The following is a 56,730-nucleotide window of genomic DNA, read 5'->3' as shown; positions in this document are numbered from 1 at the left end:
ATCGCGGCCAGGATCACCGAACCGGCGGTCGGTGCCTCAACGTGCGCGTCGGGCAGCCAGGTATGCACCGGGAACATCGGCACCTTGACCGCGAAGGCGATCAGGAACGCGAAGAAGATCCAGGTCTGCTCCTTGGCGGTCAGCTGCAGCGCGTACAAGTCGGCAAGCTGGAAGCTGCCGCCCTTCAGATACAGGTAGACCAGGCCCACCAGCATCAGCACCGAGCCGAGGAAGGTGTACAGGAAGAACTTCATCGCCGCATAGATACGCCGCGGGCCGCCCCAGACACCGATGATCAGGAACATCGGGATCAGCATGGCTTCGAAGAAGACGTAGAACAGCATCGCGTCGGTGGCAGCGAAGATGCCAAGCGTGACGCCTTCCAGGATCAGGAACGCCGCAACGTACTGATTGACGCGCTTGTCGATCGAGCGCCAGGCGCCGATCAGGGCCAGCACCGTCACCAGTGTGGTCAGCACGATCAACGCGACCGCGATGCCGTCCACGCCCAGGTTGTAGCCAATGTTGTAGGCAGGGATCCAGGCATGCAGTTCGACGAATTGCAAGGCGTCATTGGCGGTGTCGTAGCCCAGCAGCGGCAGACTCAACACAAAGGTCGCCACCGCCACCGCCAGCGATGCCCAGCGGGCAGTCTCGGCGTTGCGCAACGCAAGGATCAGGGCGCCACCGATAATCGGCAGCCAGATCAAGATAGACAGTAAAGGCCAGTTCGACACGTTTTCTTATTCCGTACAGGTCAACGCCAGAAATGCATCAGTACCGCCAACAAGGCGATCAAACCGATGATCATTGCGAAGGCGTAGTGATAGAGGAAACCGGATTGCGTGCGACGCAGCAGATTTGCAGCCAGGTCGATCAGTCGGGCAGAACCATTGACGACGACACCGTCGACCACATGGGTATCGATGGCACGTGACGCCTTGCCAAGGACCACGCCGCCACCGGCGAAGCCATTGATCCAGAGCTTGTCGAAACCGTACTTGTTTTCCAGCAGCCACACGACCGGCGCGAACGCCTTGCGCGACTTGGTGGCCAGCTCCGGCTTCCAGAGATAGAACAGAGCAGCCAGCAACAGGCCAGCGACAGTCAGGAAGAACGGCGCCGCCATCATGCCGTGCAGCGCGAAGGCCACCGGACCATGGAACTCTTCGGCCAGTGCACCGACGGTGTCGCGTGCCGGATCGTAGAAATCGACAATGCCGGTGAAGAACGAGACCGCCTGCCCCTTGATGGCATGCGCCGCGTGGTGACCTTGCCAATCGGTGCCGAACAACATCGGGCCGATGGTGAAGAAGCCGATCGCCACCGAAGGGATCGCCAGCAGGATCAGCGGCAGCGTCACCACCCACTTGGATTCGTGCGGCTCATGGGCACCGTGATGGCCATGACCGTGGTCATCGTGCCCATGCGTATCGTGTGCATGGGCGTCGTGCGCATGACTATCGTGCGCGTGGACCTGTGCTTCGGCGTCGGTGTGTGCGCTGTCGTGGTGTCCATGGGCATCGTGCGCATGGGCGTCGCGGAAGCGCTCCTTGCCGTGGAAGGTCAGGAACAGCAGACGGAAGCTGTAGAAGCTGGTGACCAGCACGCCGCCGAGCACCGCCCAGTAGCCATAGGTCGCGATCCAGCTATGCGACTCGTGGGCATGATGCGCAGCTGCCTCGATGATGGTGTCCTTCGAGTAAAAGCCGGAGAAGAACGGCGTACCGACCAGTGCCAACGTACCGATCACGCTGGTCCAGTAGGTCACCTTCATGTACTTGCGCAGGCCGCCCATCTTGCGCATGTCCTGCTCGTGGTGCATGCCGATGATGACCGAGCCGGCCGCCAGGAACAGCAGCGCCTTGAAGAAAGCATGCGTCATCAGATGGAACACGGCCGCCGAGTAGGCAGACACGCCCAGCGCCACGGTCATGTAGCCCAGCTGCGACAGCGTGGAATACGCAACCACGCGCTTGATGTCGTTCTGCACGATGCCGATCAGGCCGGTGAAGAAGGCCGTGGTCGCACCGATGAACAGGATGAAGTTGAGTGCGGTTTCCGACAGCTCAAACAGCGGCGACATGCGCGCGACCATGAAGATGCCGGCGGTCACCATCGTCGCGGCATGGATCAGTGCCGAAATCGGCGTCGGTCCTTCCATCGAGTCCGGCAGCCACACATGCAGCGGCACCTGCGCCGACTTGCCCATCGCACCGATGAACAGGCAGATGCAGATCAGCGTCATCACGCTCCACTCGTGGCCTGCGAACAGCTGCACCTTGGCACCGGCCATGGTGGTCGCGTTGGCGAACACGGTGGAGTAATCCAGCGAACCGAACCACAGCAGCACACCGGCAATGCCGAGAATGAAGCCGAAGTCGCCGACGCGATTGACCAGGAACGCCTTCATGTTGGCAAACACCGCAGTCGGGCGCTTGAACCAGAAGCCGATCAGCAGATACGACACCAGGCCCACCGCTTCCCAGCCGAAGAACAGCTGCAGGAAGTTGTTGCTCATCACCAGCGTCAGCATGGAGAAGGTGAACAACGAGATGTAGCTGAAGAAGCGCTGGTAACCCGGGTCTTCTTCCATGTAGCCGATGGTGTAGATGTGCACCAGCAGCGACACGAAGGTCACCACCACCATCATCATCGCGGTCAGGCGGTCGACCATGAAGCCGACATGCGCCGAGTAGTTACCGACGTCGAAGAAGGTATACAGGTTCTGGTTGAACGGGCTGGCGCCCTGCTCCACTAATTGGTACAGCGTCAGGCACGACAGCACGCAGCTGACCGCCACGCCCAGGATCGTGACGTATTGCGCGCCTTTGCGCCCTACCTGGCGACCGAACAGGCCGGCGATGATGCTGCCGACCAGCGGTGCAAGCACCACTGCGATCAACAGACTCTTGGAGAGAGTGATTTCCATCTACAGGTCAGCCCTTCAACGTATCGACTTCGGCCACATTGATCGTGCGGCGCGTGCGGAACAGAGTCACCAGAATCGCAAGGCCGATCGCAGCCTCCGCAGCGGCAACGGTCAGGATGAAGAACACGAACAACTGGCCTGCGGGATCGCCGAGCTCGCGCGAGAACGCAATGAAGTTGACGTTGACCGACAACAGCATCAACTCGATCGACATCAGCAACACGATGACGTTCTTGCGATTGAGGAAGATGCCGGCCAGCGAGATGCAGAACAGCACCGCGCCCAGTCCAAGCAGGTGGCCCAAGGTAATCAAGACTTCGCCTCCTGTCCGTCAGCCGCATCCAGCTTCGGCGCGACCTGTACCGGCTTTTCAACCGCCATTTTGACCATGCGCAGGCGATCACCAGCCTTCACCCGCGATTGATCACCCGCGTTTTGCAGCTTGATGCCGGTGCGCTTGCGCAAGGTCAGCATCACTGCAGCTACCACGGCCACGGTCAGGATCACTGCGGCAAATTCGAATGGCAGCAAGAACTCGGTGTACAGGCTCTTGGCCAACCAGGTCAGGTTCGACACGTCGGCAGCCTGCGCAGCAGCATTGTCGGCCGGGAACGGCGTGGCGCTACGTGCCTTGACGCCGATCAGGGTGACCATCTGCGCGAACATGGCGACCGCCACGATGACGCCGACCGGCATGTACTTGACCCAACCCTCGCGCAGGCGGCTGGTGTCGATGTCCAGCATCATCACCACGAACAGGAACAGCACCATCACCGCACCGACGTAGACCAGCACCAGCGTCACGCCAAGGAACTCGGCGCCGACCAGCAACCAGATGCACGCCATCGAGAAGAAGGTGAGGATCAGGCACAACACGGCGTACACCGGATTGCGCACGCTGATCACCGCACCCGCAGAGACAACCGCGACGGCGGAGAACGCGTAGAAAGCAATTTTGACCCAGTCCATCATGACCTCAACGGAAGGCGGCATCGGCAGCGCGACGCTCGGCGATCTCGGTCTCGAACCGGTCTCCGATCGCCAGCAGCTGCGGCTTGTTAAGAATATTTTCGCCGCGCTTCTCGAAGTGATACTCGAGCAGGTGCGTCTCGACGATCGAATCCACCGGACAGCTTTCTTCGCAGAAGCCGCAGAAGATGCACTTGAACAGATCGATGTCGTAGCGGGTGGTACGACGCGAACCGTCCTCGCGCTTGGCCGAGTCGATGGTGATCGCCAGCGCCGGGCACACCGCTTCGCACAGCTTGCAGGCGATGCAACGCTCTTCGCCGTTGGGATAACGGCGTAGCGCATGCACGCCACGGAAGCGCGGCGACTGCGGGAACTTCTCCATCGGATACAGCACGGTGTACTTGGGCTTGAACGTGTATTTCAACGTCAGCCACAAGCCTCCGAGCAGTTCGAGCAGCAGCAAGCTTTTGAAGTAATGGGTGATCTTGTTCATCAATTACACGCCCTTCTGGATCACGCCGTAAAACACCATCAACGCCGTTACTGCGATCCACACGATCGTCAGCGGAATGAACACCTTCCAGCCAAGACGCATGATCTGGTCATAGCGGTAGCGCGGGAAGCTGGCACGGAACCAGATGTAAGCGCTGGCGAAGAAAAACACCTTCATCAACAGCCACGGCCAACCGCCCTTCCACAGCCAATCGATCCACGGCGAGATATCCGGATTGCCCCAGGCCTGCGGCCATGGGCTCAACCAACCGCCAAGGAAGAAGATCGAGATCAGGAAGCTGACCAGGATCATGTTGGCGTATTCGGCCAGGAAGAACAGCGCGAACGCACCGCCTGAATACTCCACCATGTGGCCGGCAACGATTTCCGATTCGCCTTCCACCACGTCGAACGGCGCGCGATTGGTTTCGGCGACGCCGGACACCCAGTACACGATGAACAACGGGAACAGCGGGATCAGGAACCAATCGCCTACGCCCGAGCTCCCGCCCTGCGCAAACACGATCTGACTCAGGTTGACGCTGCCCGACGCGATCATCACGCCGACCAGCGCAAAGCCCATCGCGATTTCGTAGCTGACTACCTGCGCGGCCGAGCGCATCGCACCCAGAAACGCGTATTTGGAGTTGGAGGCCCAGCCGGCCAGGATGATGCCGTACACGCCCAGCGAGGTCATCGCGAGCAGATACAGCAAGCCGACGTTAGCGTTGGACAGCACCAGCTGCGCATCGAACGGCACCACCGACCAGGCCGCGAAGGCCGGCGCCAGCGTTAGCAGCGGCGCGATGATGAACATCGCCTTGTGCGCGCTGCTCGGCTGCACGATCTCCTTGAACAGGAGTTTGAACACGTCGGCAAAGGCCTGAAAGATGCCCATGCCCACGTACATCGGCCCGTGGCGTACGTGCATCCAACCGATCAGCTTGCGCTCCCAGACCACAAAGAACGCCACTGCCACGATTACCGGCACCGCGATCAGCAGGATCTTCAGCACGGTCCACAACACCACGCCGCCATCGCCCAGTCCGACGAACCACTGGTGCAAGGGATTGACCAGATTCAACAGCAATTCGTTCATGCAGCCACCACCGTTACCCGACCGGCACCAAGCGGCGCGGTCGCGCCATGGCCGGATTCGATCCACACCGTCCCCGGTGCGACGCGCTTGTCCAGCACCACCGGCAGCGTTGCCTTACCGGCATCGGTGCCGACTTTGACCATCTGACCTGCGCCAATCTGCAACTGCGCTGCCTGCTCTGGATGCATCGCTACACACGGCGCGATGTTGAGCGGATGCGATTGCAGTGCAGCGGCACGGCGTACCACTGCGTCGGTGCGATAGATCGCAGCGGTCGCGGCCACTTCCAGCCCCTCGCTCGCAGCCACTGGCTGTGCGGAGGTTGCAGGCGTCACGCTGCGGTTCTGCAGGCCGGCACGCAGGCCGACCAGATCGATGAATTCGAAACCGGCCAGACCCAGCTCACCACCAAGTGCGCGCAACACGCGCCAACCTTCGCGCGCTTCCACCGGCAAGCGGCCGGCAGCACGTGCAGTCTGCACGCGACCATCGAGATTGGTCAGCGAGGCATCGATTTCCGGCAATGCGCCGATCGGCAGAATCACATCGGCCACATCGCGCGTGGAAGCACAGGCGAACTGGCTGAAGGCAACGACCTTGGCACCAGCAAGCGCGCTTCGAGCAGCGGCGGCGTCGGCAAAATCCAGACCCGGCTCGATGCCATACAGCACATACGCCTGACGCGGCTGCGTCAACATGCCGGTGACATCGCGTGCGCTCGGCAGTACACCTTGCGAGACCAAACCGACAGCATTGGCTCCCTGCGGAATACGGCACAGCGAAGCGCCGGTTGCAGTAGCGAAGTCACGTGCAGCAGCACGCAATGCCGCAGCCTGCGGATGATTTTCGGCCAATGCGCCGACCACAATCACGGCACGCGTGGCGCCCTTGACCGCATCGCGCAATGCCGTATCGTCCAGCGCGCCAGCCAGCTGCGACGGCGCGACCACGGTGCGGCTCGCCTGGGTAAAGGCAAAATCGAAATCGACCGGGTTGACCGAATGGATCTTGGTCCCGTTCTGGATGTTGGCCTTGCGCAGACGCGCATGCAGCAGCGGCAGTTCGTGACGCACGTTGGTGCCGAACAGCACCACCACATCGGCCTGCTCGATCTCGGCCAACGGCGTGGCAAACGCTTCGGCCACCGCAGCATCGGAGAAATCGCGGTTGAGCAGACGGTGATCCAGATTGCCGCTGCCCAGTCCTTCGGCCAGACGTGCGAGCAGCGCGCCTTCCTCGTTGGAGGTGGACGGATGCACCAGTACGCCGAGCTGATCTCCAGCGTTGTCACGCAGGATTTGCGTGGCGGCAGCCAGCCCTTCGGCCCAGCTCACCTCACTCCACTCGCCATTGACCTTCTTCAGCGGCTTGACCGCACGGTCTTCCGAATACAGGCCCTGATGCGAATAACGATCGCGATCGGACAGCCAGCACTCGTTGACCGCCTCGTTCTCGCGCGGCACGGTGCGCAGCACCTCGCCGCGACGCACGTGCAGGAACAGGTTCGAGCCCATCGCATCGTGATAGCCGAGCGATTCGCGCGCCATCAGCTCCCACGGGCGGGCACGGAACTGGAATACCTTGTTGGTCAGCGCGCCGACCGGGCAGACGTCAATGACGTTGCCGGAAATTTCGGTGGTCAGCGGCTTGCCGTCGTAGGTGCCGATCTGCAAGTTTTCACCGCGATACATGCCACCCAACTCGTAGGTGCCGGCGATGTCCGCAGTGAAGCGCACGCAACGGGTGCACTGGATGCAGCGGGTCATTTCGGTGGCGACCAGCGGACCGATGTCCTCGTCGGGCACCACGCGCTTGCGCTCGTTGAAGCGGCTGACCGAACGGCCATAACCGAGCGAAACGTCCTGCAACTCGCACTCGCCGCCCTGATCGCAGATCGGACAGTCCAGCGGGTGATTGATCAGCAAGAATTCCATCACGCTGCGCTGGTACTTCAGCGCCTTTTCGCTACGCGTGGTGACCTTCATGCCGTCCATCACCGGCGTGGCGCAGGCAGGCGACGGCTTCGGGGATTTTTCGACGTCCACCAGGCACATGCGGCAGTTGGCCGCGATCGGCAGCTTCTCGTGGTAGCAGAAGCGCGGGATCGGGATGCCGGCCTTGTCGGCCGCCTGGATGATCATCGAACCCTTCGGCACCACCAGGGACTGCCCGTCGATTTCGACGGTGACATGGTCCGGTGGCACGTTCGGGTTCACTGGTTGGGCGCTCATGCGGCCACTCCGACGTGCGTGTCGACGATCGAACGACCGTTGACGATGTAGTACTCGAACTCGTCCCAGAACTGGCGCAGGAAGCCTTGAATCGGCCACGCCGCGGCTTCGCCGAACGCACAGATGGTGTGCCCTTCGATCTGGCCGGCAACGGTGCGCAACTGGTGCAGGTCTTCCATCGTGGCCTTGCCGGCGACGATGCGCTCGAGCACGCGGTGCATCCAGCCGGTTCCTTCACGGCACGGGGTGCACTGACCGCAGGATTCCTTGTGGAAGAACTGCGAGATGCGGCAGGCAAAACGCACGCAGCAGACGCTGTCATCCAACACCACGATCGCGCCCGAACCCAGACCGGTCCCCAATGCACGCAAGGTGTCGTAATCCATCTGCAGGCCGGCGACCTGGTCGGCCTTCAGCACCGGCATCGACACACCGCCAGGCACCACGCCCTTGAGGGTGCGGCCCGGACGCAGGCCACCGGCCATTTCCAGCAGTTCGTCGAAGGTGGTACCGAGCGGCACTTCGAAATTGCCGCCCTTCTGCACGCAGCCGGACACCGAGAAGATCTTCGGGCCGCCGTTCTTGGTCTTGCTCAACCCCAGAAACCACTCCGGGCCGTTGCGAATGATCGCTGGTACCGACGCGTAGGTCTCGGTGTTGTTGATGGTGGTCGGCTTGCCGTACAGGCCGAAGTTCGCCGGGAACGGCGGCTTGTAACGCGGCTGGCCCTTCTTGCCTTCCAGCGATTCCATCAGCGCGGTTTCTTCGCCGCAGATGTAGGCGCCGGCACCCAACGCACCGTAGATGTCGATATCCACGCCGCTGCCGAGAATGTTCTTGCCCAGCCAGCCATTGGCATACGCATCGGCCAGCGCCAGCTCGAAGTTTTCGAACGGCTCGTGATGGAACTCGCCACGCAGGTAGTTGTAGCCCACGGTCGAACCGGTGGCATAGCAGGCGATCGCCATGCCTTCCACCACCGAATGCGGGTTGTAACGCAGGATGTCGCGGTCCTTGCAGGTGCCCGGCTCGGATTCGTCCGAGTTGCACAGGATGTACTTCTGCATCGTACCCTTGGGCATGAACGACCACTTCAAGCCGGTCGGGAAGCCCGCGCCGCCACGGCCGCGTAGGTTCGATGCCTTGACCATTTCGATGACGTCGGCCGGCGCGATCTTCTCTTCGAGGATCTTGCGCAGTGCGGCATAGCCACCGGTCTTGAGATAGCTCTCGTAGGACCACGGGGTGTCGTAGTGCAGGGTCGTGTAGACGACCTGATGCGGCAACGGCGCCGGACCGACCGGGCCTGAGGGTGCGTGATGATGTGCCATGTCTTACTCCAGCCCGTCCAGCAGCGCGTCGACCTTCTCTTTCGTCAGGTGCTCGTGGTAATGGCCGTTGATGACCATCATCGGCGCTGCAGAGCAGGCCGCCAGGCATTCTTCTTCGCGCTTGAGGTAGACCCGGCCATCGGCCGTCGACTGCCCCAGCTTGCAACCCAGCTTCTTCTCGGCGTGTGCCAGCAGATCCTCGGCGCCGTTGAGCCAGCAACTGATGTTGGTGCAGAACGCCACGTTGTGGCGGCCGACCTTTTCAGTCTCGAACATCGAGTAGAAGCTGGCGACCTCGTAGGCCCACACCGGCGGCAGTTCCAGATACTTGGCCACGCCGACGATCAACTCATCGGTGAGCCAGCCCTGGTTCTGTTCCTGCGCAGCATGCAGGCCCTGCAGCACCGCCGAACGCTTGCGGTCTGGCGGAAACTTGCTCAGCCAATGATCGATGTGCGCGCGCGTCTTCTCGCTCAGCACTACCTGCGGATCGACGTCGCGCGCCGCTTCGAAATTACCCGTCGCCTTCATCGGTCAACCTCACCGAAAACCAAATCGTAAGTACCGATCATCGCCACGACGTCGGCCAGCAAATAGCCACGCACCACCGCGTCCATCGAGGACAGATGCGCAAAGCCCGGCGCACGCAGATGCAGGCGGAACGGCTTGTTGGCGCCATCGGACATCAGGTAGCAGCCGAACTCGCCCTTGGGTGCTTCGACGGCGCAATACGTCTCGCCGGCCGGCACGCAATAGCCTTCACTGAACAGCTTGAAGTGATGGATCAGCGCTTCCATGTCGTCCTTCATGCCTTCGCGGCTTGGCGGAGCGACCTTGAAATTGGTGACCATCACCGGGCCTGGATTGGCCTTCAGCCAGGTCACGCACTGCTTGATGATGCGGTTGGATTCACGCATCTCGGCAACACGGACCAGATAGCGGTCGTAGCAGTCGCCGTTGGTGCCGACCGGGATATCGAAATCCACCGCGTCGTACTTGGCATACGGCTGCTTCTTGCGCAGATCCCACTCGATACCGGAGCCACGCAGCATCGGGCCGGTCATGCCCCAGGCACGGGCCAGATCCGGGCTGATGATGCCGACATCGACGGTGCGCTGCTTCCAGATACGGTTATCGGTCAGCAGCGTTTCGTACTCGTCAACGCGCGACGGGAAGGTATTGGTGAAGTCCTCGAGGAAATCCAGCATCGAGCCTTCGCGCGCGGCGTTGAGCTTCTTCAGCGCCCCGCCCTTGTGCCAACGCGATTCCTTGTACTTGGGCATGCGATCGGGCAGATCGCGATACACGCCACCGGGGCGATAGTAGGCAGCGTGCATGCGCGCGCCACTGACCGCCTCGTAAACGTCCATCAACTCTTCGCGCTCCCGGAACGCATACAGCATCACCGCCATCGCACCCAGGTCGAGCGCGTTGGAGCCCAGCCACATCAGGTGGTTCTTGATGCGGGTGATCTCATCGAACATCGTGCGAATGTACTGCGCACGCTCGGGCACTTCGATTCCCATCAGGGACTCGATCGCGCGCACGTAAGCATGCTCGTTGCACATCATCGACACGTAATCCAGGCGATCCATGTACGGAACCGACTGGTTGAACGGCTTGGACTCGGCCAGCTTCTCGGTGCCACGGTGCAGCAGGCCGATATGCGGATCGGCACGCACCACGGTTTCGCCGTCCATTTCCAGGATCAAGCGCAACACGCCGTGCGCCGCAGGATGCTGCGGGCCGAAGTTCATCGTGTAATTGCGGATTTCCTGCTTGCTTTCGACAGGATTGCTAGCGAAGGCGGCAGTCGCCTGGTGGAACTCACTCACTTGGCAGTCTCCGACTTGCCCACTTCACCAGCGGCAGTCTCATAACGGGCATCGTCGCGAATCACGCGCGGCACACCGACGCGTGGCTCGACCGAGGTGACCGGCTCGTACACCACGCGCTTTTTTTCTTCGTCGTAACGTACTTCGACGTTGCCGATCAGCGGGAAATCCTTGCGGAACGGATGGCCGACGAATCCGTAGTCGGTCAGGATGCGACGCAGATCCGGGTGACCGTCGAACACGATGCCGAACAGGTCGAACGCTTCGCGCTCGAACCAGTTCACGCCCGGCCAGATATCGGTCAGCGAGGCCACCACCGGCACCTGCTCGTCCGGGGCGTAGCAACGCACGCGCAGACGCTGATTGTGCTGATAGGAAATCAGCTGGGCGACGACCGCAAAACGCTGCTTGGGCATGTGCTGCGGGTGGGCGCCATCGGAGCTTTCCTGGCTGGGAAATTCACCCCAGGCGAAACGACCGACCGCCTTGCCTTCGACACCACGACTGAAACCCTGCGACGACACGTCCGCAGTATCCCACTCGTCGCTGCCATAGCCCAGGTGATCGACGCCGCACAGGTCGCTCAACTGCTCGAAACCGAGCTCGTCGCGCAAGGCCAGACAAGTGGCGTGCCAATCGGCCGCAGCGACTTCCAGCGTCACTTCGCCGCGCGGCAAGGCCACGGCAATCTGCGCACCGGCGAAACGTGCCGCAAGTCGGTCAGTGAAGGAGGATGCTTGCTCTGCCATGGGGGCTTGGCTGCTCTCGGTAGAAGAAGACGGGTATCAGCGCGCGATCGTCTGGGTACGCCAGATCTTCTTCTGCAGCTGCAAGATGCCGTAGACCAGCGCCTCGGCGGTCGGCGGGCAGCCCGGGACATAGATGTCCACCGGCACGATGCGGTCGCAACCGCGCACCACCGAATACGAATAGTGATAGTAGCCGCCGCCGTTGGCGCAGCTGCCCATCGAGATGACCCACTTGGGATCCGGCATCTGGTCGTAGACCTTGCGCAGCGCCGGCGCCATCTTGTTGACCAGCGTGCCGGCCACGATCATTACGTCGGACTGGCGTGGCGACGGGCGAAACACCACGCCGTAACGGTCCAGGTCCAGGCGCGCCGCACCGGCGTGCATCATCTCGACTGCGCAGCAGGCCAGACCGAAGGTCATCGGCCACATCGAACCGGTACGCGCCCAATTCAACAGCGCGTCGACGCTGGTGGTCACGTAGCCCTTTTCGAGCAGCGGGTTCTCGCCTTCCGGGCGCAGGATGTCGTCCAACCGACCTTCCGGCATCGGATTGGTCATCAGACGATCGAGGGTCTGAATCACTCCCATTCCAACGCTCCCTTCTTCCAGACGTAGATAAAACCGAGGAACAACATGCCGACGAACAGCCCCATGGTGACCAACGAACGTGCGCCGATCTCCATGAACACCTGCGTCCACGGCACGATGAAGATGATTTCCAGATCGAACACGATGAACTGGATCGCGATCAGGTAGTAGCGCACGTCGAACTTCATGCGCGCGTCTTCGAATGCCTCGAAGCCACACTCGTACGGCGAGAGCTTGCGTGCATCGGGGCTACGCGGACCGAGGAACCGGCCGATCAACATCAATGTGATGCCGATACCGGTGGCGACGATCAGAAACAGCAGACTCGGCAAATATTCGGCCAGCACAGCGATTCTCTCTTGCCTTTGCCCGCACGCGCCGCGTGCCGGCATGGGGTATAAGCAGGACCCGCGCGTGGCACCGCCACGATGCGCAGGAACTGCAGCCAAACAATGGTGCCCAAGAGGGGACTCGAACCCCTACGACCTAAATCGCTACCACCTCAAGGTAGTGCGTCTACCAATTCCGCCACCTGGGCATACGTTGCGCCGCTGGGCATCCCAGTGCGCAGCGTATTGTAACCGGCTTCAGCGTTTTTGTGCTGGTTCTGAAGCGTTTTCTTCGCGTGCCGCAGGCGCTTGTTGCGCTGGTGCGGACTGCGCTGGCGCTGCGGCCGGAACAGCGGCAGGCGATGGCTGCGACGGAGCGGTGGGCACTGCGCCCGCGGCTGGTGCCTGCGGCAACGACTGAGTCAGCTCGCCGGCGGCGGCCGGTGCCGGGGTGGCCGACTGCGACATCACGCCAAGATTCTGATCGGTGGGACGCGCGCCATGGGTGGCATACCACGCCATGAACAGGCTGATGCTGAAAAACACCACCGCCAGCCATTTGGTCGACTTGGACAGGAAGTTCGACGCACCCTGCGAACCAAACACGGTGCCCGAGGCACCAGCACCGAAACCGGAGCCCGCTGCCGCACCCGCGCCACGCTGCATCAGGATCAGCGCAATCATCGCCAGCGCGACCAGCACGTAGACCACATTGAGGATCAACATCAGCATTTCGAAATCCGTCCCCGGACAAAACTTAATGGGTTAACAAGCGGCCGCCGCGCGTGCGATGGCCAGGAAATCTTCGGCGACCAGTGATGCGCCTCCGACCAGCCCGCCGTCGACATCGGGCTGTGCGAACAGCTCGTTGGCGTTGTCGGGCTTGACACTGCCCCCGTACACGATGGGCAGCGAATCGGCAATTCTAGCATCCGCCTTTGCGACTTCGCCACGCAGGAAGGCGTGCACGGCCTGGGCCTGCTCCGGGCTGGCGGTGCGGCCGGTGCCAATGGCCCAGATCGGTTCATAAGCGAGCACGGCGCGGGCGAAGCCTTCGCTGCCCACCAACGCCAGCACCGGTTCGAGCTGAGCGCGCAGCACCGCTTCGGTCTGGCCCGCTTCACGCTGTTCCAGCGACTCGCCAACGCACAACACCGGCGTCAGCCCGGCGTGGATGGCAGCGGCGAATTTGCGCGCCACCAGCTCGCTGCTCTCTTGATGGTACTGGCGACGTTCGGAGTGGCCGACCAGCCCATACTCGGCGCCGACATCGACCAGCATCGTGGCCGAGACCTCGCCGGTGTAGGCACCCTTTTCGTTACTGCTGACGTCCTGCGCACCGAAGCACAGGTGATGCTCCTCGAAATCCTCTATCAGATCGCCGAGGTAAGGCAGTGGCGGCAGGATGACGACATCGACACCCTCCAGGGGCATGTGCGCGGCGATCTGGGCCACCAGTTCGGTGGCGAAGGCGCGGCTGCCATGCAGCTTCCAATTTCCGGCAACGAGTTTTCGACGCATCAGGCGCAGGTTCCTGAGTGGAAGACAGGCGACAGAATAGCCCATGCCCTGTCGGCAGCCGGCACACTTCTGTCCATTGCCTGTCCCATCCCCTCTTCAGCAGGAACCTGCCATGTCTGTTTCGCCTGTCTTCGCGCTGGTCACCGGCGCCTCCAGCGGCATCGGCCGCGAGATTGCCCGCGCCTACGCCAGGCGCGGCGTGCCGTTGATCCTGACTGCACGCCGGGTGGACAGGCTGGAGGCACTGGCCGCCGAGTTGAGCGCGTTGGTACAGGTCCACGTGTTGCCGGCCGATCTGGCCGACCCCGCAGCGGTAGAGGCGCTGGTTGCGCAGATCCAGCGCAATGGCTGGACGGTAGGCACCTTGATCAACAACGCCGGCTACGGCGTGCCGGGCCGCTATCTGCACAACGACTGGGCCACGCATGCGCGTTTTCTGCAGGTGATGGTGGCCGCGGTGTGCGAGCTGACCTGGCGGCTGTTGCCGATGATCCGCGCCAGTGGCCAGGGTCGCATTCTCAACGTGGCCTCGTTTGCGGCGCTGACGCCGAGCGCCGACGGGCAAACGCTATACGCGGCGAGCAAGAGCTTCCTGCTGCGCTTCAGCGAATCGCTGGCGCTGGAGAACGCCGATTGCGCGGTGAAGGTCTGCGCGCTGTGCCCGGGCTTTGCGTGGTCGGAATTTCACGACATCACCGGCACACGCGAGGCGATGTCCACCCTGCCCCGCTGGGCGTGGCTGCAGGCCGATGCCGTGGCCGAATACGGCATCGAAGCACTGGAGCGCGGACAGGTACTGGCAGTGCCGGGCTGGCGCTATCGCCTGGCCAATGCCGGGTTACGATTGCTGCCGCACGCGCTTGCATTGCGCCTGATGGCGCGCGGATCGCATCGGGTGCGCCCGCTGGATTGAGGCGACTGGGCGGTGGATCAGCGTAGGTGCGTACGGCTCTGCACGACTGCATGACCATGCCCAAACGGGATGTCAGTGATTGACGATGTCGCCGTGCATTGCCGCCAGTCGTGCGAGCAAGCGATTCTGCGTGCGGCGCGGAATCTTGCGCTGATCCATCGCCCAGTTCAGATCCTCGACCAAGGCATTGAAGTCGCCTTCGCGAATGACCAGATGCGCATGCGCCTGTTTCATCGACTTGGCGGTATCCGGGCATGGCCCATCGCTGACGTGGCAGAACTTTTGCACCAGACGCTCGTTGAGCATGACGATGTTGACGCGCGCGAATTTATCCACGATGCGTTGATCGTCGGCAATGCGCGAGAGCATGGTTTCCACCAGCGCTTCGATCCCGGCTTGCCCGCCGAGTTCGTCGTAGAGCGTCTGGCGCGGTTGCGTGGTGGCGCAGGCGCTCACCAGGCCGAGCACGCAAAGCAGGCAGCAGCGCAGCCATCGGTTCATCAGAACGCCACCTGCAAGGAAAGATAGGGACCACGCTGATCGGTAAGCGTGGCGATGTCGCCAAGGTCTGCCCAGGCCGCGGTGAACGACACATGCTTGCTGGGAAACCAGGCGACGAATGCGTCTGCCCAAGCCTGTTCGCGCGCGAAGCCCAGATTATCGGGTTTGTCTCGGTATTCCACGCCCACTGCCAGGGAGGGCGACAGCATCACCGCAGCACTGGCCTCGGCCACCAGCCGGTAGCTATTGCGACGATCGCCGCCGAAGCCGAGCAAGCCGGTCTGATTGGCGCGGGTGGCGCGCAGGGTGCCGTTGAGCAACAGCTGATAACCGCCAACGCCTTGCAGAAACAGCCGGCTGGCGCTGACGTACACATCGGTGCCGTGGTCGTCGCGCGCACCGATCGCCAGGGGCAGCGTGCCGTTGCGCAAACGCTTGTATTGCACGCCCAGACTGACTTGCGGCGCGCCCCCATACACGAGGTCGCCATGCAAGCGCAACTTTGCGCCGAACACGTCCTGACCCAGCGCATTCCACGGCAAGCTCAATCGGTCCTGCAACGTGCCCAGATCCAGGCGTTGCCGCGCGAGCGACAGCTCCAGCCGGTTGCCGACGGTGAGCGCGGCGCCCTGCACATCCAATCGGTAATCGCCGCTGTCCACGTGGGTGGCGAACACGACGGTGGCAAGTTCATCGCGCGTGCCGTAGCCCGACAGCGTGGCCCAAGGCACGATGCCGCCGCCGCTGCTGCCTTCGATCATCGACACACCGCCGGTGGCAAGCAGACGCCCTTCTCCAGCAATCGCCAGTGTCGGCGTGAGTGCCAAACAACCCAACACTGCAGCAGACTGCGCAGCCCGCACCCACTTGCTCATCGTTGCGCTCCTGCTTGCGCGGCCGGCACCAGATCGAGTTGACCCAGATCGAGTTGACGCATGCACCAGGCCACAAACGGCACTTCTTCCAGCGGCGGCGCGTACAGATAGCCCTGCACCATGTCGCAGCCATAACTGCGCAGCAGCCCGAGCGCCGTGGCGTTTTCCACGCCTTCGGCGATCACGCTCAATCCAAGGTTATGCCCCAGATCGATCGTGCTGCGCACGATGAATGCATCGTCGGTGCCTTCGGCCAATTGCATGACGAAACTCTTGTCGATTTTCAATTCGTTGACCGGCATGCGCTTGAGCTGCGCCAGCGAGGAATAGCCGGTGCCGAAGTCGTCGATGGACAGGCGCACGCCGACGCTGCGCAGCTGATGCAGCATGTGCAGCGCGAATTCGACATCGCGCATCAACGCGCTTTCGGTCAATTCCAGCGTGACCCGCTCGGCCGCCACCGCGTGATGCTCCAGACGACCGCGCACATAATCCGGCAGGCCGGGGTCGGACAGATCCAACGCGGAAAGATTGATCGCCATGCCCAGCTCCAGGCCCTGGCTGCGCCATTGCGCCTGGCACCGCAGCGCTTCGTCCAGCACATAGCGGGTCAGCGGGTGGATCACCCCGGAGTGCTCGGCGAGCGGAATGAACTCGTCCGGGCCGATCGGCCCCAGCACCGGGTGATGCCAGCGCACCAGTACCTCGACCTGTTCGACCCGATCGCTGCGCAAACAGATCTTGGGCTGGAAGCGCAGGGTCAGTTCGTTGCTGGCAATCGCCTGGCGCAGATCGCCAGTGAGCCTTAGACGACGCAGATGCTGCTCGTCCTGGCCCAGGCGATACACGCTGCTGGCACCGATGGTGATGACATTGCCGCCCTGGCGACGTGCGATATCGGCGCGTCGCAGCAAGGTATCCGGATCGGCGCCGTGTTCGGGGATCAAGGCGATGCCGATGCTGGCTTCCAGCTGGATGCGCGCCTGCGGCAATGCCAGTGGGCGACGCAGCTGCAGCAGCAATCGCTGCGCATCCTGCTGCACGCTGGTCATATCGGCCTGCGCCACCACCACCATGAATTCGTCGCTGCCCAACCGCCCGACCACATTGGGCTCCTGCACGACCTCGGCAAGGCGGCGCCCTGCTTCGACCAGCACCTGATCGGCGAAGTCGTGCCCCAGGCTGTCGTTGAGTTCCTTGAAACGCTCCAGATCCAGGATCAGCACGGCAGCCGTACCACCCGAGGCCACGGTCTGGTCGACCACCTGTTGCAGCCGCTCCAGCAGCCAGATGCGATTGGGCAGGCCGGTCAAGGCATCGTGGCGCGCCTGATGCAGGATGTGCTGCTCGCGGCTGGCGATCTGCTGCTGCATGCGCCCGAAGCTGTCGGCCAGCTCGGCCAGTTCACGTCCGGGCGGCACCTGCACCGCGGTGTGGTAATCGCCGCGCTGGATGCGTCGTGCTGCCTGCACCAGTTGCGCGACCGGCTGGCTGACGCTGCGCGCGAGAAAAATCGCCACACCGAGTGCGGCGGCCGTGGCCAGACCGGCCAACAACAGAATGCGCAGCTTGAGGATGCGGTACGGTGCGACCGCACGATCCAGCGAGGCCTGCAAGGCGACCCGCACATGACTGTCGCCCTGGATCGATTGCAGTTTGACCAGGTAACGCGCGTCGGCCAGCGTCAGCGGGATCGCTTCGCCCTGCCCCGCTTCGGCGGCGGGCAGCTGCTGCGGGAACTCGGCGCGCGCAGCCGGCTCCAGGGTGGAGGCAAGCACACGCACCGGCGGGCCATCGGTGAAAAACGTCGCATCCAGCCCGGTGGTGGTACGAAAGTCCTGCGCAAGCCCATCGCCGGACTCGTTGCCGATCGCGATCCAGCCCACCCGGTTCGGCGCCAGCACCTGTACCACCGCAAGCCGCACGATGCGTTGATCCAGTGCCACCACCCCGACCGCGTGCCCGTCGCGTTGCGCCTGCTGCAGCAGGGCCTGCACGGCGCGCAATTGCTCGGCTTGCGGCAGATCCGCCAGCCCGGTCAGGAATTCGCCATCCGGCGACAACAGCACTGCGGTCTGCGCCGACATGCGCGCGGCATGGTTACGCAATGCCGACTGCATGGTCGGCACATCGCCACTGGCCACTGCCGCACGGAAACCGAAATCGTCGGCCAGTACCGAGGCCGACTGCAGCAGCTGCTCGTCGCGGCGCACATTGATGCGTTGCCAGACGCGTTCGCCGATCTGCAATTCTTCGCCCAGTTGCGCCTTGACGCTGCGCTCGGTGGCGACCTGCACTGCGATGAAGGTCAGCACTTGCGTGGCGAGCACGACCAGGACCACCAAGGCCGCGATACGGGTATGCAGGCGCATCGCCTTCATGGATGCGGCTTCTTCGGGTCGGCGCGACGGAATTTGTCCTGCAGCGCGCGCACGCGCTCATCCGGTGGTGCCGCCATCGGCGCGGCGCCGGTGGTCTGCAGGGTCACGCGACGCTGCACTGCATCGCGCGCAAGCAGCAACGGCTCGGTGACCACGGCACCCTTGATGCGCGGATGCCAGACCCGCAGCGTGTAGGTGCCTGCCGGTGCATCCAGTTGCACGCGGCCGTCGCTGCCGGTCTTGCCGAAATACGGCGTCTCCAGCACCACGATATAGCCAAGCATCCAGTCATGGATATTGCAGCCAATCGTCACCAGGCCCGCCTGATCGAAGCGGATCGGCGTGGCCTTGGTACCCTGAAACAGCGGCAATTCGAAACGCTTGGCAGGCGAAAAGGAATAGACCTGATGGCGGATCTGATCGTTATTCGGAAAGCGCACCAAGGTGCCAGTGCGCACCGCCAGGACGGCGGGCACGAACTGCGAATTGATCTGATCCATTTCCGCGGTCTTGGAAGCAGTGGGTGGCGCCGGACGCGCCGGCTCCAGACTGACCACCGCATCGACCAACATGCCGTTGGCATCGGCCACGGTCACGCTGACCGGCGTTGCCACCACGGCGCTTGCGGCGCAGTACACCAGCAACACCGAAACCACACCTATCCGTTTGAACCATTGCGTCCGCATGCGCCCCCCCAAACCTAGTGCAATCGGCAGCGGGCGCCAGGCGAATCCGACGTCGCGCTAGCGATCAGACTGAGTTATCGGCTGAGGTGAACGCAAGCTTTAACCAGACGCGAGCGGAATTTTTTGAACAGAACTGTGTTGTCGGTCATTACCCGTGTTGCGAGCGCGGCTATTCGCTGCGCGCGCTGATAGGGACCGCGTGCTGGATTACTTCAGCTTGATCTCGCGCAGACGCTCTTCCAGGAAGCCGTGTGCGGTGATCGGCTCGGGATAGCGACTCGGGTTTTCGGCAGTGATGCACGAAGGCAGCACGTCGATCAGGAAGTCCGGATTCGGGTGCAGGAAGAACGGCACCGAATAACGCGGCTTGCGCGCTGCTTCGCCCGGCGGATTGACCACGCGATGAATGGTGGACGGGTACACATGGTTGGTGAGGCGTTGCAGCATGTCGCCGATATTGACCACGATGGTGTCGGCATCCGCTGTGAATGGCACCCACTCGCCATCGTTGGAACGCACTTCCAGACCGGCCGCGCTGGCACCGACCAGCAAGGTGATGAAGTTGATGTCGCCATGCGCGCCGGCACGCACGTTGGGGATGTCGTCGCTGGTGATCGGCGGGTAGTGGATCGGCCGCAGGATCGAATTACCGTTGTTGGTCTTGTCAACGAAATAGTCCTGCGGCAGGCCGATATGCAGCGCCAGCGCCGACAGCACGCGCGAGCCCAGGTGATCGAGCTGCTGGTACAGGCGGTAACCGCGCTCGCGGAAACCGGGCACTTCTTCGGGCCACAGGTTCGGCGTCATCACCTCGCGATATGGCGAATCGTCCGGAATCTCGCGGCCGATATGCCAGAACTCCTTCAGATCGAAATGCTTGGAATCCTTGGCCGTTTCCACACCGAACGCGGTGTAGCCACGCGCGCCGCCACTGCCTTTGACGTGGTAGCGCTGCTTCACCTCTTCAGGCAGCGCGAAGAACGCCTTGAACACCTCGTAGGCGCCATCGATGTCGGCTTGCGCAATACCGTGATTGCGGATGCCGGCAAAGCCCCACTGCCGATAGGCCGCACCGAGCTCGGCGACAAAGGCGTCGCGGTCGCTGTCGAAACGGGTGATGTCCAAGGTCGGGATGCGGGCGCTCATACGGATATCTGCAGTCGAAGTCGAGGAGTCAAAAGGAAGGCCTGCTGTTCAGGACAGCAGGCGATACAACAGGTAGAACGTCGCGGCCTTGGCAAAGACCACGCACACGCCAATGATCAGCGACTCACGCCGCGTCACGCACGGCACCCGAGAGTCGGTCCAGCGTGTCCTGCATCAGGCCAGCGTCGTCGGCTTCCACCGTCACGCGCACCACCGGCTCGGTGCCGGAGGGACGCAGAAACGCGCGGCCACGCCCCTGCACGGCGGCTTGCGCCTGCTGCAGCGCCTGCTGCACGCCAGCGGCTTCCACAATCGCCTTGGCAGCGCCGCCATCCAGACGCACGTTGATTGTTTTCTGCGGCACCTTGCTCAGGCTGCTCAAGGCCTGGCGCAGGCTCTGTCCATCGCGCCCCAGGGCCTCGAGGACCTGCAGCGCACTGACGATGCCATCGCCGGTGGTGGCGCGGTCCAGGCACAGCAGATGGCCGGAGGTTTCGCCACCCAGGGTGCCGCTGCCTTCCACCAACGCCTGGTGCACGTAACGGTCACCGACCTTGGCGCGCTGGAACGGGATGTTCAATCCAGCCAACGCCTGTTCCAGGCCGTAGTTGGTCATCAGCGTGCCGACCACGGTGCCGGTGAGCCGGCCGCTGGCCTGCCAGGAACGCGCAAGCACGTAGAGCAGATCGTCGCCATCGACCGGGTTGCCCTGGTCGTCGGCCATCAGCACGCGATCACCGTCGCCATCGAAGGCGATGCCCAACTGCGCACCGCTCTCGCGCACCTTGGCGGCGAGATTGTCGATATGCGTGGAGCCGACGCCGTCATTGATATTGAGTCCGTCAGGTGCGGCACCGATGACCACCACGTCCGCACCCAGCTCGCGGAACAGCATCGGCGCGATGTGATACGTGGCCCCGTGCGCGCAATCCAGCACCATCCGCAAGCCATGCAGGGTGAAGCCGCGCGCCACGCTGGCCTTGCAGAATTCGATGTAACGGCCGATCGCATCGCGGGTGCGGATCGCCTTGCCCAGACGCTCCGATTCCACGGTGTGGAACGGCTCGTCGAGCGCGGCTTCGATCGCCGCTTCGGTGGCGTCGTCGAGCTTTTCGCCTTCGGCGGAAAAGAACTTGATGCCGTTGTCGTAATGCGGATTGTGCGAGGCACTGATCACCACGCCGGCATCGGCGCGCAGCGTGTTGGTCAGGAACGCGATGGCCGGGGTCGGCATCGGGCCGATCAACTGCACGTCGGCACCTGCGGCAACCAGGCCGGCTTCCAAGGCAGCTTCGAACATATAGCCGGAAATGCGGGTGTCCTTGCCGATCAGCACCAGCGGGCGCTTACTGCGCCCGGCGGTGAGCACGCGGCCGAGCGCATTGCCCAGCCGTAGCACGAAATCGGCCGAGATCACGCCCTGCCCGACCCGACCGCGGATGCCGTCGGTGCCGAAATACTTGCGGGCGCTCATGGAGCCGGGACCGGAAGCGTCGGGACCTGCGGCCAAGGAGCAGGGGCCTGGAAGGAGCAGCCATCGACGGAAGTCCACAGGTCGCAGACCACGCTTTTCCCGGGGACCGCCAGCAGGAATACCAACCTCACGCCACCGCCTCTTGCGGATGCGGCTGACGCATCATCATCGCGGTCAGATCGGCGAGGCGGTCGCGCATGTCGCGGCGGTCGCAGATCTGATCGATGGCACCATGGTCGAGCAGGAACTCCGAGCGCTGGAAGCCCTCCGGCAACGTTTCGCGCACGGTCTGTTCGATCACGCGCGGGCCGGCGAAGCCGATCAAGGCATGCGGCTCGGCGATGTTGATGTCGCCCAGCATCGCGAACGAGGCCGACACGCCACCGGTGGTGGGATGGGTCAGCACCGAGATGTACGGCAGGCCCGCTTCGCGCAAGCGGCCGAGCGCAGCGGAGGTCTTGGCCATCTGCATCAGCGAGAACAGGCCTTCCTGCATGCGCGCGCCGCCACTGGCGGAGAAGCACACGAACGGGCAGCCCACTTCCAGCGCCACTTCGGCGGCACGCGCAAAACGCTCGCCGACCACCGAGCCCATCGAGCCACCCATGAAGGCGAAATCGAATGCGGCGGCGACCAGGGGGTTGCCCTTGAGCGTGCCACGCATGGCGATCAATGCGTCGTACTCGCCGCTGGCCTTCTGGCTGGCCTTGATGCGCTCGCCGTAGCGCTTCTGGTCCTTGAACTTGAGCACGTCGACCGGGCCCAGCTGGGCGGCGATTTCGGTGGTCGGGGCATCCACATCGAACAGTGCGGCCAGGCGCGCGCGGGCGCGGATCGCCATGTGGTGGTCGCATTTCGGACACACCTCCAGGTTCTCCTCGAGTTCGGGCCCGTACAGCGCGCTGCCGCAATTGCTGCACTTTTCCCACAGGCCCTCGGGGACGCTGCGCTTCTTGGCCGGGGTGTTCTCGGTGCGGATGCCGGAGGGCATCAATTTGCTGAGCCAGCTCATGCGTGTATGACAATCCATGCAGGGCGGCCTTACGGGCCGCAGAGGGGCGTAAGTCTAACGCGCTGCGGGAAAGGCGAGGTAGCGCGGGGGATGAATGTGGGGATTGGTGGCAGTTCGGAGGACTAGCTGCGAGCTTGGTTCTAGGTGGTTGCGCGGGTGTTTGGAGTGAAGGTCGGTTTGTTGTGCTGCGCCTTACTCTGGTTGGCGTGCACCTGTGGTTGGGATGCACGTGGCTTCGTCCGTACCCTCATCCGCCCCTGCGGGGCACCTTCTCCCGACGGGAGAAGGATCAAAGCCCCTCTCCTGCGGGGCGAGAAGGCACGGCTTGCGCGCCACTGGCGCGCGTGCCTTGGAGCGCCCGCGCCGCAAGCGCGGGCCGGGGCGCGGAGCGGGGGTTGGGGTGAGGGTGCGGGCGAAGCCACGTGCATCGACGCGAGAGGGGCTTTGGGCTGGTTTCAGGGATGATCCAGTGCCTGGCGGAGCGGGGTTAGGAACGCTTCGGCGTATTCGCGGGCGGTGCGGACATCGGGGGCTTCGGCCAGGGCGGCGACCAGGGCGCTGCCGACCACCACGCCGTCGGCATCCACGGCCATTGCGGCGGCGCTGGCGGCGTCCTTGATGCCAAAACCGGCCACCACCGGGGCGCCGGCACGCAGGCGCAGCTGGCGCAGGCGATCGCCCGCCGCGGTGGTGTCGAGCAGATTCGAAGCGCCAGTGACGCCGGCGAAGCTGACGTAATACAGATACCCCTGGGCGCTGCTGCACAGCATGTCCAGGCGCTGCTCGCTGGTGGTCGGCGAGGCAAGCGCGATCAGGGCCAGGCCCACCTCGGTGAAGATGGCGCGGGTCTCGGCGGCCTCTTCGGGTGGCAGATCCACCAAGAGCAAGCCATCCACGCCGGCGGCGACGGCGGCTTCGGCAAAGCGCCGGGTGCCGTGGATCTCGATCGGGTTGAGGTAGCCCATCAGCACCACCGGGGTGGTGGGGTCTTCGCGGCGGAATTCGTGCACCGCTTCCAGCACATAGGCCAGGCCGGCGCCACGGCCCAGCGCGCGCTCGGAGCTGCGTTGGATGGTGGGGCCGTCGGCCATCGGGTCGGAAAACGGCACACCGAGTTCGATCACGTCGGCACCGGCGCGCACCAGCGCGTGCATCACCGGCACGGTGGCTTCCAGCGAGGGATCGCCGGCGGTGATGAAGGGGATGAGCGCCTTGCGGCCATCGGCACGCAAACGTTGGAAGGTTTCGTCGATACGACGCATTGAAAGACCTTGAAGAAGTTAGCTGCGGTACGACCGCATCAATGGATGTCCTGGTACATGGCTGCGGGCAGTTCGGTCAACGCTTGCGCGTCCACCTCGACGTCGAAACTGTCCAGGCAGCAGCCGCAGCCGGTATTTTCCGAACACGTGCGGATCTGCGGCGCCCAGCGGTCGAGCCAGGCGAACAGCAGGTCCTGTTCGCCTGGCTGGTCGGCTAGCGCGGTCACGGTGACACGCCGCAGCGGCATCAGACTTGCACGCCTTCGCGCGCGGCGATGGTGTGCACGTCCTTGTCGCCACGGCCGGACAGGTTGCACAGGATCAATGCGTCCTTGGGCATCTCGCGCGCGAGCTTGATCGACTGCGCCACCGCATGGCTGGACTCGAGCGCGGCCAGAATGCCTTCGGTATGCGCCAGCAGATGGAATGCGGCCATCGCCTCGTCGTCGGTGATGCCCTGGTAGACCGCGCGACCGCTGTCGGACAGGAACGAATGCTCCGGGCCGACGCCCGGGTAATCCAGGCCAGCGGAGATCGAATGGGTTTCGGTGATCTGGCCATCGTCGTCGCAGATCACATAGGTGCGGTTGCCATGCAGCACACCGGGGCGACCGGCCGCGATCGAGGCGGCATGGCGACCGGTGGCGATACCGTCACCGGCCGCTTCGGCGCCATAGATCTTGACGCCCGGGTCGTTGAGGAAGGCATGGAACAAGCCGATCGCATTGCTGCCGCCGCCGACGCAGGCACTGAGCGCATCCGGCAGACGGCCGTAGTCTTCCAGCATCTGCGCGCGCGCTTCGCGGCCGACAATCGCGTTGAAGTCGCGCACCATGCGCGGATACGGATCCGGGCCGGCGACGGTGCCGATGATGTAGAAGGTGTCCTGCACATTGGTGACCCAGTCGCGCATCGCTTCGTTGAGCGCGTCCTTGAGCGTGGCCGAGCCGGAGGTCACCGGGATCACCGTGGCGCCGAGCAGCTTCATGCGGTAGACGTTGATCTTCTGCCGTTCGATATCGGTGGCGCCCATGTAGACCACGCACTCCAGGCCCAGCCGCGCAGCAACCGTGGCGCTGGCCACGCCATGCTGGCCGGCGCCGGTCTCGGCGATGATGCGGGTCTTGCCCATGCGGCTGGCCAGCAAGGCCTGGCCGATGGTGTTGTTGATCTTGTGCGCGCCGGTGTGGTTCAGGTCTTCGCGCTTGAGCAGGATCTGCGCCCCGCCCACTTCGCGGCTCAGGCGCTCGGCGTGATAGATCGGGCTGGGCCGGCCGACATAATGCTTGAGATCCTTGTCGTATTCGGCGATGAAGGCCGGATCCTGGCGTGCCTGGTCGTAGGCTGCGGACAGTTCCTGCAAGGGGCCGATCAAGGTCTCGGCGACGAACCGACCACCGAATTTGCCGAAGTGGCCGGCAGCGTCCGGATAGGCGTAAAAGTCACTGATGGGCTGGGCCGACATGGGAATCCTCTGCAGCAATGCGGTCATACGAGAAGCACGCACTTTAGCGCAGCCAGCCGGTGCGATAAATCGATAAGATTGCCGCAACCTGTGACCTGGACTCACACAATGAGTTACCCGCTTCCGCCGCTGGCGGCCTTGCGCGCCTTCGAATCTGCCGCGCGCCTGCAGAGCGTCAGCCGGGCTGCGCAGGAACTACACGTCACCCATGGCGCCATCAGCCGGCATGTGCGCACCCTGGAGCAGTCACTTGGAACTGCCCTGTTCACCCGCCAGGGCCGCGGCCTGGTATTGACGGCAGCAGGCACGCGTTTGCGCGATGCGACCGGGGAAGGCTTCGCCTTGATCGGCGAGACCTGGGCTGGGCTGTTAAGGCGCCCTGGCAGCGAGACGCCGCTGGTGCTGGGCTGTTCGGGCAGTCTGCTGGCGCGCTGGGTCATCCCGCACCTGGGCCGGCTGCAACAGGACCTGCCCGATGTGCGCCTGCATCTGTCGGCCGGCGAACAAGCGCCAGGCCCGGACCTGGATGGCCTGGATGCGGCACTGCTGCTGGACACACCGCCCTGGCCCGGCGAGTGGCAGGTGCACGAGCTGGGCGTGGAATGGATCGGCCCGGTGCTGAGCCCGCAGCTTGCATCCACGACGCAGCTCGACGGAAAAGACCCTGCCGCCCTGCTCGATCACGCCTTGCTGCACACGCGCTCGCGCCCGCAGGCCTGGCCGGAATGGGCGCAGACACATGGTGTGGCACCCGAGGCGCTGCACTTCGGGACCGAGTTCGAACACCTGGTCTATTTACTGGAAGCCGCTGCCGCCGGTCTGGGGGTCGCAATCGCACCGCAACCGTTGGTTGCAGCGGATCTGGCCGCCGGCCGCCTGCTGGCACCCTGGGGATTCACGCCAACGCGCGGGCGCTGGGTGCTGTGCGCCGCAAAACGCAACCCGGATCCGCGGATCGAGCGGCTCGCTGGTTGGCTACGCGGTGCATTGACTGAAGATCAGGTGCAGACACCTGCAATAGATATCGCGCACGGCTAAGTGCAGCCATCAAGCAACCGCGTCGTTCAAGAAGCAAGCGGCTGCGCGATGGTTAGCCGGAAAGCCGAGCGACCAAGAGCAATGTGTAGCGGCGACAAGCGCTCCAAAACAGCGGCACAAGCCCGAGCTCCGCTTGCCTAATCCCTAATCTCAATTCCCCAATCCCAAAACTCACGACATCTCGTGGCAATCGGCCCGGCGCACTTCTTCGACGAACTTGCGCATCATGTGGCCGTCCTTGATGCCGGGCGCCAGCTCCACGCCGCTGGACACGTCCACGCCCCAGGGCAGCGTTGCCACGATCGCGTCGAACACGTTATCGGCGTTGATACCGCCGGCCAGCAGGAACGGGCGATGCAGGCCGGTCGGCAACCGCGACCAGTCGAAGGTCTTGCCGGTGCCGCCGCCTGCGCCGGGCGCATGGCTGTCGAACAGGAAGCCGGCTGTATTGGGATAGGCCAGCTGCAAGGTGCGCGCGTTGGCGTCTTCACCATTGACACCGGTGCTGCCCATCGGTACGGCCTTGAGATAGGGAAGATTGAAACTACGGCAGAACGCGTCGTCTTCTTCGCCATGGAACTGCAGCAAGGTCGGGCGTACGGTACGCACCACCTCGCGTACTTCTTCCTTGGAATTGTTGCGGAACAGCGCCACCACATCGACCATCGGCGCGGTGGCCTGACGCATCGCGCGCGCCTCGGCCGGTGCCACGCGGCGCGGGCTGCCGTGCGCAAAAATGAAACCTACCGCGTCCACACCCAGCTCGCCTGCCAGTCGAATATCACCGGCGCGGGTCATGCCACAGAACTTGATACGGGTGCGGTACAGCGATCGATTCATTGGGTGACCTCAGCAGGCAGATGCCACTCTGCGGGATACAACGGCCCGACAAACACCAGGCCTTGTGGCGGCGCCGTCGGCCCGGCCACAGAGCGGTCGCGTCCGGCCAGCAACGTCGCGATCCAGTCGACCGGTTGTTCTCCAGTTCCGACCAGGATCAGCGAGCCAACAATATTCCGCACCATGTGATGAAGGAATGCATTGGCCTGGACCTGCATCTCCACCACTTCGCCAATCCGCTGCACGCTGATGGCCTGCAGATTGCGGCGTGCATGCGGCGCCTGGCATTGCACGCTGCGAAATGCGTTGAAGTCGTTCTCACCCAACAAGGCCTGCGCCGCTGTGTGCATGGCATCTGCATCCAGCGGGCGCCGCTCCCAGCTCAAGGTCTGCCGATACAGCGCGGGGCGTATCTGACGATTGAGCAGGCGATAACGATAACGGCGGGCACGTGCGGAAAACCGCGCATGGAAGTCGGCCGCCGCCGGCACGCACCAGCGCACCGCGATCGAGGGCGGCAGCCGCGCGGTGGTACCCAACGTCCAGCTGCGCGGGTCGCGGTGCGCGTCGCTGTCGAAATGCACCACCTGGCATTCGCCGTGGACGCCGGCATCGGTGCGGCCTGCGCAGATCACCTGTACCGGAGCATCGGCGACCGACGACAGGGCCGCCTGCAATCTGGCCTGCACCGTCGGCCCGCCGTGTTCGCCCAATTGCTGCCAGCCTTGAAACTCGCTGCCGTCGTACTCCACGCCCAGCGCGTAACGCATCGGAACCTGCCTGTTGTTGAATCGATTGAGTGTGCGGACCAAGCGCGGCCGGCAAAGCGTCGCGAGCGATCTTCAATGAGGGCACAAACCGCGCGCAAGCACCTCAGTGTGACGAGTGGCGATACCGCACCGGGCACCGACCAGCGCGCCTGACGCTGAGCGCAGCGGTTTGTCAGTCGCCCTGCGCGGCGGCGCGCTCGGACCACACCGCCAGCGTCGTGCCACCGGGCTCACGGAAATGAAATCGGCTGCCACCGGGGAAGCCGAACACCGGCTTGACGATCTCGCCACCGGCAGCACGTATGCGCTCGATCACTGGTACCAGGTCGTCGGCATACAGCACTACCAGCGGACCCGCTTCAGCCGCTGCCGGCGCAGTGGAACGGTAGAAACCACCGTCCAGGCGCCCGTCGTTGAAGGCCAGGTAATCCGGGCCATAGGCCTGAAATTGCCAGCCGAAGACCTGTTCGAAAAACGCGCGGCTGGCGTCCGGATCGATCGAGGCGAACTCCACGTAATCGATGCGACGCTCGCGTGCGGCACGCTTGTCTGCGGCAAGGCTGTCCATGGCCGGGCTCATGTCAGCTGCTCCAGCAATTCGGCCGCTTCGGCACGCGTGGCCTCATCGCCGGTGGCGGCGACTTCCAGCAACAGGCCGCGTGCGGTGTCCTTGTCGCCCAGATCCATATAGGCCACTGCCAGCTCCAGACGATCGCGGCCTGCGGACGTAAATTCCCTGTACGTATGTGCGTCAGGCGCGGCGGGAGCAATGGGAGATTGCGCGAAATCCAGGCTGTCCTGGGTGGCAACCGCTGCAGGCGGTGCGACTGGCGGAAGATCGCTGATTGCGTGCTTTGGCTCCGGCTCCAGATCCAGTTCCGGCGCAGGCGCAGGCGCAGGCTCGACGTACTCCGGCACCGCCACTGGAGCCGGAGCCGGCGGCGTTGCACGCAACGACCGCCAATCCTCGCTGGTGACCACGACCGGCGCAGGCGCTGGCTCAGACAGCAGCGGCTCGCGGCGCAACACCTCCGACAGCGGCTGCTGCGCATCGTAAGCGCGCTCGTCCTCGCGCAGATTGGCCTGCTCGAATTCGGTCTCATGCACCACGTCGTATTCGCTGGGCTGCGTGGCGAGCTCGGCATCCTGCGACTCGTCCGTCTCGGCTGCAGCACCCACAGGCACGAAGTCGAACTGACGACGCGGCAACGGTGGTAGCGGCGAGGGTTTGCGGCGACGCGCAGCCAGCCATGCGACCACGGCCGCAACGATTAACACCAGCCCGCCGATCAACCACAACGGCAAGCCACCGCCCTGCTCCGCCGCAGCCGGCGTCTCCGACAGGCGCTTCTGCGCGGCGGCCAGATCGGTGTTCTTCATTGCGATCAAGGCTTGCTGTTGCTGCTTGAGCTTTTCCAGATCGGCCACGCGCGTGCGTAGATCCTGCAATTCCGCATCGCGGGTGGCGATGTCTTCCTTGGCCTGTTGCAACTGTTGGTTGGCCGCCATCTCGCCCTCGCCTTCGGCACTGGTGCCGGACGTGGCGCCGGCGGTGTTGGTCTGAATCGCCACTGCCGGGGCGATCTCGAGCCGCGCGCTGCCCCCCGCAGTGGTGGGCGCAGCAGGTGCTGCGGATGTAGGCGGTGTTGCGGCAGCCGCGCCGGCTTCGGCCGGCTGCGGAATAGCCGAGCGCGCCTGCCGCCACTGGGCAGCCTGCTCGCGCACCATCACCGCCGCTTCGGCCGCACCGACCTGTGCCAGCGCCTCTTCCTGCGGCGTACGCAGCACTGCGCCTTGCTTCAGGCGATTGATGTTGCCGCCGATGAAGGCATCGGGGTTGGTCCGCAACAACGCCAGCATGGTCTGATCCAGCGAATGCCCACTGGAGCGCGCCACGGCGGCGGCGATTTCCGACAAGGTCTGGCCGGAGCGCACCGCCGGCAATGCATCGCCGGCCTGCGCGGCAGCGGCAGCGCTTCCACTGCGGCGTGCAGTTGGTACGGTAGCGGCAGTGTTTTGATCGGCGCCTGCGGCAGCCGGCGTCGACACCGGGGACTGGCGGGGGATCGTATTGTTGGCACCGGCGCGCGGCGCCTCGATGGCCGGCCCGGCGATCGCAGCCGCGGTGTTGGGCGCATCGACCAGCGCGGAATACTCGCGCACCAGACGCCCCTGGCCCCACTCCACTTCGATCAGGAAGTTGATCGCCGGCTGGTCGACCACCTGGCTGCTGGTCACGCGAATCACCGCACGCCCGCGCGCATCCTGCGCGAACTGGAACTGCAGGCTGCTGACCAATCCCTGCGGGCGCTCCAGGCCAACCCGCGCGAAGGTGGTCGCCGATGCCAGCGCCACACGGGCGTTGTCGAGTTCGCCCGGTTCGTTGGAGATGACCGGAATCTCGGCCACTAGCGGTTGCCCAGGCTTGGACAGCACCCGGATATCGCCCAATCCCAACGCCATGGCGGTGCCGCTGCAGACCATCAGCAGCAACGCACCTATCGCTTGTATCGGACGCATCGCGCCCCCGCCCCTATGTTTCATGGGCATCAATATAGCCGCTGAATGAGCGAAAAAGTCGGCCACCTCGCGCGGAGTGCACAGGCCATCGCGATGCGGCATCCATGCAGCAGGCCATCGGCAGCGCATCTGGTAGGAGCGCACTGGTGCGCGATGAGGCTTCACTGGGAAAGCTTCATCGCGCGCCAGCGCGCTCCTACTGACGCGATGAGGCACCACTGGGAGAGCTTCATGGCGCGCCAGCGCGCTCCTACCGAACGACCGTGCTTTAGCCTTCCTGTGCGACCAGCTCGGCCAGCTGCACGGCGTTGAGCGCGGCGCCCTTGCGGATGTTGTCCGAGACGATCCACAGATTCAGACCGCGCGGATGCGACAGGTCCTCACGGATACGGCCGACGAATACCGCGTCCTTGCCGGAGGCGTGCGTGACCGGGGTTGGGTAGCCGCCCGGCTTGCGCTCGTCCACCACTTCGATGCCGGGCGATGCTTCCAGCAGCGCGCGCGCTTGCTCGGCAGTGATCTTGTCGCGGGTTTCGATCGCCACCGCCTCGGAGTGACCGTAGAACACCGGGACACGCACCGCAGTGGGATTCACCATGATCGACTCGTCACCCAGGATCTTGCGGGTCTCCCAGACCAGCTTCATCTCTTCCTTGGTGTAGCCGTTGTCCTGGAAGTCGTCGATGTGCGGGATCAGATTGAACGCGATCTGCACCGGGAAACGCTGCGGTTCGATCTGCTGGAAGCCCAGCAGTTCGCTGGTCTGCTTGCCCAGTTCTTCCATCGCCGAGCGACCGCCACCGGACACCGACTGGTAGGTCGCTACATTGATGCGCTCGATGCCGTACTTGCGGTGGATCGGGCCGAGCGCGACCAGCATCTGCATGGTCGAGCAATTGGGGTTGGCGATGATGCCGCGCGGGCGCTGCTTGAGCGCTTCGGGATTGACCTCCGACACCACCAACGGCACATCGTCGTCGTAACGGAACGCGGAGGAATTATCGATCACCACCGCGCCGGCAGCGGCGAACTTGGGGCCGTATTCCTTGGACACGCTGCCGCCTGCGGAGAACAGCGCGATGTCCACGCCGGTAGGATCGAAATCAGCCAGATCCAGCACATCGACCTTGCCGCCGTTGAACTCCACCTGCCCGCCGGCCGAACGCGACGACGCCAGCGCGTACAGGGTGGCGACCGGGAAATTGCGCTCTGCCAGGATGCTCAGCATGGTCTCGCCGACAGCGCCGGTGGCGCCCACGACCGCGACGTTGAAACGACGGTTTTCGTTGCTCATGAGATTGTCTTTATCGAAAGAGGAAAGAGGGGAACGCGCTTGCGCAGTGGGTTCGGGGAACCTCCAAAGCTGGCCGCGGAGGTTCCCTATCGTTTGGTCGTGGTGGTTTTGGTCGCGCCGGTTTTGATCGCTGCGCCATCGCTCGCGCCCACGCGCGCGCCGCCCTGTTTGGCAGCGGCCACCGCGTCGGCATTGAGTGCGCTGGGCGGATGCCCGGCATTGGGGCCGTGGCCCAGCGCAGCGATCAGGTTGTCCACCGCCAGTTGCACCATGGCGCGGCGCGTGGCCAGGCTGGCACTGCCGATATGCGGGGTGAGCACCACGTTGCGCAAGGCCAGCAGCTCGGGGCGTACTGCAGGTTCGCCTTCGTAGACATCCAGGCCGGCACCGGCCAGGCGCCCGTTGGCGAGCGCATCGGCCAGCGCGATTTCATCGACAAGGCCGCCGCGCGCGATATTCACCAGCGTGGCAGTGGTGCGCATCTTGCCCAGCGCTGCAGCATCGATGATGTGGTGCGAGGCCTTGGTGTACGGCAGCACCAGGACCAGGTGATCGGACTGCGCCAGCAAGGTGTCGAAATCCACATAACGCGCACCCACCGCCTGTTCGGTCTCGGCCGGCAACTGGCTGCGGTTGTGATACAGCACGCGCATGCCGAAACCGTGCCCGCCGCGGCGGGCGATGCCCTGCCCGATCCGGCCCATGCCCAGAATACCGAGCGTGCTGCCGTGGATATCGGCGCCGAGCATGGTCTTGAACGACCACTGTCCCCACTGCCCGTCGCGTAGCCAGCGCTCGGATTCGGTGATGCGACGCGCGGTGGCCATCAGCAATGCAAAGCCGAGATCGGCAGTGGTTTCCGTCAATACATCCGGCGTATTGCTGGCCAGAATGCCGGCCGCACTCAACGCATCGAGATCCAGATTGTTGTAGCCCACACCGACGTTGGCGATCGCGCGCAGCTGCGGCGCAGAAGCGATTTCTGCAGCACCGATACGCTCGTTGAGGGTGATCAACGCACCATCCAGCGATGCCAGCTGCGTAGCCAGATCGGCCGGCGAATAGGCAGTGACGCGCGCGGTGGTGGTCAGCTCGAAATGCTCGCCCAACTGCGCGACGACATCGTCGAACAGGGGCTGGCTGACCCACACCTTGGCGCGCCGCGACTCAGACATCGAGTTGACCGGGAATCCGCGGCGACACCTCGCCGACATCGCCGCATTGGGCGCGATGACGCAAGGCCTGATCCATTAACACCAGCGCCATCATCGCCTCGGCGATCGGGGTGGCGCGAATGCCCACACAGGGGTCATGGCGACCGGTGGTGATCACATCCACCACTGCGCCTTCCGCATCCACGGTTGCGCCAGGCAGGCGCAGGCTAGAGGTCGGCTTGAGCACCATCGAGGCGGTGATCGCCTGGCCGGTGGAAATGCCGCCCAGGATGCCGCCGGCATGGTTGCTGAGAAAGCCTTCCGGGGTGATCAGGTCGCGGTGTTCGGTGCCCTTCTGCGCAGCGCTGGCAAAGCCGTCGCCGATCTCCACGCCCTTGACCGCATTGATGCTCATCAGCGCAGCAGCCAGTTCGGCATCGAGCTTGCCGTAGATCGGCTCGCCCCAACCCGGCGGCACGCCGCCGGCCACCACGTCCACGCGCGCACCGACCGAATCGCCGGATTTGCGCAGCGCATCCATATAGGTTTCCAACTCCGGCACCTGCGCGGCATGCGGCCAGAAGAATGGATTGTCTTCCACCGCATTCCAGTCGAAACCGGTCGGGCGGATCTCGCCCAGCTGCGATAAAAAGCCGCGCACCAACACGCCGTAACGCTGCTTGAGCCACTTCTTGGCAATGACGCCAGCAGCCACGCGCATGGTGGTCTCGCGCGCGGACGAGCGCCCGCCGCCACGCGGATCACGGATGCCGTACTTCTGCCAATAGGTGTAGTCCGCATGCCCGGGGCGGAACTGCTGGGCGATGTTGCTGTAGTCCTTGCTGCGCTGATCGGTGTTGCGGATCAGCAAGCCGATCGGCGTGCCGGTGGTGCGGCCTTCGTAGACGCCGGACAGGATCTCGATCTCGTCGGCCTCGCGGCGGGCCGAGGTGTGCCGGCTCTTGCCGCTGGCACGCCGCTGCAGATCGTGGGTGAACTCTTCCGGCGCGATCTCCAGGCCCGGAGGGCAGCCGTCGATGACGCAGCCGATCGCCGGCCCATGCGATTCGCCGAAGGTACTGACCGTCAACAAGCGACCAAAACTGTTACTGCCCATGACGGCATCCTCTCAACAATGCAGCAGGTGACGTGGCGCGCAAGATGCGCGGCAGATGACGTGCCGCCACCAGCATCGGCGCCACTGCCAACAAGCCGCTGAACACCAGCACAAACACATCCAGCTCGTCACGCCCGCTAAGCAGCCACTCGGCAAGCAGGTACAGCGCAACGCCGATTCCGACCAGCAGGCCGAGTGCCACGATCAGCGTGCGGCGCCGATGCGCGCGCAAGGCCGCATCCGAACTGACCACCACGATCCATGCCGACACCAGGCCGAAAAACGCCATCAGGCCAAAACCAATCTCCGCCGCCGCGCTCAACCAGCGCTGAGTCGAAGGGCCGCCGTACATCGGGTCGAACACGCGATACACCACGTCGAGCAAGCCGAGCGGAATGCCCACACCGAAGATGGACACCGGCACCAGCAACAGGAGATCGCTCAGCTGCGGCCGCGGTGTGGACGACTCAGCGTGCACTGGCCAACTCGGTGATGCGCGCAGCATGCGCGATCAATTCGCGGCATTCCACCGCAAAGATGCCCATTTGCCCGACCTTGAATTCGACCCAGGCAAAATCCACTTCCGGCAGCAGCTTGATCAGATGCTGCTCTGATTCGCCCACTTCGCAGATCAGCAAACCGTCTTCGCTCAGGTGCTGCGGCGCATCGCGCAGGATCTTCAGCACCAGGTCCAGGCCATCGTCGCCCGCACGCAAGCCCAGCTCCGGCTCGTAGGAATACTCCTGCGGCAGCGCGTCGGTTTCGTCGTTGGTGACGTACGGCGGATTGGTGACGATCAGGTCGTACTGGCGACCGCCCAGCCCGGTAAACAGATCCGACTTGAGCAAAGTGACGTTGTCGGCGTGCAGGCGTGCCTTGTTTTCGGCCGCCAGTGCCAGCGCGTCGTCGCTGATGTCCACGCCGTCCACGTCCCACTGCGGGTTGTAGTGGCCCATGGCGATCGCGATACAGCCCGAGCCGGTGCACAGGTCCAGCGCACGGGTGACTTCGCGGCCGCCCAGCCAGGGCTCGAAGCCGGCTTCGATCAGCTCGGCGATCGGCGAGCGCGGCACCAATGCGCGCGCATCGCTCTTGAAACTCAGGCCGGCAAACCAGGCCTCGCCGGTCAGATACGCTGCCGGCACGCGCTCGCTGATGCGGCGTTCGAACAAGCCCAGTACCTGCTCTTTTTCCGAGCGCAGCAGACGCGCCTGGCCGTAGGCCGGGCCGAGATCGTGCGGCAGATGCAGGCTGTGCAGCACTAGCTGGGTGGCCTCGTCCAGCGCATTGTCGTAGCTGTGGCCGAAGGTCAGACCGGCTGCATTGAAACGGCTGGTGCCGTAGCGGATCAGGTCGATGATGGTGTGCAGTTCGTCGGCCGCGGCGGCAGTCATGGCAACAACTAAAGAGGAATCGGCCCACGATTATAGAGGTCGGATCGGTATCATGAGCGTCCGTTGCAGTGGAAACCGCCATGTTCAATCGCAATACCGGCATCGTGCTGCTGGTGGCGCTGGCCGCCGGCCTGGGGCTGTTGCTGGGCCAGAAGTTCCTCGGCGCCGCGCCCAGCTCGCCGTGGCCGCCCACCAAGACCATCACCTTCTATCCGCAGCCACGCACCCTGCCGCAGTTCAGCCTGCGCCAGTCCGATGGTACCCAGATGGTGCCCGGTGAGCTGAAGGGGCATTGGACGCTGGTGTTTCTGGGCTTCACCTTTTGCCCGGACGTCTGCCCGACCACCTTGACCGATCTGGCGGTGGCACAGCAGCAGTGGGCAAGCATTCCGGATGGGCTGCGCCCGCGCGTGCTGTTCGTGTCGGTGGACCCGCAGCGCGACCCGCCTGCGCGCCTTGGCGAGTATGCGCACGCCTTCCACAAAGACACGCTGGCGGCAACCGCCGATGTGCCGGCGCTGGAGCGCTTCGCCACCGCGCTGGGCTTCGTGTTTCAGAAGGTGCCGGGCAAGGGCTTCGCGCAGAATCCCAACGACTACAGCATGGATCACTCGGCCGGCATCGCCGTGCTCGACCCGCAAGGCCGCCTGGCCGGCCTGATCCGTCCCCCGCTCGACCCGAAGGCGATCGCCGCCGACCTCCAACAGCTGACCAAGGTAACCGCTCCGTGAGTCTCGTCACTTCCCTGACCTACGTGCTGCCGCACCGGCTGTTGTCCTCGATGGCGCGCGCACTGGCCTACTCCGATACGCCGTCCACCAAGCAGTGGTTGATCGACACGGTGACGCGCAAGTTCGGCGTGGACCTGAGCGAAGCATTGGAGCCCGACCCGCGCGCGTATCCCACCTTCAATTCGTTCTTCACCCGCACCTTGAAGCCGGGCGCCCGCGTTCCCGACGCAGACCCCGCAGCCGTGCTGATGCCGGCCGATGGCCGTATCAGCCAGCTTGGCCCGATCGAGAACGGCCGTATCTTCCAGGCCAAGGGGCAGTCGTTCACTGCTGCCGAACTGCTCGGCGATGCCGAGGCCGCGCTGCCGTTCAACGACGGGCTGTTCGCCACCGTCTATCTCTCGCCCAAGGACTACCACCGCGTGCATATGCCGTGGACCGGCACCTTGCGCGAAACCGTGCACGTACCCGGCCGTTTGTTCAGCGTGGGCCCGGATGCGGTACGCAACGTGCCACGCCTGTTCGCCCGCAACGAGCGTTTGGTGTGCCACTTCGATACCGAGTTCGGCCCGATGGCCTCGGTGATGGTGGGCGCGCTATTGGTGTCCGGCGTGGAGACGGTGTGGAGCGGCGTGGAGATTCCGCGCTATGGCGATCGCATTACCCGTAAGGATTACCGCGGCAAGGGAATCGTATTGGAGCGATTTGCGGAGATGGCTCGCTTTAACTACGGATCTACCGTGATCGTGTTGCTGCCGCCGGGTGTGGCCAAGCTTGATAGCGGGCTTGCTGCAGAGACAGCGGTGCGTCTGGGGCAAGCGCTCGCACATCGCCAGTTGAGCTGATCACAGCTGCGCGCCTGCGGTTGCCCGCCTCGGTGCGTAAGTGAAGGCGCCTTTGCAGGGGCGAGCCTTCCCGTGATTGGACGGGCTCGATAACGCCTCGCGCCAGCGCGCTTTACACCCAATGCAACAAGCGATGCTGGCGTGCAGCGACGCCGTTGTAGGAGCGGGCCCGACCGCGACAGCGCGTTCGCAGCGGGGCTTGGAGCGCACGCGTCTTTGGCAACCAGCCTCCGATGTAGGAGCGCTCCCGCATTCGCCTGAAGGACCGGGACCGCTTCGTCGCGGCCAGGTCCGCTCCTACGGGCGCCGGCCCGGCGCCCATGCGGCGGCCCGGCACCGATGCGACTCGCCGGCGCGATACCGCCCGCGCTGGTCAGCGGTCGCAGCCCGCCAGCTTGATGCTCTGCCCCGGCTTGAGCGCGTACGACGGCGCCTTCAGCCCATTGGCCTTGGCAAGCGTCTTGATCTCGCACTGGTACTTATTCGCCACGCGGCCGAGCGTGTCGCCCTTGGCGACGGTGTAGCTGCGCGCCTGCTTGGCCTTGGGCTTGGCGACGACCGGCTGGCCGGTGGCCACGGTGGTCGGCACGCCGGGCATCGGGCTGACGTCGCCCACGGCCACGCTTGGCATGTACTCGGGGGCGCTGCTGCTGCGCACGATCGCGCTGTTGAGGTCGGCGGTGATCAGCGTGCGCGCCAGATCCGCACGCGGGCCGTTGACGCAGTAGCGCGTGTACAGGCTGGCGATGCGGTTGGTGGCATTGATGACCGTGCCGGCCGGAATCCAGCCATCGGATTCGTAGCGCGGATTGAGGTTGCGCAACGCGCGCATATAGCCGTCGCGCGTGCCCATGCTGCCCAGGCAGATGGTGAGCTCGTAGATGGTCGTCGACTTGGCGAGCTTGAGCGTGGCCGGCTGCGCATCGAGCTTGGCGAAGTCCACGCCGTACTGGCGCGGGTGCAGGAAGATCCAGGCCGCGGCGATCACCATCGGCACGTAGTCCTTGGTTTCGGCCGGAAACTGGTTGTACACGTCCTGTTCCCAGAACCCGCGCCCGCCGCTCTGCGAGAACACGCGTGCCGCACGGCCTTCGCCACCGTTATAGGCGGCCAGCGCCAGCTCGATGTTGCGGTTGAGCCCGGCCATGCGCTCGTTGAGATACGCGGCACTGGCTTCGGCGGCGCTGCGTGCATCGAAACGCGTATCGAAGCCGGTGCCGTCCGGGCCCAGGCCGAAACGACGCCCGGTGGCCGGCATGAACTGCATCAGCCCGGCCGCACCGGCACGCGAGCTGGCGTGCACCTTGCCATTGGATTCCTTGGCCATGATGCCGAACAGCAGCGCTTCGGGCAGGCCGCGCTTCTGCCATTCCGGCCACATCACCCCGCGCAGGTTGCTGTAGTTCTCATAGCTGGTCAGCAGCGCCGGGCGCATGTCGGTCAGCCAGCGGCGAATACCGGCCTGCACCGCCGGGTTGTACTGCACCATCTTGTCGAAATCGTGGCGCTGGTCGTTGAGCAGCGTGGCCGCACGTGCGGCTTCTGGCACGCCGTTGTTCGCCGGGCCGAGATGATCCGGGTCGGCCTGCAGCAAGCTGTCGTCGTCTTCCGGGTCTTCGGCGGCCGGGGCCTCGGCGTCGGCGCGCGCCTTCAGCAGGCGCTTGTAGGTGGCCAGCTGATTGGCGACCAGGCAGCCGCGCTGCTTGATGCAGGCGTCAATGACGTCTTCCATGTCCTCCAGCGCGGCATCGCCTTCGGCAGTGCCCTTGGGATCGGAGTTGTTCACCAGCACCAGCGCGTCGCGGTAGCGCTTTTCGGCGGCGGCCATGCGGGTATCGAGCACGGCGGCTTTCTCCGTGTCGCGTTTGGAGATGGCATGGGCAGCGGGGACGACAGACATCAGCGCCACCAGTGCCAGAACCGGCCATGGGCGCAAAGCAAAATGAGCGAGCGGCATCGTAGGCAGTACAGCGGAAAGGCAGGCAGGGTAGCCGCCGGGGCGACACCGGGGCAAGGCGGCACCGCCGGCAGGGTCAGTGGGCCGTTAGATTGATCGATGGATTAAGTGGTTGGAATGGCTGCTGGCTGGTTCCCGTGATTTGCGCCCGTTGCTCCTGCGAGTTGCCCGGCGGCATGGCTCTTTGACGTCTCGCGCCGGCATGCGGACTCGCTGTGCCACCACGATGCCCCACCGGAATTGCCAGCAAGCATTGCCGGATAGAATCGCGTTTTCCCCACCGGATCTGCGCAATGGCCTCGTTCCTGCTCGGCAAAGGCGTCACCGACGACATCGCGGTGATGCTGGAAGGACGCTTCGGCAACCGCCACGGCCTGGTCGCCGGCGCCACCGGTACCGGCAAGACCGTCACCTTGATGACCCTGGCCGAAGGCTTCTCGCGGCTGGGCGTGCCGGTGTTCCTGGCTGACGTGAAAGGCGACGTGGCCGGTCTGGCGGTTGCCGGCGACGGCGCAGCCGGCGTGTTGCAGCGCGCCACGGAAGTGGGCATCACCGATTACGCGCCGGCCGCCAACCCGGTGGTGTTCTGGGATCTGTACGGCAAGCTCGGCCACCCGGTGCGCACCACCGTCAGCGAGATGGGCCCCACCCTGCTCGCGCGCATTCTGGAACTCAACGACACCCAGTCCGGTGTGCTGGACATCGTGTTCAAGCTGGCCGACGACCGTGGACTGCTGTTGCTGGATCTGGACGACCTACGCGCGCTGCTGGCGTTGGTGGTGGAAGAACGCAAGGAGCTGTCCACCAGTTACGGGCTGGTCTCCAGCCAATCGGTGGCCGCGATCCAGCGCTCCTTGCTGCGTCTGGCGCAGGACGGCGGCGAGCAGTTCTTTGGCGAACCCGCACTCGAATTGGCCGAACTGATGCGCGTGGCACCGGACGGCCGCGGCGTGATCGGCATCCTGGCGGCCAACCAACTGGTGCTCAAGCCGAAGCTGTATTCCACCTTCCTGCTGTGGCTGTTGTCGGAACTGTTCGAGCGTTTGCCCGAGGTGGGCGACCTGGAACAGCCAAAGCTGGTGTTCGTGTTCGACGAAGCGCATCTGCTGTTCGACGACGCGCCCGCCGCGCTGGTGCAGCGTATCGAACAGGTGGTACGGCTGATCCGTTCCAAGGGCGTGGGCGTGTACTTCTGCTCGCAGTTTCCCGACGATATTCCGGACAACATCCTTGGCCAGCTCGGCAATCGCGTGCAGCACGCGCTGCGTGCCTACACCCCGCGCGATCAGAAAGCGGTCAAGACCGCGGCGCAGACCTTCGTCGCCAATCCCAAGCTCGACGTGGCAACCGCGATCTCCAGCCTGGGCACCGGCGAGGCGCTGGTGTCACCGCTGCAAGGCAAGGGCGTGCCCGCACCGGTGCAGCAGACCCTGATCGCCCCACCGCGCTGCCGCATGGGCGCCATCAGCGAGACCGAACGCGCGCAGGTGCGTGCCGCCAGCCCGGTCGGCACCCGCTACGACACCGCCATCAACCGCGAATCGGCCGCCGAACTACTGGCACGCCGCGTCGAACAGGTGGCCGAGCACAACGCCGCACCACCGGCGCGCACCCGCGAGGATGACGACGCGCAAGACAGCGGCTTCGGCAAGGCGGTCAAGGATGCCGTCTTCGGCACCAGCCGCCGCCAGGGCATGCTCGAAGCGATGGCCAAGCAGACCTCACGCACGGTGGGCAACAAGATCGGCCAGCAGATCGTGCGCGGCCTCTTCGGTAGTATTTTTGGTGGGAAGCGTTGAACCCAGACATTAAGGAGGAAGCACCATGAGCAAGGATGCCAAGAAGACCCTGCTGGCCTGCACGATCGCCCTCGTGCTTGTCGTCGTCAGCACGGCCTCAGCTGAACAGAAAGATCGGAGTGATCTTTGGCCTCTAAAGCGGCAGCAGGTACTGACCGGCACCTACACAGGGCAACTCGCCTCCTACACGCAAGACTGCCAGACTGTCCGCGCAGAGCTTTTTCTTTCGATGCCGACTCCCAGCAGAAACATGCAGCGTTACACGTTAAAAACCACCTGCATCGCTGGCAACCAACTGAACGGCCCACCCCGGACGATTACCGGTGCCTGGGACCTAGACGAGGCGAGCGGTAGCTGTCTGGTGCTCAACTTCATAGACGTCCACGATCCGATGGTCGGACCGAACATCTACGGGTTTGCCGTCGAAGAGGATCCTCTCCCCTCGGACCACAAGCATCCCATTTACGTTCTCGCTCAAGACGGCCATAACTGCCACAGCGGCAGATCACCGGAATACGACGACAAGGTGCTTAGAAGGGTGCGCTGACAACGGCACGCCTTGGTTTGCGCGAAGGACTGTGGCAAAGAAAGGCCAGTCTTTTTCAATGGATTGGCTGTCTATAGTTCTGCTTCTACCGACATGAGCACTGACGCGCAAGACGGGCAATTTTGCGGTCATTGCAAAGACTCCGACGCGACACCTCCCGCCGACTAGCAACGCCCGTGCTCCAATGAAGCTTATGTTCGAGTTAAGTCAACACACCATGCAACTTGGCGTACTGCAGCAACATGATGGTCTTGGCATCGGCGATGTCGCCTGAGCCGATCATCGCCAGCGCTGTATCGAGCGACAGTTCCAGCACCTCGATCTCTTCGCCGTCTTCTTCGACACCGCCGCCGTCACTGACCTTGTCGCCATCGAAGTATTCGCCGACGAAAAAGTACAGGCGCTCAGTAACTGAGCCAGGGCTCATGAACGCCTCGAACACCTTGCGCACGTTGTCGATGCGATATCCGGTCTCTTCTTCGGTTTCCTTGCGGATGCAGGTCAGCGCATCGTCCTGGTCAAGCAAGCCGGCGCAAGCTTCGATCAGCATGCCGTCCGCATTGCCGTTGAGTAGCGTCGGCAGGCGAAACTGGCGGGTCAGCATCACCGTCTGTTTGGCACGGCTGTAGAGCAGGATCGTGGCGCCATTGCCGCGGTCGTAGGCCTCGCGCGACAAGGTCTGCCAGCGGCCGTCCTTGCGCTGAAAATCAAAGGTGACCTTGCGCAGCACATACCAATTGTCCGACAGCACATCGATGCTGCGAATGCGAACCTGCGGGTTGCCGGTGGCGGATGGATTCAAGCGACACTCCTTGTGATGCGAGCGACAGTGGTGCCACGAACGTGGCGCGTCTGGTCGCTCGAAAGATCCGCAGTGACTGCGGCGGGTCGACAGTCTACCGATGACCAAGATCCGGAGCATTACATCATCTACTGAAGCACTGCACGTGTCGCATATCGACATGTAAAGGCCTGCATTGCGATCAGTACGTACTAGGCCAATGATTCCACGCTGCCGGTTCATTCAGACCGCGACGCTACACTGTCGACTGAAGCACGGAAGTGCGTACGTCACCAGGATAACGAACCGCACGACCGCGACGTCGGCATTACTCGCGCGACCGGCAATATGTCGCGACCACATATCCATACGCAACGCCGGCACCACTTTGCAAACCCTCTAATTGCCATCACGTGCTCCTCGAGCCAGACGCTTTCTTCGATAGCGCACGGCCCACTGAACCGTCGATACCTATGCCCAACCTTGCGCAGTTCGTGTCATTCCACATGCGGCTACGCGCCAAGCCCCCACCCGCTGCCGTGCATTACCGGGCTCAACAGGCAGGCGCCGTTACATCCCAATTGCACGGCGACGCGCACCACCGCACAATCCCTTCACATCACACGCTTGGGGAGCGTCATGGAAGACCGTTTTCGCGCACGCAAGGTTGCAGTGCAGGCCGCGCCGGCACCGTTCTGGACCCGCATTCCCGCCATCGCCACCTACCCGCTGCGCGGTTCGGCGCTGTACGCGCTGATTGCGCTGACCCTGTGCAGCGCGCTGCTGGTGTTGCCAGGCATCCTGAAACTGCTGATCGCCGGCGTGCTGGGCATGGCGACCTACACCTATGCCTTCGACATCCTGCGCCACAGCGCAGATGGGCAAGCCGACGCACCGCGACTCGGCTACAACACGTTCGATAGCGCCGTACTGAGATTGATCCTGCTGGCGCTTGCGCTGGGCATCGTCATCGGTGCGGCCGGCGTACTGGCCGGCAAGCCCGGTTTGACCGTTGCGTATCTGGTGGTGCAGCTGTTGCTGCCAGGCATGATGATTGCGCTGGCCATCGACGGCAGCCTGCGCCGCGCACTCAACCCGGCAGTGTCGATCGACATGGCGCTGCGCATCGGCTGGCCGTACCTGGCCGCCTACGGCCTGCTGTATGTGATCCAGGGCAGCGGCACGGCAGCGGTGTTCATTGCGGTGAAATATCTGCCGCCGGTCGTACGGGAAGCGACCGTTGTGATTGCCTCGATCTGGAGCCTGTTCGCCAGCTTCCATCTGATGGGCTATCTGGTGTACCAGTACCACGAAGAACTCGGCTATGTGCCCAGCAGTGGCGCGGCAGTCGAGCGCGAAGACCCGGATCAACGCCTGCTCGACGAAGCAGAGCAGTACCTGCGCGACGGACATGCCGACGAAGCCTTTCAAGCGTTACGCGGCGCGGTGCGATCACGCGCAGTGAGCCTTGCCGTGCATGAGCTGTATCAGCGTCTGCTACGGCAACATCATCGCAACGACGAACTGCACGAACACACGCGCCACTACATCAATCGCTTGCTGCAGGAAAAACAGGAGCGCCGTGCACTCACCTTGCAGCGCGAAGCACTGGACAGCAATCCTGCATTTACACCGCTGACGCCTGAGCAAGCCACACTGCTGGCCGAGCGCGCCAAGATGGCCGGGCAATTCCAGCTGGCGACCGACGGCCTGCTAGCAGCCATCGGCGCATGGCCGCGCGACGTGATGCTACCAACGTGGTCGCTCGACGCAGGGTTGCTGCTGGCCGAACGTTTCGGCCGCGATGACCAGGCGCGTGCAGTGCTGCAAAACGCCCTTGATCAGTGCGAAAACGATGCACTGCGCGCGAAGCTGCAAGCTGCGCTGAAAGCGGTGGCGATTCAACCGGCTTGAGTGGCTGGCAAATTTTTTGACGGAGCTAATCGGATCTTCCGTCATCGGACAGTCTCGCGGCGTCTACTGCTCGCGACCATGCGGCCAAGGGCCCTGCAGCAAACCCGCATCACCGAGGGCGCAGTGCCCTCACCGCTCGCGGGACCTTACGCGGCATGGATGCCGCGTAAGAGCTTACAGGGACGTACTTGCAGCGTGTCCCGCGATGGTGGGCGGGCAAGGGCCCTGTAGCAAACCCGCATCGCCGAGGGCGCGGTGCCCTCACCGCTCACGGGACACGCCGTGAATCCATCCCTGGAGGCTCGGTGGCGGCATCCATGCCGCCACACGGTCCCGCAAGCGGCGAGGACACCGCACCAGAGAGTTGATCGGTTGCTTTGTTTAAAACCATGCACACCGACCATCTCGACTGGCCCTTGCCCGTCCACCGTCGCGGGACCTTACGCGGCATGGATGCCGCGTAAGAGCCTACACGGACGTACTTGCGGCGTGTCCCGCGACGGTGGGCGGGCAAGGGCCCTGCAGCCAAACCGCAGATCATCCGCTCTGCAATCGATAGACGGTCGATAGACGATTAATAGTCGGTTTGTCGCAGCAAGCCAGCAAGCCGAACCGGCTCACCCATTGTCGAGCAGAAAGCGCGCCTTGTTGGCTTGGCCTTGCTCCGGAAACTGCTCCAGCACCAGCTGCAACAAGCGCGTACGTTGCGCGCCATCCTGCAGCTCGCCGTGGCGCAAGGCCAGTACGAACCAGTGCTGCGCCAACTCCGCGCGCGACGCACTGAGTTCGCATTCTTTCAACAGCCGCTCGGCGTCGGCCAGCAGCCCATTGCGCATGCACGCACCGATCAAGGCCAGCCGTGCCGGCAGCGCGCAATCAATCTTGGCCTTACTCAGCTCGGCAGCGACCGCCAGCTGGATGCGCGTCTGCTCGGCGTGATGCGTCTGCAGCTGCAACAGCGTCTGCGCATGCCGCAAGCTGTCCTGGCGATGGCCTGCATTGCGCGCGGTGCGATAACGCGCCAGTGCCACCTCCAAATTGTGCGACTGCTCGCCGGCCAACTCGGCTAGTAAGCGTTCGGCCTCGACGTTTTCCATGCGTCCCAGATGCCGCTGCGCGCGCTCCCAGCGATCGTCCACCAGCACGGCATCGCCCTCTTCCATGAAGGCAGGTCGGGTGCGCCGCAACAGCACCAGCAAGGCACCGAGCAGCGCGCCACTGACCAACCCACCGGCATGCGCCTCGAAGGCGACCGCGGCATTGTCGCTCGACAACAGGCTGTACAGCTCCCAGCCCAACCACAGCGGCAACAGCAGAATCGCCGGGCCACGCACATAGTTGAATACCACGAAAAACCAGTAGAAAAACCGTACTTTGCGCCGCCCCCAGACCACGCAGAACGCGCCCATCAGTGCCGCGATCGCACCGGATGCGCCCAACCCGCCGCCCGGCTCGCCCCAGCGCCACCACAGGCTGGCCGCGCTGGCGCCGAACCCGCCGAGCAGATACAGCAGCAGAAACCAGCCGCTGCCGATCGCCCCTTCCAGCAAGGTGCCAAGCGCCAGCAGGAACAGCATGTTGCCCAGCAGATGATCGAAACTGCCATGCAGAAATGTCGCCGTCAGCATCCGTGCCGGCGACCACTCCGAGCTACGCTGCAGATGGCGCAGCGTAAATACCTTGGACAGGCGCGCGTCATAGGGCGCACGCAATGCGCGCCATTCGCGCAAACGTTCCTCGTCCTTGAACAGCGTGCCGCTGCGCAATGCCTGCGCGAACGCCACATCGTTCATCGTCAGATGCGCCAGATACGCAATGCGTTGGCGTGTGGGCACGCTGTCCAATTTGGCTTTGCGCGCGGCGCGGAGCTTGGCGTCGCGGGTTTGCTCCAGATAGCGCACATGGGCTTGCGCCTCCAACGCACCCAGCCCCGAGTCGACGTAATAGCGCACCGCATTTTCGACCAAAGCGTCGTCCTTGCGCTGATAGCCCAGGTAGACCGCCGCATTGATCAGCACCAGCAGCAGCGTCACCCAGGGAATGTTCTGGCGCGACCAGGGTTTGTGCAGCGGCATCAGTAGCATGACGGCGTCCGTGTCCGAGAACGCAAAGCTTCGCTGTGCGGCGGCAGATGCGCAAGCAGGTCATGCGCGCTAGCATCGCGTCCCCGCCGACCGACACACCGCCCATGAGCCGCTGGCGCCCGCCTGCCGAAAAAAGCACTGCGCTGATAACGCCCGAAGGCCATGCACGGCTCAAGGCCGAGCTGGAAGATCTGTGGCGCGTGCGTCGGCCAGAGGTAGTGCGCGCGCTGGCTGCAGCCGCCGCAGAAGGCGACCGCTCGGAGAATGCCGAATACACCTATCGCAAGAAGCAGCTCGGCGAGATCGACCGCCGTGTACGTTATCTGAGCAAACGGCTGGAAGCCCTGCGCGTGGTGGATACCGCGCCGACCGACCCGCGCGCGGTGTTCTTCGGCGCGCAGGTCGAGTTGGAAGACGCCGACAGCGGCGACCTGCTGCACTACCGCATCGTCGGTCCGGACGAAACCGACGCCGGACGCGGCTGGATCAGCATCGACTCGCCGCTGGCGCGCGCATTGCTGAAAAAACGCGTGGATGACGAATTCGAAGCGCAGCTGCCGTCCGGCAAGCACACCTTCGTGGTGGTGTCGGTGGATTACGCGAGCCAGTAGCCGCGCGAATCTGCTGACCTGTAGGAGCGCACTTGTGCGCGACAGGGCGTTATCGATAACGCCTCATCGCGCACAAAGTGCGCTCCTACGGACCGCGGTGTCCCGACACCTGACCGGTTACACCATCTGCAGATTCAACGACCGTCCTTGCTGGATCGGGGCATTGGCCGGCAATGCATCGCCGAACAGATCGTGCTCATCGCTGTCGGTGATCTCCACATCGACCAGATCGCCGATCTTCAATCCAAGCTCGCCGCCATTCTGGATATGCACCAGCCCATCGATTTCAGGCGCGTCCGCGCGCGAACGGGCCACGGCGATATCGTCTTCGATCAGGTCGACCAGGCATTGCTGCACGCTGCCGATCTTGGCTTCCAGCCGCGCGGCGGAAATCTCTGCCTGCTTGGCCATGAAACGCGCCAGACGCTCTTGCTTGAGTTCTTCCGGCACCGGGTCCGGCAATGCGTTGGCGCTGGCGCCTTCCACTGGAGAATACGCGAACGCACCCACGCGATCGAGCTGCGCCTGGTCCAGGAAATCGAGCAAGGATTCGAACTCGGCATCGGTCTCGCCGGGGAAGCCGACGATGAAGGTGGAGCGCACGGTGATCTCCGGGCACATCGCCTTCCAGCGCTGCACACGCTCCAGCGTCTTCTCCACTGCGCCCGGCCGCTTCATCAGCTTGAGGATGCGCGGGCTGGCGTGCTGGAACGGGATATCCAGATACGGCAGCAGCTTGCCTTCGGCCATCAGCGGAATCACATCGTCTACGTGCGGGTACGGATACACGTAATGCAGGCGCGTCCACACGCCCAGCTCCGACAAACCTTCGCACAATGCCTTCATGCGGGTCTGATACATGCGGTCGCGCCACGGCCGCTCGGCGTATTTCAGATCCACGCCGTAGGCCGAGGTGTCCTGCGAGACTACCAGCAATTCCTTGACCCCGCCGCGCACCAGGCGCTCTGCTTCGCGTAGGACTTCATCCACCGGGCGCGAGGCCAGATCGCCGCGCATAGAGGGAATGATGCAGAAGCTGCAACGGTGATTGCAGCCTTCGGAAATCTTCAAGTACGCATAATGACGCGGGGTCAGCTTGATTCCGTAGTCGGGCACCAGATCCACGAACGGGTCGTGGCGCGGCGGCAATGCCGCATGCACCGCTTCCATCACACTTTGATAGTCCTGCGGGCCGGACACCGCCAGCACCTGCGGATACGCCTCGCGGATCTGCTCCGGGCGCTTGCCCAGGCAGCCGGTGACGATCACCTTGCCGTTGGCGTTCATCGCCTCGCCGATCGCATCCAGCGACTCGGTCACTGCCGAATCGATGAAGCCGCAAGTATTGACCACCACCACGTCGGCGGCGTCGTAACTGGGCACGATGTCGTAGCCCTCCACGCGCAGCTGGGTGAGGATGCGTTCGGAATCGACGAGTGCCTTCGGGCAGCCAAGGCTGACGAAGCCGACTTTGGGGTTCAGCTGGGACATGGAAGCAGGAGCCTGGGGAACGGAGCGGCCTGGGGCCTGAGTGCGGCAATTATAGCGGCGTGCGGGCAACGCTCTGAACCGCCGGGCCTCGCCAGTCCGGCCGGCTTTGCGAAACCCTCACTTTTCACGATGCCAGTCCGGTCGATAATGCGCGCCTCCCTCGCTGCACATCAGGAATTCCCATGGGTCACTGGACCACGCTCGACACCCCCGACGGCCAGGTCGCCGCCTGGCACGCCACTCCGACCACCAGCCCGCGCGGCGGCCTGGTGGTGATCCAGGAGATCTTCGGCGTCAACGAACATATCCGCGCGGTGGCCGATGATTACGCTGCACGCGGCTACGAAGTGCTGGCACCGGCCTTCTTCGATCTGGAAGAAAAGGACGTGCAGCTGCCCTACGACCAGGAAAGCCTGCAGCGCGGCCTGGCCCTGGCCAATGCGGTCGGCCTGGAGCGCGCGGTGGAGGTGGTCAAATCCGCCGCCACCCTGCTCAGCCGCGCCGGCAAGGTCGGCACCGTGGGCTATTGCTGGGGCGGCTCGGTGGCGCTGCTGTCGGCAATCCGCCTGGGCCTGCCGTCGGTGAGCTACTACGGCGGCCGCAACGCCCAGCTGCTGGACGAAACTCCGAAGGCGCCGGTGATGTTCCACTTCGGCGAGCGCGATACCAGCATTCCGCCCGAGGCGATCCAGGCCCACCGCGAGAAGCTGCCGCAGATGGAAACCTTCGTGTATCCGACCGGCCACGCCTTCAACCGCAGCATCGATCCCAACCACTACGACGCCGACAGCGCCGAGCGCGCGTTGGAGCGCACTCTGGGCTTCTTCGAAGCGCATCTGGGATGAGCGGGACCGCGGCAAGCGAATCTGCCCCAAGCAGCTCAGGAGCGAACGACTTCCAGCTAGATCCGCGGCTTGCGGCCGACAGCGTATTCGTCGCCGACGGACCGCTGTCGCAGGTGCGGCTGATGGACGACAGCCGCTTCCCGTGGATCGTGCTGGTGCCGCGGGTGGCCGAGGTCAGCGAATGGATCGATCTGGAGGGTAGTCAGCAACGCCTGTTGCTGGCCGAGATCAATCAGCTCTCGCAGCTGCTGCGCGTCGAGCCTGAGGTGACCAAGCTCAATATCGGCGCGCTGGGCAACATCGTGCGGCAGCTGCACGTGCATCTGGTCGGCCGGCATCCGGGCGATGCGGCCTGGCCTGGCCCGGTGTGGGGCAGCGGCAGCGCGCAACGTTTCGCGCCCGATGCGTTGCGACAGCGTGTCGCTGCGTGGGCGCAACGGCTACGATAGGCGCCCGTCTTTCAACCACCCTTCCGCATGAAATCCAATGTCGTCGCCGCGCTGATCCTGATCCTCGTCGGCCTGCTGTTTCTGGCCAATAACCTGGGCTGGACCAATGTCAGCCTTGGCCGGCTGATCGCCACGTGGTGGCCGGCGGCATTGGTCGCTTGCGGCGTTGGCATGCTGTTTGGGCGAGGCAAGTAGCCGGGAATTGGGAATGGGGTGAGCAGTCGATCAGCCCCGCGCGTAATCAGAGCGCCGAAATCCCTTCTCCCATCGGGAGAAGGTGCCCCGAAGGGGCGGATGAGGGTACGCGCGAAGCCTCATGCGCTAGCCAACTGCAACCTTAGAAACCAGGGTTCCAGCATCCCTGAAAATGTCGACGACCTGATGGCCAGCGATCAACCGCAGGCGACATGGCCACCAATGCAGTCATGACCTCGCGGCCTTCGACATGACCTTTGTCATCCGCAATTGTTGACTTCCGGCACCTGATCGGCGCGCGCGTCGCGCGCAGCATGGCCTCACACCTACCGAGGACATCGCCATGCGCTACCGCCTGATTCCTGCACTGTTTCTGATCACGTTGGGCAGCTTATTCCTGCTGGACAACCTAGGGCTGGCTCGTTTCGATCTTGGCAACCTTGTGTCGACCTGGTGGCCGGCGTTGCTGATCGCCGCTGGCGTGCGCCAACTGATGCGTTACTGGGAGCGCGTGACCGCGACCTGCTGACGCAAGGTCACGGCCGCACTACCGCATCAGGTGCGCGGCAGGGTCACGCCGGTCTGGCCCTGATACTTGCCGCCGCGGTCCTTGTACGAGGTCTCGCAGACTTCGTCGGACTGGAAGAACAGCATCTGCGCCACGCCTTCGTTGGCGTAGATGCGCGCCGGCAGCGGCGTGGTGTTGCTGAATTCCAGGGTCACGTGGCCTTCCCACTCCGGCTCCAGCGGGGTCACGTTGACGATGATGCCGCAGCGCGCGTAGGTGCTTTTGCCCAGGCACACCACCAGGGTGTCGCGCGGGATGCGGAAGTACTCGACCGTGCGGGCCAGCGCGAAGCTGTTCGGCGGGATGATGCAGACATCGGATTCGATATCGACAAAGCTGCCCGGATCGAAGTGCTTCGGGTCGACGATCGTCGAGTTGATGTTGGTGAAGATCTTGAACTCGCGCGAGCAGCGCACGTCGTAGCCGTAGCTGGAGGTGCCGTAGCTGACGATGCGCTGGCCGGCGGCGTCGTGCTTGATCTGGCCGGGTTCGAACGGCTCGATCATCGCCTGCTGCTCGGCCATGCGCCTGATCCAGCGGTCGCTCTTGATGCTCATGTGATGTTCCTTGAAGACGGAAGGCGACGGGCCCAGCGGCCCGCGCGAAGACGGCGAATTCTAACAAGCGGCCGGCACTGCTGGCCGACCCGCGCGCTACAGCAACGAGGCCGAAATCGGAATGCTGGCGCGCGGGCGCTTGCCCAGCTCTTCGGTCAGGCGCGCAGCGGCGGCCAGATAGGCCTTGGCTGCTGCCGACTCGGGCGCGGCAACGACAATCGGCTGGCCGGCATCGCCCTGCTCGCGGATCGCAATCTCCAACGGCAACGACCCCAGCAAGGGCACGCCGTACTGCGCCGCCATGCGTTCGCCGCCGCCTTCGCCGAACAGATGCTCACGGTGGCCGCAACTGGAACAGGTGTGCACTGCCATGTTTTCGACGATGCCCAGCACTGGCACCTCCACCTTTTCGAACATCTTCAAGGCCTTGCGCGCATCCAGCGTGGCGATGTCCTGCGGCGTGGTGACGATCACCGCGCCGGCCACCGGAATCTTCTGCGACAGCGTCAGCTGGATGTCGCCGGTTCCTGGCGGCAGGTCGATCAGCAGGTAGTCCAGGTCATCCCACAGCGTGTCGTTGAACAGCTGGGTCAACGCCGAGGTCGCCATCGGCCCGCGCCAGATCATCGGCGTGTCCTGGTCGACCAGCAAGCCGATCGACATCGCTTCGATGCCGAATGCGCGCAGCGGCTCGATCGACTTGTTGTCCGGGCTGTCCGGCCGCCCGCTCAACCCAAGCATCGCCGGCACGCTCGGCCCGTAGATGTCCGCGTCCAGCACACCGACGCGCGCGCCCTGCTGACGCAAGGCCAGCGCCAGATTCACCGCCGTGGTGGACTTGCCCACACCACCCTTGCCGGAGCCGACCGCGATCACATTGCGAATCCGCGGATGCGGCGCCAGCGCGCCCTGTACCGCATGCGCGGGGATTCTGCGCTCGCCGGTCATGCGCGGCACACCTGCGCGGAGTCGATCTCCGCGCTCGCAACACCTTCCAACATCGTCGTCATTGCCTACCTGAATTCGTCGTGGGCGCAGCGGCAGCGACGAAAAACGCCGCCGGGTACTGCGCCATGGAGGTGGTCAGTGTACCGGCTCGTCCAGACACATCCGCCCTGGCGACTTCGCTGAAGAAATTCACACAAGCCGATACGAATGTGTCAAGCGAAGACATATTTCACAAATATAGACACACTCTTAAGGAATTGTTACGTTCGGGATCAAGTTCAGCCGCCGCTCAGCGAGCACGGCTGTTTCGCCAAACCCCAGCGAGGAATCTGCAAGGTCATGTCGAGTCGTCTTCCGCAACACGCACACCGCCATCGTTTGAGCACCGCATTATTTGCCGTACTGGCCGCTTCTGCCGGACAGGCTGCAGCGCAATCAGAAAACGGTGTCGCGCCCGGCACCACCGATCTGGACAAGGTCACCGTCACCGGCTCGCGCATCGCGCGTACCGGCTTTGTGACGCCCTCGCCGGTCACGGCGATCAGCGCCGAAGAAATCCGCGCCACCGGCGCGACCACCATCAGCGACCTGATGGCACGCATGCCTGCGCTGGCGCCGAGCTACACGCTGGGCAATTCCACCCGCTTCATCGGGACCGCCGGTCTGGGCCTGCTCGACCTGCGCGGCATGGGCGTGGATCGCACCCTGGTGCTGGTCAACGGGCGTCGCCACGTGGGTTCCAGCCCGGGCTCGACCGCCGTGGACGTCAACACGATCCCGGTGGAATGGGTCGAACGCGTCGAAGTCATCACCGGTGGCGCCTCGGCCGTGTACGGCGCCGACGCAGTGGCCGGCGTGGTCAACTTCATCCTCAAGAAGAACTTCACCGGGTTCGAGACGCGCGCGCAGACCGGCCTGGCCGATGAGGGCAACTACAACCGCTCCTTTGCCAGCTTCTCGGCAGGCACCGACTTTGCGGAGGGCCGCGGCAACATCGCGGTGTCTGGCGAATACAGCAAGCAGGACCGCTTCGGCCGCGGCAACCGCGCCATCGGTCGCGAGTACCTGGTGTCGGTGCAGAACCCCAATTTCGATCCCACCCGCCCTCCGAGCGAGAGCAATCCGCAGAACGTACTCAGCGGCCCGGGCGGCAACCATTCCACGTCCTACGGCGGCACCTTCAACCTGGGCACGTTCGATTTCCGCAACCCGGCCAGCTACGGCAACCGCTACCTGTTCAACGACGACGGCAGCTTCCGCCGCAATCGCTACAACGGCACGGTAGTGAGCAACACCTCGTGTGTGGACTGCGATTTCGCCGATCTGAACGCGGTGGCCGACCTGCAGCCCGGCTTCGATCGCAAGAGCGTCAACACCATGATCAACTTCGAGATCAGCGAGAACCATCGCCTGTTCTTCGAAGGCAAGTACAGCGAGACCGATTCGGAATTCTTCGGCCAGCCGGCGTTCGACAGTTCGCTGCGCGTGCGTCGCCAGAATCCGTATGTCAGTCCCGAACTCGGTGCGCTGATGGATTCGCGCGGTGCCACGCAGATCCTGATGAACCGCTTCAACGTCGATGCCGGTCGTCGCGGCGAGAACATCGAGCGCAAGACCTATCGCGCGGTGCTCGGTGCGGAAGGTAACTTCACCGATAACTGGACCTACGACGTGTCTGCCAACTACGGCAAGACCACGGTCGACCGTCTGAACCTCAACAACCGCATCAACGAGCGCTGGCAGGCCGGTATCGATGCCGCGCGCGATGCCAGCGGCAACATCGTCTGCCGCACCACGCTGGATCCGAACGCGATCAACCCCAATACTAACCGCGTCTATTCGGCGCTGGCACGCGAAGGCTGCGTGCCTTTCAGCGTGTTCGGCAATGGCGCGGTCACGCCGGAAGCCGCCGCATGGTTCAACACTACCGCGCGCGCGCAGGCCAAGATCCAGCAAACCGTGTTCAGCGCATCGGTGGCCAACAGCAACCTATTGTCGCTGCCGGCCGGCGACATCGGTTTTGCCGGTGGCGTGGAATACCGCAAGGAGCAGAGCGAGGAAATCACCGATCCGTTGGCAGCCTCGGGCGTGACCTTCCTCAACGCCATCCCCAACAGCGGCGGCGAGTACACCGTCAAGGAAATCTTCGTCGAAAGCACCATTCCATTGCTGGCCGGCCTGCCGGGCGTGGATCGACTGGCGCTGGATGTGGCAGGGCGCTATTCGGACTACGACAGCATCGGCTCGACCAAGACCTGGAACGTGGGCCTGGACTGGACCATCATCCCGTCGCTGCGTCTGCGCGGCACCGTGGCACAGGCGGTGCGTGCACCCAGCATCGGCGAGTTGTACGACTCGCAGAGCGAGAACTTCGCGACCATCAACGATCCTTGCAACTACCTGCCGACCAATTCCAATCGTCCTGGTACCGCTGGCGACGTGGCATTGCGCCAGGCCAACTGCAGCGCGCTGGGCGTGCCGGTCGGTTGGATCGACACCTACACCGCCACCCGCCCGGGTGTGAGCGGCGGCAATCCAGAGTTGAAGCCGGAACGCGCGCGCAGTCTGTCGTATGGTCTGGTCTGGCAACCGGAGTTCTTCGAAGGCTTCGGCATGTCGATCGACTACTGGCGCATCGACTTGCAGGACGCGATCGGCACGGTGACTGCAGAGACCAACGCGACGCGCTGCGTGGACAATCCGGGCGGCATCGACAACAGCTTCTGCGGCTTCGTGCAGCGCGCCCCGCTGGGTGGATTCACCGACCCGCAGGGACGCATCTATCCCGAGCACAGCATCATCGGCTGGCAGGCGCTCAACGAAAACCTGTCACGCTCGCGGCGTGTGGGCGTGGATCTGGAAATGGACTACCGCTTCCAGATTGGCCAAGGCAATACGGTGCTGCGCTTCGTCGGCACGCGCCTGATCCAGTCGCGCGAATGGGTGTTCCAGGACTTCCCGGCCGAGTACGACGAGTACGTGACATACGTGACCGACCCGCGCTGGCGCGCGCAGTTCCAGACCAAGTACAACTGGAACGAATGGCGCGCGTCGTGGGACATGAACTACGTGGACGGCAATCTGCGCGTGACCCCGGAGAGCTACAACAGCAACCCGGGCTCGGCCAGCCCGATCAAGAACGGCTCGTACACGTACCACAACTTCCAGTTCGGCTATCAGTTCCCCGGCTCGAAGATCGACGTCTACCTGGGCATCGACAACGCCTTCGACAAGGACCCGCCGCGCAACTACTTCGGCTCGGATTTCAATTCTGCGCTGTATGACAACGTCGGGCGGTTCTTTTACCTGGGCACGACAGTCCGGTTCTGAGGCCTGTTGGCGATGCATCGAAAAGACCCCGTTTGACGGGGTCTTTTTTGACTTCATGTTTCAGATGAAACCAGCAACACGCGACAATCAGTTACTGATATGGCGGCAAGGTAGCGTTCGGTTGAGCCGCTCGATGTCACGCCGCATCGCGCGCACTGACAAAAATGAATACTAGCGTGACTCAAGCCGGGCGGTATTCGCATGCCAGGCAATTTGTGCGCAGATCCGCATATTCGATGCGGATCTCGCCCTTTTCATTAACGAATCATTCAAAAGGCTTGCGACTCAGCCCACAGATTCATTACGTTCGGGTTAAGGCCATCTGACTCTTCGATGACCGCCACTTCTCCCGATACCCAGTTGAAAGGTTAGGAATGAGCAATCAATTTCGTCGCCACGCCCTCAAGCGCACCGCTCTGGCTGTTGTGCTCGGCGCGTGTCTCGCCAACGGTGCGGTCTACGCACAAAGCACGACCGGCAGCATCTACGGTAGCGCTCCCTCGGAAGCGGGCAGCACCATCGTCGTGCAGAGCGACACCGGCCTCAGCCGCACGATCACCATCGACGCCAATGGCCGTTACAACCTCGGCTCGTTGCCGGTGGGCGCCTATACCGTCACCCTCAAGCGCGGCGATCAGGTCGTCGATACCCGCAAAAATGTGCAGCTGCGCGTAGGGTCCGGCACAGAGGTGTCGTTTGCTGGCGCAACTGCCAGCGGCAGCACCGACGCAACGACGCTCGGCGCGATCACTGTGACGGCCGCCAATGCGCCGAAGATCGATGTCAGCTCCACCAGCTCGCGCTCGGTGATCACGTCTCAACAGCTTGCAACCCTTCCACTGGGCCGTAGTGCCGAAGCGATCGCGCTGCTTGCTCCCGGTGCTGTTTCAGGTGCCGGCGCATTCAACAACGGCTCGCGCTCCGTCGTGTCTTTCGGCGGCTCAGGCGTCACTGAAAATGCCTATTACATCAACGGTTTCAACGTCAGCAATCCGCTCAGCAACTTGGGTGGCGTCAGCCTGCCCTACGGCGCCATCGACCAGCAGGAAACCTATACGGGCGGTTATAGCGCTAAATACGGCCGTTCCACCGGCGGCGTGATTAACCAGCTTGGCAAGCGCGGAACAAACGAGTGGCATTTCGGTGCTCAAGCA

At 63.9% G+C, this 56,730-nt stretch carries 54 protein-coding genes and 1 tRNA gene (1 of these 55 only partly in view); 14 read left to right on the top strand and 41 right to left on the bottom strand.

Annotated features, from left to right (window positions below; translation table 11 throughout):
* The 16 genes from AC1KVG_RS12100 to tpiA form a co-directional block, all read right to left on the bottom strand.
* Positions 1–737, bottom strand: partial view of an NADH-quinone oxidoreductase subunit M gene (locus tag AC1KVG_RS12100; RefSeq protein WP_023904453.1) — the 5' end (the start) only. Its footprint begins 766 nt before the window's first position; 737 of the gene's 1,503 nt are visible here — the first part of the coding sequence; it begins with the start codon at positions 735–737; the stop codon falls past the left edge of the window.
* 20 nt (positions 738–757) lie between these two features.
* Positions 758–2,932: an NADH-quinone oxidoreductase subunit L gene (nuoL, locus tag AC1KVG_RS12095; protein ID WP_481094550.1), complete on the bottom strand. Its 2,175-nt coding sequence runs from the start codon at positions 2,930–2,932 to the stop codon at positions 758–760.
* Between the two features lie 7 nt (positions 2,933–2,939).
* Positions 2,940–3,245 (bottom strand): NADH-quinone oxidoreductase subunit NuoK, encoded by a 306-nt coding sequence (nuoK, locus tag AC1KVG_RS12090; protein WP_006450557.1) that lies wholly within the window; start codon positions 3,243–3,245, stop codon positions 2,940–2,942.
* Positions 3,242–3,904 carry an NADH-quinone oxidoreductase subunit J gene (locus tag AC1KVG_RS12085; RefSeq protein WP_172839317.1) on the bottom strand — a complete coding sequence of 221 codons (663 nt, stop codon included), beginning with the start codon at positions 3,902–3,904 and terminating at the stop codon, positions 3,242–3,244. Before AC1KVG_RS12085 ends, nuoK begins: the two co-directional genes overlap by 4 nt.
* Positions 3,905–3,908: 4 nt before the next feature.
* Positions 3,909–4,397 (bottom strand): NADH-quinone oxidoreductase subunit NuoI, encoded by a 489-nt coding sequence (gene nuoI, locus AC1KVG_RS12080; RefSeq protein ID WP_006450559.1) that lies wholly within the window; start codon positions 4,395–4,397, stop codon positions 3,909–3,911.
* 3 nt (positions 4,398–4,400) lie between these two features.
* Positions 4,401–5,495, bottom strand: coding sequence for an NADH-quinone oxidoreductase subunit NuoH (gene nuoH / locus AC1KVG_RS12075; protein ID WP_168957709.1), 1,095 nt, complete (start codon positions 5,493–5,495; stop codon positions 4,401–4,403).
* Positions 5,492–7,726, bottom strand: a complete 2,235-nt coding sequence (gene nuoG / locus AC1KVG_RS12070; protein WP_481094549.1) for an NADH-quinone oxidoreductase subunit NuoG — start codon at positions 7,724–7,726, stop codon at positions 5,492–5,494. Before nuoG ends, nuoH begins: the two co-directional genes overlap by 4 nt.
* A complete protein-coding gene (nuoF, locus tag AC1KVG_RS12065) occupies positions 7,723–9,057 on the bottom strand; it encodes an NADH-quinone oxidoreductase subunit NuoF (protein ID WP_023904457.1) in 1,335 nt (444 codons plus the stop codon). Before nuoF ends, nuoG begins: the two co-directional genes overlap by 4 nt.
* 3 nt (positions 9,058–9,060) lie before the next feature.
* Positions 9,061–9,588 (bottom strand): NADH-quinone oxidoreductase subunit NuoE, encoded by a 528-nt coding sequence (nuoE, locus tag AC1KVG_RS12060; protein ID WP_006450563.1) that lies wholly within the window; start codon positions 9,586–9,588, stop codon positions 9,061–9,063.
* On the bottom strand, positions 9,585–10,892 hold the full coding sequence (locus AC1KVG_RS12055; protein WP_023904458.1) for an NADH-quinone oxidoreductase subunit D: 1,308 nt from the start codon (positions 10,890–10,892) through the stop codon (positions 9,585–9,587). The genes nuoE and AC1KVG_RS12055 overlap by 4 nt, the downstream gene beginning before the upstream one ends.
* Positions 10,889–11,641, bottom strand: coding sequence for an NADH-quinone oxidoreductase subunit C (locus AC1KVG_RS12050; protein WP_104549219.1), 753 nt, complete (start codon positions 11,639–11,641; stop codon positions 10,889–10,891). The genes AC1KVG_RS12055 and AC1KVG_RS12050 overlap by 4 nt, the downstream gene beginning before the upstream one ends.
* 36 nt (positions 11,642–11,677) lie before the next feature.
* Positions 11,678–12,232: a NuoB/complex I 20 kDa subunit family protein gene (locus tag AC1KVG_RS12045; RefSeq protein WP_006450566.1), complete on the bottom strand. Its 555-nt coding sequence runs from the start codon at positions 12,230–12,232 to the stop codon at positions 11,678–11,680.
* Positions 12,223–12,579, bottom strand: a complete 357-nt coding sequence (locus AC1KVG_RS12040; protein WP_006450567.1) for an NADH-quinone oxidoreductase subunit A — start codon at positions 12,577–12,579, stop codon at positions 12,223–12,225. Before AC1KVG_RS12040 ends, AC1KVG_RS12045 begins: the two co-directional genes overlap by 10 nt.
* A gap of 106 nt (positions 12,580–12,685) precedes the next feature.
* A tRNA-Leu gene (locus AC1KVG_RS12035) sits at positions 12,686–12,770 on the bottom strand.
* Between the two features lie 49 nt (positions 12,771–12,819).
* The gene (secG, locus tag AC1KVG_RS12030) at positions 12,820–13,293 is read right to left on the bottom strand and encodes a preprotein translocase subunit SecG (protein WP_481094548.1); all 474 of its coding nucleotides are present in this window, start codon (positions 13,291–13,293) and stop codon (positions 12,820–12,822) included.
* 33 nt (positions 13,294–13,326) lie between these two features.
* On the bottom strand, positions 13,327–14,082 hold the full coding sequence (gene tpiA / locus AC1KVG_RS12025; protein ID WP_268214711.1) for a triose-phosphate isomerase: 756 nt from the start codon (positions 14,080–14,082) through the stop codon (positions 13,327–13,329).
* Between the two features lie 112 nt (positions 14,083–14,194).
* On the opposite strand from tpiA, the gene AC1KVG_RS12020 reads away from it, so the two are divergent.
* Positions 14,195–14,995, top strand: a complete 801-nt coding sequence (locus AC1KVG_RS12020) for an SDR family NAD(P)-dependent oxidoreductase (protein WP_481094547.1) — start codon at positions 14,195–14,197, stop codon at positions 14,993–14,995.
* Positions 14,996–15,067: 72 nt separating this feature from the next.
* Here AC1KVG_RS12020 and AC1KVG_RS12015 read toward each other — a convergent pair whose 3' ends face one another.
* The 10 genes from AC1KVG_RS12015 to trpB form a co-directional block, all read right to left on the bottom strand.
* On the bottom strand, positions 15,068–15,496 hold the full coding sequence (locus tag AC1KVG_RS12015; protein WP_481094546.1) for a group I truncated hemoglobin: 429 nt from the start codon (positions 15,494–15,496) through the stop codon (positions 15,068–15,070).
* Positions 15,496–16,371, bottom strand: coding sequence for a DUF3034 family protein (locus AC1KVG_RS12010; RefSeq protein WP_481094545.1), 876 nt, complete (start codon positions 16,369–16,371; stop codon positions 15,496–15,498). Before AC1KVG_RS12010 ends, AC1KVG_RS12015 begins: the two co-directional genes overlap by 1 nt.
* Positions 16,368–18,752 (bottom strand): putative bifunctional diguanylate cyclase/phosphodiesterase, encoded by a 2,385-nt coding sequence (locus AC1KVG_RS12005; protein ID WP_481094544.1) that lies wholly within the window; start codon positions 18,750–18,752, stop codon positions 16,368–16,370. The genes AC1KVG_RS12010 and AC1KVG_RS12005 overlap by 4 nt, the downstream gene beginning before the upstream one ends.
* Positions 18,749–19,438, bottom strand: a complete 690-nt coding sequence (locus AC1KVG_RS12000; RefSeq protein WP_255085511.1) for a methylamine utilization protein — start codon at positions 19,436–19,438, stop codon at positions 18,749–18,751. Before AC1KVG_RS12000 ends, AC1KVG_RS12005 begins: the two co-directional genes overlap by 4 nt.
* A gap of 207 nt (positions 19,439–19,645) precedes the next feature.
* A complete protein-coding gene (locus AC1KVG_RS11995; protein WP_023904468.1) occupies positions 19,646–20,584 on the bottom strand; it encodes an isopenicillin N synthase family dioxygenase in 939 nt (312 codons plus the stop codon).
* A 124-nt stretch (positions 20,585–20,708) separates the two neighbouring features.
* A complete protein-coding gene (gene glmM, locus AC1KVG_RS11990) occupies positions 20,709–22,058 on the bottom strand; it encodes a phosphoglucosamine mutase (protein WP_481094543.1) in 1,350 nt (449 codons plus the stop codon).
* A gap of 127 nt (positions 22,059–22,185) precedes the next feature.
* A complete protein-coding gene (accD, locus tag AC1KVG_RS11985) occupies positions 22,186–23,070 on the bottom strand; it encodes an acetyl-CoA carboxylase, carboxyltransferase subunit beta (protein ID WP_006450578.1) in 885 nt (294 codons plus the stop codon).
* A 455-nt stretch (positions 23,071–23,525) separates the two neighbouring features.
* On the bottom strand, positions 23,526–24,332 hold the full coding sequence (trpA, locus tag AC1KVG_RS11980; protein WP_046933005.1) for a tryptophan synthase subunit alpha: 807 nt from the start codon (positions 24,330–24,332) through the stop codon (positions 23,526–23,528).
* A 38-nt stretch (positions 24,333–24,370) separates the two neighbouring features.
* Positions 24,371–24,580, bottom strand: a complete 210-nt coding sequence (locus AC1KVG_RS11975; RefSeq protein WP_023904473.1) for a hypothetical protein — start codon at positions 24,578–24,580, stop codon at positions 24,371–24,373.
* Positions 24,580–25,797, bottom strand: coding sequence for a tryptophan synthase subunit beta (gene trpB, locus AC1KVG_RS11970; RefSeq protein ID WP_043889309.1), 1,218 nt, complete (start codon positions 25,795–25,797; stop codon positions 24,580–24,582). Before trpB ends, AC1KVG_RS11975 begins: the two co-directional genes overlap by 1 nt.
* Positions 25,798–25,905: 108 nt before the next feature.
* Between trpB and AC1KVG_RS11965 the strand changes: the two genes are divergently transcribed.
* Positions 25,906–26,835, top strand: a complete 930-nt coding sequence (locus AC1KVG_RS11965; protein WP_481094542.1) for a LysR family transcriptional regulator — start codon at positions 25,906–25,908, stop codon at positions 26,833–26,835.
* Between the two features lie 171 nt (positions 26,836–27,006).
* Here the strand turns inward: AC1KVG_RS11965 and AC1KVG_RS11960 are convergent, their stop codons facing one another.
* The 9 genes from AC1KVG_RS11960 to prmB all read right to left on the bottom strand — a co-directional run bounded on the left by AC1KVG_RS11960 (position 27,007) and on the right by prmB (position 35,924).
* Positions 27,007–27,675 carry a phosphoribosylanthranilate isomerase gene (locus tag AC1KVG_RS11960; RefSeq protein WP_006449444.1) on the bottom strand — a complete coding sequence of 223 codons (669 nt, stop codon included), beginning with the start codon at positions 27,673–27,675 and terminating at the stop codon, positions 27,007–27,009.
* A complete protein-coding gene (truA, locus tag AC1KVG_RS11955) occupies positions 27,672–28,445 on the bottom strand; it encodes a tRNA pseudouridine(38-40) synthase TruA (RefSeq protein WP_205394356.1) in 774 nt (257 codons plus the stop codon). The genes AC1KVG_RS11960 and truA overlap by 4 nt, the downstream gene beginning before the upstream one ends.
* A gap of 172 nt (positions 28,446–28,617) precedes the next feature.
* Positions 28,618–29,025, bottom strand: coding sequence for a VOC family protein (locus AC1KVG_RS11950; protein WP_481094541.1), 408 nt, complete (start codon positions 29,023–29,025; stop codon positions 28,618–28,620).
* A complete protein-coding gene (locus AC1KVG_RS11945; RefSeq protein WP_481094540.1) occupies positions 29,022–30,965 on the bottom strand; it encodes a motility hub landmark protein FimV in 1,944 nt (647 codons plus the stop codon). Before AC1KVG_RS11945 ends, AC1KVG_RS11950 begins: the two co-directional genes overlap by 4 nt.
* Before the next feature lie 268 nt (positions 30,966–31,233).
* The gene (locus tag AC1KVG_RS11940; protein ID WP_481094539.1) at positions 31,234–32,259 is read right to left on the bottom strand and encodes an aspartate-semialdehyde dehydrogenase; all 1,026 of its coding nucleotides are present in this window, start codon (positions 32,257–32,259) and stop codon (positions 31,234–31,236) included.
* 86 nt (positions 32,260–32,345) lie between these two features.
* Complete coding sequence (locus AC1KVG_RS11935) at positions 32,346–33,434, bottom strand: 2-hydroxyacid dehydrogenase (protein WP_481094538.1); 1,089 nt, start codon at positions 33,432–33,434, stop codon at positions 32,346–32,348.
* The gene (aroC, locus tag AC1KVG_RS11930; RefSeq protein ID WP_481094537.1) at positions 33,427–34,530 is read right to left on the bottom strand and encodes a chorismate synthase; all 1,104 of its coding nucleotides are present in this window, start codon (positions 34,528–34,530) and stop codon (positions 33,427–33,429) included. Before aroC ends, AC1KVG_RS11935 begins: the two co-directional genes overlap by 8 nt.
* Positions 34,520–35,008 (bottom strand): hypothetical protein, encoded by a 489-nt coding sequence (locus AC1KVG_RS11925; RefSeq protein ID WP_481094536.1) that lies wholly within the window; start codon positions 35,006–35,008, stop codon positions 34,520–34,522. Before AC1KVG_RS11925 ends, aroC begins: the two co-directional genes overlap by 11 nt.
* The gene (prmB, locus tag AC1KVG_RS11920; RefSeq protein WP_006450475.1) at positions 34,998–35,924 is read right to left on the bottom strand and encodes a 50S ribosomal protein L3 N(5)-glutamine methyltransferase; all 927 of its coding nucleotides are present in this window, start codon (positions 35,922–35,924) and stop codon (positions 34,998–35,000) included. Before prmB ends, AC1KVG_RS11925 begins: the two co-directional genes overlap by 11 nt.
* A gap of 80 nt (positions 35,925–36,004) precedes the next feature.
* Here prmB and AC1KVG_RS11915 point away from each other — a divergent pair, with 80 nt between their 5' ends.
* Positions 36,005–36,655: an SCO family protein gene (locus tag AC1KVG_RS11915; protein WP_481094535.1), complete on the top strand. Its 651-nt coding sequence runs from the start codon at positions 36,005–36,007 to the stop codon at positions 36,653–36,655.
* Positions 36,652–37,500: an archaetidylserine decarboxylase gene (asd, locus tag AC1KVG_RS11910; RefSeq protein ID WP_481094534.1), complete on the top strand. Its 849-nt coding sequence runs from the start codon at positions 36,652–36,654 to the stop codon at positions 37,498–37,500. Before AC1KVG_RS11915 ends, asd begins: the two co-directional genes overlap by 4 nt.
* Positions 37,501–37,873: 373 nt before the next feature.
* Here asd and AC1KVG_RS11905 read toward each other — a convergent pair whose 3' ends face one another.
* The gene (locus tag AC1KVG_RS11905; RefSeq protein WP_481094533.1) at positions 37,874–39,457 is read right to left on the bottom strand and encodes a transglycosylase SLT domain-containing protein; all 1,584 of its coding nucleotides are present in this window, start codon (positions 39,455–39,457) and stop codon (positions 37,874–37,876) included.
* 293 nt (positions 39,458–39,750) lie between these two features.
* On the opposite strand from AC1KVG_RS11905, the gene AC1KVG_RS11900 reads away from it, so the two are divergent.
* The gene (locus AC1KVG_RS11900; protein ID WP_481094532.1) at positions 39,751–41,256 is read left to right on the top strand and encodes a helicase HerA-like domain-containing protein; all 1,506 of its coding nucleotides are present in this window, start codon (positions 39,751–39,753) and stop codon (positions 41,254–41,256) included.
* 25 nt (positions 41,257–41,281) lie between these two features.
* Positions 41,282–41,803, top strand: a complete 522-nt coding sequence (locus AC1KVG_RS11895; RefSeq protein WP_481094531.1) for a hypothetical protein — start codon at positions 41,282–41,284, stop codon at positions 41,801–41,803.
* A gap of 202 nt (positions 41,804–42,005) precedes the next feature.
* Here the strand turns inward: AC1KVG_RS11895 and nudK are convergent, their stop codons facing one another.
* Entirely contained in the window at positions 42,006–42,605 is a 600-nt protein-coding gene (gene nudK, locus AC1KVG_RS11890; protein WP_481094530.1) for a GDP-mannose pyrophosphatase NudK, read from the bottom strand.
* 618 nt (positions 42,606–43,223) lie between these two features.
* Here nudK and AC1KVG_RS11885 point away from each other — a divergent pair.
* Complete coding sequence (locus AC1KVG_RS11885) at positions 43,224–44,498, top strand: hypothetical protein (protein ID WP_481094529.1); 1,275 nt, start codon at positions 43,224–43,226, stop codon at positions 44,496–44,498.
* A gap of 617 nt (positions 44,499–45,115) precedes the next feature.
* Here the strand turns inward: AC1KVG_RS11885 and AC1KVG_RS11880 are convergent.
* Positions 45,116–46,582, bottom strand: coding sequence for a rhomboid family intramembrane serine protease (locus AC1KVG_RS11880; RefSeq protein ID WP_481094528.1), 1,467 nt, complete (start codon positions 46,580–46,582; stop codon positions 45,116–45,118).
* Positions 46,583–46,686: 104 nt separating this feature from the next.
* Here AC1KVG_RS11880 and greB point away from each other — a divergent pair, with 104 nt between their 5' ends.
* Complete coding sequence (greB, locus tag AC1KVG_RS11875) at positions 46,687–47,193, top strand: transcription elongation factor GreB (RefSeq protein ID WP_043889830.1); 507 nt, start codon at positions 46,687–46,689, stop codon at positions 47,191–47,193.
* A gap of 117 nt (positions 47,194–47,310) precedes the next feature.
* Here greB and rimO read toward each other — a convergent pair whose 3' ends face one another.
* Positions 47,311–48,684 (bottom strand): 30S ribosomal protein S12 methylthiotransferase RimO, encoded by a 1,374-nt coding sequence (gene rimO, locus AC1KVG_RS11870; RefSeq protein WP_205394339.1) that lies wholly within the window; start codon positions 48,682–48,684, stop codon positions 47,311–47,313.
* Between the two features lie 182 nt (positions 48,685–48,866).
* Here rimO and AC1KVG_RS11865 point away from each other — a divergent pair, with 182 nt between their 5' ends.
* The 4 genes from AC1KVG_RS11865 to AC1KVG_RS11850 all read left to right on the top strand — a co-directional run bounded on the left by AC1KVG_RS11865 (position 48,867) and on the right by AC1KVG_RS11850 (position 50,702).
* Positions 48,867–49,529 carry a dienelactone hydrolase family protein gene (locus AC1KVG_RS11865; protein ID WP_481094527.1) on the top strand — a complete coding sequence of 221 codons (663 nt, stop codon included), beginning with the start codon at positions 48,867–48,869 and terminating at the stop codon, positions 49,527–49,529.
* Complete coding sequence (locus AC1KVG_RS11860) at positions 49,526–49,978, top strand: HIT family protein (RefSeq protein ID WP_481094526.1); 453 nt, start codon at positions 49,526–49,528, stop codon at positions 49,976–49,978. Before AC1KVG_RS11865 ends, AC1KVG_RS11860 begins: the two co-directional genes overlap by 4 nt.
* Before the next feature lie 27 nt (positions 49,979–50,005).
* A complete protein-coding gene (locus tag AC1KVG_RS11855) occupies positions 50,006–50,173 on the top strand; it encodes a LiaI-LiaF-like domain-containing protein (RefSeq protein WP_006452352.1) in 168 nt (55 codons plus the stop codon).
* Positions 50,174–50,516: 343 nt separating this feature from the next.
* Positions 50,517–50,702 (top strand): LiaI-LiaF-like domain-containing protein, encoded by a 186-nt coding sequence (locus AC1KVG_RS11850; protein ID WP_481094525.1) that lies wholly within the window; start codon positions 50,517–50,519, stop codon positions 50,700–50,702.
* Positions 50,703–50,728: 26 nt separating this feature from the next.
* On the opposite strand, the gene dcd is transcribed toward AC1KVG_RS11850, so the two are convergent.
* On the bottom strand, positions 50,729–51,298 hold the full coding sequence (dcd, locus tag AC1KVG_RS11845) for a dCTP deaminase (protein WP_481094524.1): 570 nt from the start codon (positions 51,296–51,298) through the stop codon (positions 50,729–50,731).
* 96 nt (positions 51,299–51,394) lie between these two features.
* Positions 51,395–52,246 carry an iron-sulfur cluster carrier protein ApbC gene (gene apbC / locus AC1KVG_RS11840; protein ID WP_055827655.1) on the bottom strand — a complete coding sequence of 284 codons (852 nt, stop codon included), beginning with the start codon at positions 52,244–52,246 and terminating at the stop codon, positions 51,395–51,397.
* Between the two features lie 339 nt (positions 52,247–52,585).
* Between apbC and AC1KVG_RS11835 the strand changes: the two genes are divergently transcribed.
* Positions 52,586–55,576, top strand: coding sequence for a TonB-dependent receptor plug domain-containing protein (locus tag AC1KVG_RS11835; RefSeq protein WP_481094523.1), 2,991 nt, complete (start codon positions 52,586–52,588; stop codon positions 55,574–55,576).
* Positions 55,577–55,950: 374 nt separating this feature from the next.
* The coding region (locus tag AC1KVG_RS11830; RefSeq protein WP_481094522.1) for a carboxypeptidase-like regulatory domain-containing protein at positions 55,951–56,730 on the top strand (780 nt) is incomplete at its 3' end.

The organism is Xanthomonas sp. NCPPB 3959 (assembly GCF_056675575.1).
The sequence above is the reverse complement of the archived record's forward strand: the minus strand, read 5'-3'. Positions and strand labels throughout refer to the sequence as shown.

What these genes read in the sequence shown, in the direction of transcription:
- tpiA (WP_268214711.1), bottom strand. Translation starts at nt 14,082, where the DNA reads ATGCGTCGAAAACTCGTTGCCGGAAATTGGAAGCTGCATGGCAGCCGC.
- AC1KVG_RS11885 (WP_481094529.1), top strand. Translation starts at nt 43,224, where the DNA reads ATGGAAGACCGTTTTCGCGCACGCAAGGTTGCAGTGCAGGCCGCGCCG.
- AC1KVG_RS11960 (WP_006449444.1), bottom strand. Translation starts at nt 27,675, where the DNA reads ATGAATCGATCGCTGTACCGCACCCGTATCAAGTTCTGTGGCATGACC.
- AC1KVG_RS12005 (WP_481094544.1), bottom strand. Translation starts at nt 18,752, where the DNA reads ATGAAGGCGATGCGCCTGCATACCCGTATCGCGGCCTTGGTGGTCCTG.
- prmB (WP_006450475.1), bottom strand. Translation starts at nt 35,924, where the DNA reads ATGACTGCCGCCGCGGCCGACGAACTGCACACCATCATCGACCTGATC.
- AC1KVG_RS12000 (WP_255085511.1), bottom strand. Translation starts at nt 19,438, where the DNA reads ATGCGGACGCAATGGTTCAAACGGATAGGTGTGGTTTCGGTGTTGCTG.
- greB (WP_043889830.1), top strand. Translation starts at nt 46,687, where the DNA reads ATGAGCCGCTGGCGCCCGCCTGCCGAAAAAAGCACTGCGCTGATAACG.
- secG (WP_481094548.1), bottom strand. Translation starts at nt 13,293, where the DNA reads ATGCTGATGTTGATCCTCAATGTGGTCTACGTGCTGGTCGCGCTGGCG.
- rimO (WP_205394339.1), bottom strand. Translation starts at nt 48,684, where the DNA reads ATGTCCCAGCTGAACCCCAAAGTCGGCTTCGTCAGCCTTGGCTGCCCG.
- nuoF (WP_023904457.1), bottom strand. Translation starts at nt 9,057, where the DNA reads ATGGCACATCATCACGCACCCTCAGGCCCGGTCGGTCCGGCGCCGTTG.
- glmM (WP_481094543.1), bottom strand. Translation starts at nt 22,058, where the DNA reads ATGAGCGCCCGCAAGTATTTCGGCACCGACGGCATCCGCGGTCGGGTC.
- AC1KVG_RS11965 (WP_481094542.1), top strand. Translation starts at nt 25,906, where the DNA reads ATGAGTTACCCGCTTCCGCCGCTGGCGGCCTTGCGCGCCTTCGAATCT.
- AC1KVG_RS11850 (WP_481094525.1), top strand. Translation starts at nt 50,517, where the DNA reads ATGCGCTACCGCCTGATTCCTGCACTGTTTCTGATCACGTTGGGCAGC.
- nuoH (WP_168957709.1), bottom strand. Translation starts at nt 5,495, where the DNA reads ATGAACGAATTGCTGTTGAATCTGGTCAATCCCTTGCACCAGTGGTTC.
- AC1KVG_RS11975 (WP_023904473.1), bottom strand. Translation starts at nt 24,580, where the DNA reads ATGCCGCTGCGGCGTGTCACCGTGACCGCGCTAGCCGACCAGCCAGGC.
- dcd (WP_481094524.1), bottom strand. Translation starts at nt 51,298, where the DNA reads ATGAGCATCAAGAGCGACCGCTGGATCAGGCGCATGGCCGAGCAGCAG.
- AC1KVG_RS12015 (WP_481094546.1), bottom strand. Translation starts at nt 15,496, where the DNA reads ATGAACCGATGGCTGCGCTGCTGCCTGCTTTGCGTGCTCGGCCTGGTG.
- AC1KVG_RS12010 (WP_481094545.1), bottom strand. Translation starts at nt 16,371, where the DNA reads ATGAGCAAGTGGGTGCGGGCTGCGCAGTCTGCTGCAGTGTTGGGTTGT.
- AC1KVG_RS12020 (WP_481094547.1), top strand. Translation starts at nt 14,195, where the DNA reads ATGTCTGTTTCGCCTGTCTTCGCGCTGGTCACCGGCGCCTCCAGCGGC.
- AC1KVG_RS11950 (WP_481094541.1), bottom strand. Translation starts at nt 29,025, where the DNA reads ATGAGCCCGGCCATGGACAGCCTTGCCGCAGACAAGCGTGCCGCACGC.
- AC1KVG_RS12045 (WP_006450566.1), bottom strand. Translation starts at nt 12,232, where the DNA reads ATGGGAGTGATTCAGACCCTCGATCGTCTGATGACCAATCCGATGCCG.
- AC1KVG_RS11835 (WP_481094523.1), top strand. Translation starts at nt 52,586, where the DNA reads ATGTCGAGTCGTCTTCCGCAACACGCACACCGCCATCGTTTGAGCACC.
- nuoI (WP_006450559.1), bottom strand. Translation starts at nt 4,397, where the DNA reads ATGAACAAGATCACCCATTACTTCAAAAGCTTGCTGCTGCTCGAACTG.
- nuoL (WP_481094550.1), bottom strand. Translation starts at nt 2,932, where the DNA reads ATGGAAATCACTCTCTCCAAGAGTCTGTTGATCGCAGTGGTGCTTGCA.
- AC1KVG_RS12050 (WP_104549219.1), bottom strand. Translation starts at nt 11,641, where the DNA reads ATGGCAGAGCAAGCATCCTCCTTCACTGACCGACTTGCGGCACGTTTC.
- nuoG (WP_481094549.1), bottom strand. Translation starts at nt 7,726, where the DNA reads ATGAGCGCCCAACCAGTGAACCCGAACGTGCCACCGGACCATGTCACC.
- aroC (WP_481094537.1), bottom strand. Translation starts at nt 34,530, where the DNA reads ATGGGCAGTAACAGTTTTGGTCGCTTGTTGACGGTCAGTACCTTCGGC.
- AC1KVG_RS11995 (WP_023904468.1), bottom strand. Translation starts at nt 20,584, where the DNA reads ATGAGCGCCCGCATCCCGACCTTGGACATCACCCGTTTCGACAGCGAC.
- AC1KVG_RS11900 (WP_481094532.1), top strand. Translation starts at nt 39,751, where the DNA reads ATGGCCTCGTTCCTGCTCGGCAAAGGCGTCACCGACGACATCGCGGTG.
- AC1KVG_RS11860 (WP_481094526.1), top strand. Translation starts at nt 49,526, where the DNA reads ATGAGCGGGACCGCGGCAAGCGAATCTGCCCCAAGCAGCTCAGGAGCG.
- AC1KVG_RS11945 (WP_481094540.1), bottom strand. Translation starts at nt 30,965, where the DNA reads ATGCGTCCGATACAAGCGATAGGTGCGTTGCTGCTGATGGTCTGCAGC.
- AC1KVG_RS11940 (WP_481094539.1), bottom strand. Translation starts at nt 32,259, where the DNA reads ATGAGCAACGAAAACCGTCGTTTCAACGTCGCGGTCGTGGGCGCCACC.
- AC1KVG_RS11855 (WP_006452352.1), top strand. Translation starts at nt 50,006, where the DNA reads ATGAAATCCAATGTCGTCGCCGCGCTGATCCTGATCCTCGTCGGCCTG.
- AC1KVG_RS11905 (WP_481094533.1), bottom strand. Translation starts at nt 39,457, where the DNA reads ATGCCGCTCGCTCATTTTGCTTTGCGCCCATGGCCGGTTCTGGCACTG.
- truA (WP_205394356.1), bottom strand. Translation starts at nt 28,445, where the DNA reads ATGCGTTACGCGCTGGGCGTGGAGTACGACGGCAGCGAGTTTCAAGGC.
- AC1KVG_RS11935 (WP_481094538.1), bottom strand. Translation starts at nt 33,434, where the DNA reads ATGTCTGAGTCGCGGCGCGCCAAGGTGTGGGTCAGCCAGCCCCTGTTC.
- trpA (WP_046933005.1), bottom strand. Translation starts at nt 24,332, where the DNA reads ATGCGTCGTATCGACGAAACCTTCCAACGTTTGCGTGCCGATGGCCGC.
- AC1KVG_RS11880 (WP_481094528.1), bottom strand. Translation starts at nt 46,582, where the DNA reads ATGCTACTGATGCCGCTGCACAAACCCTGGTCGCGCCAGAACATTCCC.
- AC1KVG_RS12085 (WP_172839317.1), bottom strand. Translation starts at nt 3,904, where the DNA reads ATGATGGACTGGGTCAAAATTGCTTTCTACGCGTTCTCCGCCGTCGCG.
- trpB (WP_043889309.1), bottom strand. Translation starts at nt 25,797, where the DNA reads ATGTCGGCCCAGCCCATCAGTGACTTTTACGCCTATCCGGACGCTGCC.
- AC1KVG_RS11865 (WP_481094527.1), top strand. Translation starts at nt 48,867, where the DNA reads ATGGGTCACTGGACCACGCTCGACACCCCCGACGGCCAGGTCGCCGCC.
- AC1KVG_RS11895 (WP_481094531.1), top strand. Translation starts at nt 41,282, where the DNA reads ATGAGCAAGGATGCCAAGAAGACCCTGCTGGCCTGCACGATCGCCCTC.
- apbC (WP_055827655.1), bottom strand. Translation starts at nt 52,246, where the DNA reads ATGACCGGCGAGCGCAGAATCCCCGCGCATGCGGTACAGGGCGCGCTG.
- AC1KVG_RS11915 (WP_481094535.1), top strand. Translation starts at nt 36,005, where the DNA reads ATGTTCAATCGCAATACCGGCATCGTGCTGCTGGTGGCGCTGGCCGCC.
- accD (WP_006450578.1), bottom strand. Translation starts at nt 23,070, where the DNA reads ATGAGCTGGCTCAGCAAATTGATGCCCTCCGGCATCCGCACCGAGAAC.
- nuoE (WP_006450563.1), bottom strand. Translation starts at nt 9,588, where the DNA reads ATGAAGGCGACGGGTAATTTCGAAGCGGCGCGCGACGTCGATCCGCAG.